The organism is Bradyrhizobium sp. P3_C3 (assembly GCF_056402655.1).
This window is the reverse complement of record NZ_JBFUGY010000023.1, coordinates 1-54,601: the sequence shown is the minus strand read 5'-3', so window position 1 is coordinate 54,601 and position 54,601 is coordinate 1. Positions and strand designations below refer to the sequence as shown.

Below are 54,601 nucleotides of genomic sequence, written 5' to 3'. Positions count from 1 at the left end.
CACGTTAAGGAGGGGAAAACTGAGACGGGTGGTTATCCCTTTCGCTCCCCCCGTTCAAGTCGGTGGATGCCCAATTGTCGGGCTTGGCGAACATTGAAGCGCATCCCTGTCATTCCGGGGCGCGACGAAAGTCGCGAGCTACGATGCGCAATTGCGCATCTGAGAATCCATAACCACCAGCGGGAGTATGGATTCCGGGCTCGTCGCTTCGCGACGCCCCGGAATGACAGCGCTGGCAAATAGGACTTAAGTCTCCACCAGGCCCTTGGTGGAGCCGCTGGCGGTAGAATCCTTGCGGCCGTGAGGCAGCGCCAGATAGGATTCCGAGCTCATCTCGATCAGGCGCGACGCCGTCCGCTTGAACTCCATGGCCTCGTTGCCCTCGTGGGCGAGGTAGAGCGAGATCGGATTGGCATCGGCCGAGGCCATCAGCTTCACGGCATTGTCATAGAGCGTATCGATCAGCGTGATGAAACGCTTGGCGGCGTTGCGCTGGGAAAAATCCATCACTGGAATATGGTCGACCAGGATGGTGTGGTAGTCGTGCGCGAGCCGGAGGTAGTCGGACGCGCCGAGCGGTTTTTCACAGAGATCCGCAAATCCGAACCGCGCCACGCCATGGGCCGAGCACGGCACGTGCAGGATGCGGCCCTTGAACGAAATATCGCGCGACTTGCATTTGGCGCCGCCGGTCATCTTCGACCAGGCGCGGCCGAGGGCTGCGTCCGCGTCGCCGTCGGCCGGCGTCAGCCACATCGGCACGCCCTGAAGCTTTTCCAGGCGGAAATCCGTGCGCGCATCGAGCCGCAGCACGTCCATGTGGTCGGTGATCTGCTTGATGAAGGGCAGGAACAGCGAACGGTTCAGGCCGCCCTTGTAGAGATCGTCGGGCGCGACGTTGGAGGTCGCGACCACCACGGTGCCGAGCTCGAACAGCTTTGCGAACAGGCGGCCGAGGATCATCGCGTCCGCGATGTCGGTGACGTGGAATTCGTCGAAGCAAAGCAGCCAGCTTTCCTCGAAGATCGCGTTCGCGGTCAGCGTGATGACGTCGCCATCGGCGATCTCGCCGCGCGAGATGCCCTGGCGATAATCGTAGATGCGCTCATGCGCTTCCGCCATGAACTCGTGGAAATGCGCGCGGCGCTTGTGCTCGACGGTACTGTGCTGGAAGAACAGATCCATCAGCATGGTCTTGCCGCGGCCGACCTCGCCATGGACGTAGAGCCCGCGCGGCGCCTCGTCCTTGTCGCCGCTGAACAAACGACTGAGCAGGCCCTGCTTGCGCTGCGGCTTGTAATTCGCGAGCCGCTGATCGAGCGCCGCATAGGCTTCGGCGATGTCGGCCTGCGCAGCATCGGGCTCGATCGCGCCGGACGCGATCTGGGCCTGGTATGCCTCGCGGAATGAGGAACTGGGAGTGGAGAGCATAGCTCTTTACCGCCAGAGATGCGCGGAAATTGCAAGCCGTGAATTGGTGGGCGGGGTATGCGTTCCGCGTCCCGGACGCGCTACGGGAAGCAGTGACGCTGCGCAGAGCGGGGACCCACTATTTCGTACATCCATCGTGGAGCGATGGGCCCCGGCCCAGCAGCGCACCGCCGTAGCGTGTCGAAGGCGCGCGTAAACGCGCTGATGGCGCTGCGCCGCGTCTGGGGCACGAGAGCTAGCTCACTCACACAGCTCGTAGGCGTCCTCGACCACATAGGGGCCGCCGCCGGTCGATGCGCGTGACGAGAACAAGACAAAACGTTCGGCCATGAACGCTTTGCTCGGGAAGTAACCGCGCAGCGAGAGATAGTCGGCGACGTCGCGGTCGGACGCGTCGTGCAGCCGGGCCAGCGTGACATGCGGGGTGAACTTGCGCCCCTCAGGGTCGAGGCCGATCCGCTGCATCATGCGTTCGAGCTCGGCCTGCAATTCCATCAGCGGCTTGCTCGGCGCGATGGTTGCGACCACCGCGCGCGGCTTGCGGCCGCCGAAGCTCATGAGCCCCTGCACCTTCACCTCGAAGGGCTTGCGATCAACGCGAAACAGCATCGATGCGATCTCGTTGGCGGACATGCCGTCGATATCGCCGATGAAGCGCAGGGTAACGTGATAATTTTCGGGATCGATCCAGCGGGCGCCGGGAAGGCCGCCCCGCAAATTGGAAAGCGTCTGGCCGATCTCGGCCGGAATTTCCAGACCTGTGAACAAACGCGGCATCGTTTCGCACTCCCGATGCTTGGGCATGATCCCTGGGAAGGATCATATCCAAATTGTAGAGCCGGCGACGAATCACCGGTACCCTGATTCCTATCGCAGTTGTGTGACTCTGCGAAGCATCGCGCGCCTCACCCCGGTAAAACCCTGGGAATTACGGTTAGCGCTGCCCGCTTTTCAGCGGCGCTGCTCGCTTATGTTGCGCAAAAATGCCTCCACGCTGGGCATGATGTTGTTAACGATGATGTCGACGCCGGCCGCGGTCGGATGAATGCCGTCGGCCTGGTTGAGCTTGGCGTCGGCCGCGACGCCGTCGAGGAAGAACGGATAGAGCGGCACGTCGAATTTTTTCGCAAGATCCGGATAAATCGAATTGAAGCGCGCGGCGTATTCCGCGCCGTAATTCGGCGGCGCCAGCATGCCGCACAGCATCACCGCGATCTTGCGTGTCTTCAATCGCTGGACAATGTCGGTCAACGCGGTACGCGTCAAATCGGGATCGATGCCGCGCAGCGCGTCGTTGGCACCGAGCTCGACGATCACGCCGTCGGTTCCGTCCGGGACCGACCAGTCGAGCCGGTCACGGCCGCCGGACGAGGTGTCGCCGGACACGCCGGCATTGGTCATGTCGACTGCTATGCCTTTGGCCTGCAAGGCTTTTTGAAGCTTTGTGGGGAATGCGTCCTGGGCCGGGAGGCCGAGGCCGGCGCTCAGGGAATCGCCGAGAACGACAAGCTTGACCGGCTTTGCCGCTTCGGCCCACGCCGGATCCACCACCGTCATCAAAGCGATCATCAACACGGCTATGTGCATGAAGAATCCGTAACGCCTCTCGACCGCGTGTGCGGAGTTGCCATATGACCGGACCATGGATAGTCGCATCGAAACCTCTTCGCTCGCCGGCACCGCGCCGGACACCATCGCCATCTCCAACGTCAATCTTTCATTGGGTACGGGCGCGGCACGCGTTCACATCCTCAAGGATATCAGCCTGCGGGTCGCCTCGGGCGAGACGATCGGCCTGATCGGCCCGTCAGGCTCGGGCAAATCCACGCTGCTGATGGTGATGGCGGGGCTGGAGCGTCCTGATAGCGGAGAGGTGGTGGTGTCAGGCACGCCTTTCAATGCCCTCGACGAGGACGCGCTGGCCCGCTTCCGCGGCCGCCAGGTCGGCATCGTCTTCCAGTCCTTCCATCTGATCCCGACCATGACGGCGCTCGAGAACGTCGCCGTGCCGCTCGAACTCGCCGGCAACCCTGACGCTGCAAGACGCGCGGCGCAGGAGCTGCAATCGGTCGGGCTCGGCGATCGCCTGCATCACTATCCGACGCAGCTGTCCGGCGGCGAGCAACAGCGCGTCGCGCTCGCCCGCGCGCTGGCGCCCGATCCCGCCATCCTCGTCGCGGACGAGCCGACCGGCAATCTCGACGAGGCCACCGGAAAACAGATCGTCGATCTTCTGTTCAACAAACACGCCGAGCGCGGCATGACGCTGGTGCTGGTCACGCACGATTCCTCGCTCGCGCAGCGCTGCGATCGCGTGATCCGGCTGCGCTCCGGCCGCATCGACACCCAGTCTGCGCCGGCATGAGCATCGCGGCCGAACCGTTCCCAAAACCCAACGGCGTCGCGCTGTCGCTGCGCTACGCGCTGCGCGAATTGCGCGGGGGCCTGCGCGGCTTCTATGTTTTCATCGCCTGCATCGCGCTCGGCGTGATGGCCATCGCCGGCGTCGGCTCGGTCTCGGCGAGCCTGAGCGACGGTCTCGCGCGCGAGGGCCGCACGCTGCTCGGCGGCGACGTCTCCTTCGTGCTGTTCCAGCGCGAGGCGAAGCCCGAGGAAGTCTCCTTCCTGCGCTCGCGCGGCACCGTCTCCACCGCAGCGACCTTGCGCGGGATGGCGCGCTCCGCCGACGGCCAGCTCGCGCTGGTCGAGATGAAGGCGGTCGACGACACCTATCCGATGCTGGGTCAGCTGACGCTGGCGCCGCCGCTGCCGATGTCCGACCTGCTCGCGGAGCGCGACGGCGCGTTCGGTGCCGCCGCCGATCCGACGCTGCTGGCGCGGCTGTCGCTGAAGACCGGCGACCGCGTCACCATCGGGAGCGCAACGTTCCAGATCCGCAGCACCGTCGAAGCCGAGCCCGACAAGCTCGCCGGCGGCATCGGTTTCGGGCCGCGCTTCCTGATCAGCGAGGCGGGCCTGCGCGCCACCGGCCTGATCCAGCCCGGCAGCCTGGTGCGCTGGGTCTACCGGGTGAAGCTGCCTGACACCGGCAACAGCGAGCGCGCCACCGACACCTTCATCGCGGACGCGCGCAACGCTGCGCCGCAGGCCGGCTGGGAGATCCGCAGCCGCTCCAATGCCTCGCCGCAGCTCGAGCGCAACATCAACCGCTTCACGCAATTCTTGACGCTGGTCGGCCTCGCCGCGCTCCTGGTCGGCGGCGTCGGCGTCGCCAATGCCGTCAAGAGCCATATCGACCGCCGGCTCGAGGTCATCGCGGCCTTCAAGGCGGTCGGCGCCACCGGCCGCGACGTGTTCGGCATCTATCTGGCGCAGGTCCTCCTGCTGGCGGGAATTGGCTCGGTGATCGGCCTCGCGCTCGGCGCCGCCATGCCGTTCGCCATCGTCGGCCTGTTCGGAAAGCTGCTGCCGCTGCCGGTGGTGCCGGCCGTGCATGCCGACGAACTCGCGCTGTCCTTCGTCTATGGCCTGCTCACGGCGCTTGCCTTCGGCCTGTGGCCGCTCGGGCGCGTGCACGACGTGCCAGTCGCCGCGCTGTTCCGCGACACCATCAGCTCCGAATGGCACCGGCCGCGCTGGAGCTATGTCGTGTTCATGGCCGTCGTGATCGCGCTGCTGATCGCGGTCGTGATCGGATTGTCCTTCGACAAGCGCATCGCCGCGGTGTTCGTGGCCTCCTCCGTCGTCGTGTTCGCCCTGCTCCGCGGCATCGCCGCCCTGCTGATGACGATCGCGCGCCGGCTGCCGCGCACGCGCCTGCCGATGCTGCGGCTGGCGATCGCCAACATCCACCGGCCGGGCGCGCTGACGCCATCCGTCGTGCTGTCGCTCGGGCTCGGGCTCGCCGTGCTCGTCACCATCACCCAGATCGACGGCAATCTGCGCCGGCAGTTCCTTGCGGCCCTCCCCGAGCACGCGCCGTCGTTCTTCTTCATCGACATCCCGAGCACGCAGGCCGAGCAGTTCGACGGCTATCTGCGCCGGATCGCGCCGGGCGCAAAGGTCGAGGACGTGCCGATGCTGCGCGGCCGCATCGTTGCTGCGCGCGGCGTGCGTGCCGAGGACCTCAAGCCCACCACCGATTCCGAATGGGTGCTGCAAAGCGACCGCGGCCTGACCTATACCGCCGAGCTGCCGAAGGGTTCCAAGGTGGTCGAGGGCGAATGGTGGAGCGCCGACTATTCCGGCCCCCTGCTGGTCTCGATGGAGAAGAAGATCGCCGACGGGCTCGGCCTCAAGCTCGGCGACGAGATCGTGGTCAACGTGCTCGGCCGCGACATCCCGGCCAAAATCGGCAATCTGCGCACCATCGACTGGCAGGGCATGGGCATCAATTTCGTGCTGGTGTTCTCGCCGAACGCCTTCAAGGGCGCGCCGCACACCCATATCGCGACGCTCACCGAGGCCGGCGGCACTGCGGCCGGCGACGGCAAGATCATCAGGCAAGTCGCCGACACCTATCCGATGGTGACGAGCGTGCGCGTGCGCGAGGTGATGGAGACGGTCGGCGCGGTCGTGACCAATCTGGCGCTCGCGATCCGCGGCGCCAGCGCCGTGACCCTGATCTCGGCGATCCTGGTGCTGGGCGGCGCGCTCGCCGCCGGCCACCGCCACCGGGTCTATGATGCGGTGATCCTCAAGACCCTCGGCGCGACCCGGCTGCGGCTGCTCGGCGCCTATGCCCTCGAATACCTGCTGATCGGACTTGCCACCGCGGTGTTCGGCGTGATCGCCGGCAGCGTCGCGGCCTGGATGATCGTGACGCGGCTGATGACGCTGAGTTTCGTCTGGCAGGCCGGCAGCGCGGCCGGCGTGGTCGCGGCGGCCCTGGTCGTCACGGTCGGACTTGGGCTCGCCGGGACGCTGCTGGCATTGAACAAAAAGCCCGCCACGGTGTTGCGGAATTTGTGACAAATGGTAGCGGGCGACCCCGCGATGTCGGAATCGCACGATTCCAGCGATTAACCACGTCTGCTCGCCAGGATTGCGGGCGAGGGCGACATTCAGCCGCGCGTGGACGGTTGCAGCGAATGTGTTAGTTTCCCACATATCCAATGGGTTCGGACCCCCGATTATGAGCCAGAATTTAGTCGGCACAGATCGGTATCCGAGATAGAATTTGACGAACCGGCGGCATGGCGACCCTCATGCCGGACCGGGCTAACCAACGGGAATTCGACCATGTCGGACCTAGACCGTAACTACGCTTCTCCTTTCGGCAGGGCCGCCGGGCGTGTTGACGCCGCGACGGTCGATGCCGGCCTGCGCGCCTATATGCTGCGCATCTACAATTACATGAGCATCGGCCTCGCCATCACCGGCCTGGCCGCGCTCGGCGTCTATATGGCCGCCGTGACCGACGTTCCGACCCCAGAAGCCGTCCGCGTCGGCAAGCTGTTCCTGACGCCGTTCGGCTACGCGATGTTCGTCAGCCCCCTGAAGTGGCTGTTCATGCTCGCGCCGCTCGCGATGGTGTTCGTAATCTCGGCGGGCATCAACCGTCTCGCCCCCTCGACCGCGCAGATCCTGTTCTGGGTGTTCGCGGCGCTGATGGGCATCTCGCTGTCCTCGATCTTCCTGGTGTTCACGCACACCTCGATCGTGCGGGTGTTCTTTATCACCGCGGCCACGTTTGGCGCACTGAGCCTCTACGGCTACACCACCAAGCGTGATCTGACCGGGATGGGCTCGTTCCTGTTCATGGGCCTGATCGGCATCATCATCGCGAGCCTGGTCAACCTGTTCCTGGCGAGCACGATGCTGCAGTTCATCGTGTCCGTGGTCGGCGTGCTGGTGTTCGCCGGCCTCACCGCCTGGGACACCCAGCGGCTGAAGAACGACTACATCTACGGCTACGCCTCGGCCGGCGGTGACATCGCAGAGCGTGCGGCCATCACCGGCGCGCTGTCGCTGTACCTGAACTTCATCAACCTGTTCACGCTGCTCCTGCAGCTCCTCGGCCAGCGCGACTAAGCGCTTCGACGAGGGAACGGATACGAACCCCGGCCGAGAGGCCGGGGTTTTTGTTTGGGCCGGGATGCGCGACGCCCCCCGCCGTCATCGCCCGCCTTGTGCGCAATTGCGCACTGGGGCGAGCGATCCGGTACGCCGCGGCGGCTCGGTTCTAGCCGCGCTGTCTCGGAGTACTGGATGCCCCGCCTGCGCGGGGTATGACAGCGGAGAAGGTTGGAGGGCTGCTGCGCTGGCAATGACGGAGCATGGGGAAGCGCCGTTGCCCCTTCCAGTGACCGCGGGAAGGCTCTAATCTCGCCGCCATGTCCGCACCTGAGATCAGGCCCGCCATTGAGGCCGACCTTCCCGCCATCACCGCCATCTACAAGCAGGCCGTCCGCGAGGGCACCGCGACATTCGAGCTGGCGCCGCCGGATCTGGCCGAGATGACGCGCCGCTACCGCGCGCTGATCGACGGCGGCTATCCCTATTTCGTCGCCATCCTCGATCGTAGCGTCGCCGGCTATGCCTATGCCGGCGCCTACCGGCCGCGGCCGGCCTACCGCTTCACGGTCGAGAACTCGATCTATCTCGATCCCACGTTCCACCGCCGCGGCATCGGCTCGTTGCTGCTGGACCGGCTGATCGTCGAATGCGAGGCGCGCGGCTTCCGCCAGATGATCGCGGTGATCGGCGATTCCGCCAATGCCGGTTCGATCGGCGTGCACACGCGCGGCGGTTTCAAGATGATCGGCACGCATCCCAATGTTGGCCTGAAATTCGGCCGCTGGCTCGACACGGTGATGATGCAGCGGGATCTGGGCGAGGGCGCGAGCACGGTGCCGAAATAGCCTCGGTCTCGTAGGGCGGGCAAAGCGACTTGTCCGCCCTAGCTCGGAGAGCGAAGGCGGAAGCGTGCCCACCATGCCCGGCGATTGAGGAAAGATGGTGGGTCACGGCGCGGTGCGCCTTTGCCCACCCTACGGCACCGTCCGTAAGGCTAAACCACCGCCAGCTTGCGATCGATCACCAGCAGCACGCGCTCGAGCTCGTGGCCGCGGCGCAGGATCAGGCCGGTCGCCGAGATCACGCTGTACATGCCCTGCTTGCGCGCCAGCCGCGGGTCCTTCTCGATCCGATAGATCGGCACCTCCGAGGCGCGGCGGAAGACCGAGAACACCGCACGGTCCTTCAGGAAGTCGATGGCATAGTCGCGCCACTCGCCGTCGGCGACCATGCGGCCGTACAGGTTGAGGATGCGGTTCAGTTCCAGCCGGTTGAATGTCACCCGGTTGGGTTGGGCATTCGCAGCGGTGGGGCGCGCCACTGCGCGCTGCTCGCTCGGATCGGCATCCTCCGGCGTCAGACTCATCGAGCGCCTCCTCATCTCGCGGTATGATCGCATCCGCGAAGGACCGTCCCCGGAACCGCGGATCATGACAATTGCATGATCGCGCCAACTGTTCCCCGCCGCAAGGGGCTCTTCACTCAACTGATTGAATCGGGTGCGAATCGGAGCACACGCAGGAGTGGAATTCTGTCGCGGCAAACCGTCACGGGATCGTTAGAAGGAATCTTGATATCGCCGCTTTTCCGCCAAGCGCCTGCCGCCCTGCATTGCGAAAAGACCTGTGTGCGTTGACCCGGTCCTTTCGGTTCCGGATTCCTCAGCCCCCAGCCCCCCGGGGCCGTCAGGATCGGGTCTGTACGCGCGACAAGGAGGGCCAACGCAAGTTGGTCCTTTTTGGTTTGTGCCGAGATGTTTCCGGCACGACCAACTTCCCTCTGATTAACGCGACGACAACTCTCTCCCCTCATCCTGGGGAGCCGCGAAGCGGCGTCTCGCAGGATGGAAGGCCGCGCTGCATCAGCCGCGCCTGCATGGTTCTCGCGGCGATGCGTAGCATCGTCCGCCTCGCGCGCGAGGGCGCGCTCCTCACCATGAGGCGTGAGAGCGAGTGCGACGTTGGCGAGAGAGATCGGATCTAGTGCAGCGACGTGTACGCCGCGCCGAGCATCGCACCCGGCTTCTCACGGCTGCCGTCCTGGACATAGACCACAGCGCCGTCGACGCCATCGCGCGTGAGATTTTCCAACGGCACCGTCCAGCTTTCTGGACGCCCGTTCCAGTCGCCGACCTTGAGCAGGTTGCGCACGACGTTGTGATAGGTGATCTGCTGCCCGCGGTTTTCGCCACGGCTGATTGCGATCGGCACCGATTTCGTGATCGAGCAGATCCAGACCTCACCATGCGAGACCGCCGACTCCTTGCTCGCCGCCACCGAGACGTTGATCTGCTTGCCTGCAAGCGACATCGTCACCGGCACGCTCATTACGCCTGTGCCGTTGTCGGTCTTGCCGATCGCGCTCTCGATGCCGGCGCGATCGCTGCCGATGACATGCGTCGAACCGTTGACCACGACTTGCGGCGTATAGACCTCGCGGTCGCCGCGCATGCGCGAATAGGCGCGCTGCCGCGCCGAGAAGCGCGAATCCGCAAGCGTGTCCTTCCAGCCGAGATAATCCCAATAGTCGATCGGCATGCTCAGCGCGATGATCGACGGGTCGTTGGAGAGATCGCCGATGACCTGGTCGGCGGGCGGGCAGGAGGAGCAGCCTTGCGATGTGAAGAGCTCGACTACGGCGCGAGGATCAGCCTCGGCGGGACGGATGACGGCGACGATGGCGCAGATACCAAGTGCTCCCGACCAGAGTGCACCGGACCAGCGCGAAACCAGATTAGAAGCCATCATTGCAGTCATTTTGAACGTCACACCTCGCACGCGTGGGGGAAGATCCTATCGCCTGATGGTCACCGTAGTCTTACGGGCATCGTACACTCACCCGTCCGGGGCGAGGTTTTCCGCCGGGCGGGACCATCGGACGCGTGTTCTAACGCACGAAGGCGGCCTTGTGATAGGCCGCCCTCGTTTAACCTTCTACTCACGTCGCGGTGAGCCACCGTTCACAAATTCGCGCTTAGGCCGCGAGCTTGCGCAACACGTAGTGCAGAATGCCGCCGTTCCGGTAGTAATCGAGCTCGTCCAGCGTATCGATGCGGCAAAGCAGCGAAACCCGCTGCAACGAACCGTCGCCGGAGACGATCTCCGCGGTCAGCTTCTGACGCGGCTTCAGGTCGCCGACCAGGCCGCGCAGCGTGACCTTCTCGTCGCCCTTCAGGCCGAGCGACGACCAGGAGGTGCCTTCCTCGAAGGTCAGCGGCAGCACGCCCATGCCGACCAGGTTGGAGCGGTGGATACGCTCGAAGCTCTGGCAGATCACGGCGCGGACGCCGAGCAGGCGCGTGCCCTTCGCAGCCCAGTCGCGCGAGGAACCGTTGCCGTATTCGGCACCGGCGAACACCACCAGCGGCACCTGCTCCTGCTGGTACTTCATCGCGGCGTCGTAGATCGACATCTGCTCGCCGTCGGGCCAGTGCTTGGTGAGACCGCCTTCCGGGATATTTCCGTCAGCGCCCTTCAGCATGAAGTTCTTGATGCGGATGTTGGCGAAGGTGCCGCGCATCATCACTTCATGGTTGCCGCGACGCGTGCCGTACTGGTTGAAGTCGGCCGGACGCACCTGGTGTTCGCTGAGATATTTGCCGGCGGGCGAGGTGAGCTTGATCGAACCGGCCGGCGAGATGTGGTCGGTGGTGATCTTGTCACCGAACATGGCGAGGATGCGCGCCTCGATGATGTCGGTGACCGGCTCCGGCTCCTTCTTCATGCCGTCGAAATAGGGCGGGTTCTGCACATAGGTCGAGCTCATGTTCCAGCGATAGGTCTCGCTCTCGACCGTCTTGATCTTGCGCCAGTTGGTGTCGCCCTTGAACACGTCGGCATACTTCTTCTTGAAGATCGACGCGGTCACGAACTTCTTCATGAAAGCGTTGATCTCCTTCGTCGTCGGCCAGATGTCCTTGAGGTACACCGGCTTGCCGTCCTTGCCTTCACCGAGCGGCTCGACGGCGAGGTTCTTGGTGACGCTGCCCGCGAGCGCGTGGGCGACGACCAGCGGCGGCGAAGCGAGATAGTTCGCCTGCACGTCCGGCGAGACGCGGCCTTCGAAGTTGCGGTTGCCGGAGAGCACGGCGGCCGCGACGATGCCGTTGTCGTTGATCGACTTCGAGATCTCCTCGGGCAGCGGACCGGAATTGCCGATGCAGGTGGTGCAGCCGAAGCCGACCAGGTTGAAGCCGACCTTGTCGAGATCGGCCTGCAGACCGGAATCGGCGAGATAGGCCGCGACCACCTGGCTGCCCGGCGCGAGCGACGTCTTCACCCACGGTTTTGCCTTGAGGCCCTTGGCGGCAGCGTTGCGCGCAAGCAGGCCGGCGCCGATCAAGACGCTCGGATTCGAGGTGTTGGTGCAGGAGGTGATGGCGGCGATCACGACGTCGCCATGACCGATCTCGAAGTTCTTGCCGTCGACGGCAAAGCGCTTCCCGGGCTCGTCGGTCTTCTTGTACTCGGTGCCGAGCGCGAGCGAAAAGCCTTCGGCGACCGACGGCAGCGCGATGCGGCCTTCGGGACGCTTCGGACCGGCCATCGAGGGAACTACGTCGCCGAGGTCGAGGGTCAGCGTTTCCGTGAACACCGGATCGGCCGACTTGGCGGTGCGGAACAGGCCCTGCGCCTTGGCATAGGCCTGCACCAGCGCGACGCGCGCCGGAGCGCGGCCGGAGGTCTTGAGGTAATCGAGCGCAGCAGCGTCGACCGGGAAGAAGCCGCAGGTCGCGCCATATTCCGGCGCCATGTTGGCGATGGTCGCCTTGTCGGCGACGGACAGGTGATCAAGGCCGGGACCGAAGAACTCGACGAACTTGCCGACCACGCCGAGCTTGCGCAGCATCTGCGTCACGGTCAGCACGAGGTCGGTCGCGGTGACGCCTTCCTTCATCGCGCCCTTCAGCTTGAAGCCGACGACGGTGGGCAGCAGCATCGACAGCGGCTGGCCGAGCATGCAGGCTTCCGCCTCGATGCCGCCGACGCCCCAGCCGAGCACGGCGAGACCGTTGACCATGGTGGTGTGGGAGTCGGTGCCGACCAGCGAGTCGGGATAGGCCACCTCGAAGGTGCCGGTCTTCTTGCCGACCGTCATCTTCTCCTTCTTGGTCCAGACCGTCTGGGAGAGATATTCGAGATTAACCTGATGGCAGATGCCGGTGCCGGGCGGCACGACGGAGAAGTTCGAGAACGCCTTCTGGCCCCACTTCAGGAACTCGTAGCGCTCCTGGTTCTGCTTGTATTCCTCGGTGACGTTCTTGCCGAAGGCCTTGTTGTCGCCGAAGAAGTTCACGATCACGGAGTGGTCGATGACGAGGTCGACCGGCACCAGGGGGTTGATCTTCTCGGCATCGCCGCCGAGCTTCTGCATCGCGTTGCGCATCGCGGCGAGGTCGACCACGGCCGGCACGCCGGTGAAATCCTGCATCAGCACGCGGGCCGGGCGGAATGCGATCTCATGCTCCAGCGACTTCTTGCGCAGCCACTTCGACACCGCCACGATGTCTTCCTTCTTGACCGTGCGGCCGTCCTCGTTGCGCAGGAGGTTCTCGAGCAGAACCTTCATCGAATAGGGGAGTTTCGAAATTCCCTTCAGACCATTCTTCTCGGCCGTGGGCAGGCTGTAATAGACATAGGTCTTGGCGCCGACCTTGAGGGTCTTTTTGCATTTGAAGCTGTCGAGCGAGGTCATGTAGGAAATCCCAATTGTTAGTTATACCCGGCAAGGGGTATTTTAACACCGTCAGCGAGTCCGGCTGGGTCGCTTGCAGGGGCAGGTTAAGTTGCTGCATCAAGTAGTTCCGGGCTTATAGAAGCTTTCTAACCGCGCCGCCACAGCCACAAACGTGCCGCAGCAATCCGCGAGCCAAAAATTCCCATGCGCTACCCCAAGATTTCCTGAGGCCAGGCTTTGAGCGGATTGAACCAAGGCAAGATGCAGCTGTCCGGACGCGGGGTCGTCTGCGTGCGCGGCGGCCGCGAGGTGTTCTCCGGGCTCGATTTCGAGGCGGTCTCGGGCGAGGCCGTGGCGGTCGTGGGCCGCAACGGCTCGGGCAAGACCTCGCTGCTGCGGCTGATCGCGGGCCTGCTGATTCCGGCCGGCGGGACAATCGCGCTCGCCGGCGGCGATGCCGAGCTGACGCTGCCGGAGCAGTGCCACTATCTCGGCCATCGCGACGCCCTGAAGCCGGCGCTGAGCGTGGCGGAAAACCTGTCATTCTGGGCTGATTTTCTGGGCGGCGAGCGCAGTGATGCGGCCAAGAGCCTCGCCATCGTCGGGCTCGATCACGCCACCCATTTGCCGGCCGCCTTCCTGTCCGCCGGCCAGCGCCGCCGCCTGTCGCTGGCCCGGCTGCTGACGGTGCGCCGCCCGGTCTGGCTGCTGGACGAGCCGACCACGGCGCTGGACGTGGCCGGCCAGGGCATGTTCGAGGGCCTGATGCGGGAGCATCTCGGCCGAGGCGGCCTGATCATCGCGGCGACGCATGCGCCGCTGGGCATCGATTCGCGGGAGCTGAGGATTGGGGGTTCAGCATGATTCCGATGGACCCTCAGTTTTCCAAGCGGCCGGGCCCGGCTCTCTCCGTTCCCTCCCCCCTTGCGGGGGAGGGTCGGGGAGAGGGGTGCGGCACGGTAGGGCGATTCGGTTCTAGCGCTGGGGAGGCGAGCGCTCTGTTGCTCGCCGTCAACGCTTCAAAAGCATCTCTCCCGGGGCTACCCCTCTCCCCCGCCCTCCCCCGCAAGGGGGGAGGGAGCGCAGTTTGCCTGGGGCACCCGGCTGAGGTCGTCTCGTCGCCCAGGGGAGCCACCCCATGACCGCCCTGTCCGCCCTCATCCGCCGGGATATCCGGATCGCACTCCGCGTCGGCGGCGGGGCGCTGATCGGCGTGCTGTTCTTCCTGACCGTCGTCGTCCTGATGCCGTTCGCGGTGGGGCCGGATCTGGCGCTGCTGTCGCGGCTCGGGCCGGCGATCCTGTGGCTCGGCGCGCTGCTGGCGAGCCTGCTCACCCTGGACCGGCTGTTCATGGCCGACCACGAGGACGGCTCGCTCGACCTGATCACGATGAGCCGGACGCCGCTGGAACTCGCCTGCGCCGCCAAGGCGCTGGCGCATTGGCTGGCCGCGGGCCTGCCACTGATTGTCGCAACCCCGGTGCTCGGCCTGCTGCTCAACCTCGACATGGTTGCAACCGGGGCGGTGGCGCTGACGCTCCTGGCCGGTACGCCGGCGCTGACCTTCACCGGCATGATCGGCGCGGCGCTTGCGGTGACGCTGCACCGGGGCGGACTGTTGATGGCCGTGCTGGTGCTGCCGCTGTCGATCCCGGTGCTGATTTTCGGCGTCGCGGCCTCGCAGGCCGTGATCGTCGGTCCCATGACGTTCGGCGCGCCGTTCTCGATCCTGTGCGCGCTGTCGCTGGTCAGCCTCGTCATCGGCCCTTTCGCGGCGGCGGCGAGCCTGCGCCATGGTCTCGATTGAAATGGGCCGGATTGCCCTTGACCCCGATCAACTTTCGCTGCGCGCTTTTATGCTGATTGCGTGAGTGCTGACCTGTGATTATCAGAATACCATGACGCTGATCGATCTCGCCAATCCGACACGGTTCCTCGCGCTGACGGCGCGGGTACTGCCGTGGCTTGTGGCCGCGACCGTCATCCTGCTCACCATCGGCCTCTACCAGTCCGCTCTCGCGCCCGACGACTACCAGCAGGGCGCGACGGTGAAGATCATGTTCATCCACGTGCCCAACGCCTGGCTGTCGATGTTCGTCTGGGGCGTGATGAGCATCGCCTCATTGGGCACGCTGGTGTGGCGGCATCCGCTCGCCGACGTCGCCGCCAAAGCCGCCGCGCCGATCGGCGCCGCCTTCACCTTTCTCGCGCTGCTCACGGGATCGCTGTGGGGCCGGCCGATGTGGGGCACCTATTGGGAATGGGACGCGCGGCTGACCTCGGTGCTGATCCTCTTCCTGATGTATCTCGGCCTGATGGCGCTGTGGCGCGCGGTCGAGGATCCCTCGCGCGCGGCACGCGCGGCCGCGGTGCTGACGCTGGTCGGCGCGATCAACCTGCCCATCATCAAATTCTCGGTCGATTGGTGGAACACGCTGCACCAGCCGGCGTCGGTGATGCGCATGGGCGGCTCGACGCTCGACAAATCGTTCCTGATCCCGCTGCTGCTGATGGCCATCGCGTTCACGCTGCTGTTCGTCACGTTGCACCTGGCGGCGATGCGCAACGAGATTTTGCGCCGCCGCGTCCGCTCCTTGCAGATGATGCAGGCGAGCCAGAAGGCCGCATGACGATGTCACTTGGTCCCTACGCGTCCTTCATCGTGACGTCCTATGCTGCGGCGGCGCTCGTGGTCGTGATCCTGATCGGCTGGATCGTGCTCGACTATCGCAGCCAGACCGAGCGCCTGCGCGAGCTCGACCGCAGCGGCGTCACGCGCCGCTCCGGACGCAGCGCAACGGACACGCCGTGAGCGATCAATCATGAGCGATCAACCGACTTCCGCTCCGCCGCAGCGCCGCACCTTCCTGATGGTGCTGCCGCTGATCGCCTTCATCGCCCTGGCGCTGCTATTCTGGTTCCGGCTCGGCAGCGGCGATCCCTCGCGGATTCCGTCCGCGCTGATCGGCCGGCCGGCGCCGCAGACCGCGCTGCCGCCGCTCGAGGGATTGCTGGCCGACAATTCGCAGGTGCCGGGCCTGGATCCCGCCGCGTTCAAGGGCAAGGTCAGCCTCGTCAATGTCTGGGCGTCCTGGTGTGTGCCCTGCCATGACGAGGCGCCGCTCCTGACCGAGCTCGCCAAGGACAAGCGCTTCCAGCTCGTCGGCATCAACTACAAGGACACGGCCGACAACGCGCGCCGTTTCCTCGGCCGCTACGGCAACCCGTTCGGCCGCGTCGGTGTGGACGCCAACGGCCGCGCCTCGATCGAATGGGGCGTCTATGGCGTGCCGGAGACGTTCGTCGTCGGGCGCGAAGGCACCATCGTCTACAAGCTGGTGGGACCGATCACGCCGGACAATCTGCGGACCGTGTTGTTGCCGCAGATGGAGAAGGCGTTGAAGGCGGGGAGCTGAGCTCCGCTCTCGTGCCCCGGACGCGGCGCAGCGCGTAAGCGGTGCGCTGCAGAGCCGGGGCCCACGTCACCACGAAGGTACTTCTGGAGAGAGCCTGGGTCCCGGCTCGCGCTTGGCGCGTCCAGGACACGAGACCGTCACCTTTTCCTTACATCCCCCGCCTCGGCCTCGCTCGCCTCCAGCGACGCCGGCTCGATCCCGTAGCGCTTGGTCAGCGGCATCTGCGCGATGGCGAAAATCATGGTCAGCGGGGTCACGCCGAACACCTTGAAGTTCACCCAGAAATCCGTGCTCTGGGTGCGCCAGACGATCTCGTTCAGGATGGCCATGCCGGCGAAGAACAGCGCCCAGCGCAGCGTGAGGATGCGCCAGCCCTGCGGGGTCAGGTTGAACATCTGGTCGAACATCACGGCGATGAAGGAGCGGCCGAACAACAGCCCGCCGCCGAGGATCGCCGCGAACAGGCCGTAGATGATGGTCGGCTTGACCTTGATGAAGGTCTCGTCGTGCAGCACCAGCGTCAGCGTGCCGAACACCAGCACGATCACGCCTGTCACGATCGCCATGATCGGGATGTGGCGCGTCACCACATAGGACGCGATCATCGCCGCGACGATCGCGACCATGAAGGCGCCGGTCGCGGCGAACAGATTGAACTTCGCATTCACGAAGAAGAACACGAGCAGCGGACCGAGCTCGGTCGCGAGCTTGAACAGCGGATGCGGCTGGGTCTTGTCCATTCTCAGCTTTCGATTCCGGCGATCGCGCGGGCGAAATCGCGCGCGGTGAACGGCGCGAGATCGTCGACGCCTTCGCCGACGCCGATGAAATGCACCGGCAGTTTGAATTTCTCCGCGAGCGCCACCAGGATGCCGCCGCGCGCGGTGCCGTCGAGCTTCGTCATCACGAGGCCGGTGACCCCCGCCGTGCGATGGAAGGCCTCGACCTGCGACAGCGCGTTCTGGCCGACCGTAGCATCCAGCACAAGCAGCACGGCATGCGGCGCAGTGTCGTCCACCTTGCGGATCACGCGCACGACCTTTTCGAGCTCGTTCATCAGCTCGGCCTTGTTCTGCAGGCGGCCGGCCGTGTCGATCAGGAGCACGTCGATGGCCTGCTCCTTCGCTGCCGTCAGCGCGTTGAAGGCGAGGCTTGCCGAATCCGAGCCCTGCGTGCCTGATATGACCGGCGTCCTGGTGCGCTCGCCCCAGACCTTGAGCTGCTCGATCGCGGCCGCGCGAAACGTGTCGCCGGCGGCCAGCATCACCTTGCGGCCTTCGGATGCGAATTTTTGCGAGAGCTTTCCGATGGTTGTGGTCTTGCCGGAGCCGTTGACGCCGACGACGAGGATGACGAACGGCTTCCTGCCCGCGTCGATCTCGAGCGGCTTTGCCACCGGCGCCAGCACCTTCTCGACCTCGGTGGCGACGACGTCCTTGACCTCGTCCGCCGAGATCGCCTTGTCATAGCGCCCCGTGCCGACGGCGTCCGCGATCCGCACCGCGACCGACGTGCCGAGGTCGGCGCGCAGCAGCACGTCCTCGATGTCGTCGAGCATGGCGCGGTCGAGCTTGCGCTTGGTGACGAGGTCGGCGACCGCGGTCCCGAGCGAGGACGAGGTACGCTTCAGCCCGTTGGACAGGCGGCGCCACCAGCTCAGCTTGGGGGGATCTGACGTGGTATCGTTCATGGTGGCGGTGTGTTAGCCGTTCCGGCTCCCAAACGAAAGTGTTGACCGAAAGTCTTGCAATTGCTCGATGTTCCCGAATTGACCGCCGACGAGATGTTGGCGCGCGTGCTCCATCGCGATGGGCTGATGCTGGTCATCGACAAGCCCGCCGGCCTGCCGGTGCATCGCGGCCCCAAGGGCGGGGCCAATCTGGAAACGTCGTTCGACGCGCTTCGTTTCGGCCTGCCGCGGCCGCCGGTGCTGGCCCACCGGCTGGACAAGGACACCTCCGGCTGCCTCGTGCTCGGCCGCCATCGCAAGGCGACGGCCTCACTCGGCCTGCTCTTCAAGCACGGCAAGATCGGCAAGACCTACTGGACCGTGGTCGAGGGCGGCCCTGCCGAGGACGAAGGCACCATCGACATGCCGCTCGGCCGGCTCAATGCCGAGCGCGGTTGGTGGCAGAAGCCGGACCCGGAAGGGCAGAAAGCCATCACAAATTGGAAGGTGATGGGCCGGGGCGACGGGCTGACCTGGCTCGCCATGGAACCGGTGACCGGCCGAACCCATCAATTGCGGGTGCATTCGGCCGCGACCGGCTGGCCGATTTTCGGCGATAACATTTACGGCAACGGCCCGCGCTTCGGCGAGCCGCGGCTGCACCTGCATTCCCGCGAGATCGTGGTGCCGATCTCCCGGAACAAGGAGCCGATCCGCGTGGTGGCGCCGGCCCCGCCCCACATGCACGAGAAGCTCCGCGCCTGCGGGTGGAATGGGGAATAGTTTTAGCCCCTCATGGTGAGGAGGCGCGTCAGTGCCGTCTCGAACCATGAAGGCCCGACTGTCGCCCGCGGCCATCCTTCGAGACGCCCGCTTCGCGGGCTCCTCAGGATGAGGAGCAGTGGCCGGTCGGGGAGGAAAGCAGTGCTCGCCTTCCGCCCCGTGGTTTACGAAACGTTCAGTGCTCGTCTCTATTGATAGCGATTGCTTAGAACAAGCTTCCGTCATTCGCTCAGGACGAGCAACGCGTCATGTCCACGGCCGAGTTTTCGATCATCGATGAAGTCGAATCAGCGATTCGGCTCGGCTCGGCGGAAAAGGGCCTGGAAACGGCCCGCCGCGTCACCGACCTGTTCCTCTCCTCCGCCGGAAGTTTTGGCAACGAGCAGATCGCGCTGTTCGACGACGTGCTCGAGCGTCTGATCGGCACCATCGAGCTGCGCGCCATCGCCGACATGGGCGCACGAATTGCGCTGGCCGAGATCAGCGCGCAGCTTGCGCCGATCGCGCAGGCGCCGCCCTCCGTGATCCGCCGCCTCGCCAATAATGACGAAATTCGCATCGCCGGCCCGGTGCTCCAGGAATCCGCGCGCCTCGACGATGGCGAGCTGGTGAAGATCGCCTCCAGCAAGGGCGAATCGCATCTGCTCGCGGTCGCCGGTCGCTGGTGGCTCAAGGAGATCGTCACCGACGCGCTGCTGGCGCGGCGCTATCCCAGCGTCAGCCGGCGGCTTGCCGCCAATCCCGGCGCGCGCGTTTCCGGAAACGGATTTGCCGTCATCGTCGGGCAGGCGGAGGCCGATCCCGAGCTCGCCGTGAGCGTCGGCGTCCGCGTCGACCTGCCGTCCGATTTGCGCCGCCGGTTGCTGCGTTCTGCGACGGATGCCGTGCGCACCCGGCTGCTGTCGCGCGCACCGCCGCATCTGTTCGAGGAGATCCAGGGCGCGATCGCCGCCGTGACCGTCGGTGTCGAGCGCGAGATGTCGGTCGTGCGCGATTTCGAAGGCGCCAAGCGGGCCATCGCAAATCTCAAGGCGACTGGCCAGCTGACCGAAGCGACGCTGCTCGGCTTCGCCACGCAGCGGCGCTACGAGGAAGCCGTGGCTGCATTGGCGGCACTGTCCGGATCGACCATTGAGGTGATTCGCCCGTTGATGCAGAGCCTGCGCGAGGACGGCCTGCTGGTGCCGTGCAAGGCGGCCCAGCTCAGCTGGGAAACCACAGCCGCCGTGCTCGAGAGTCGCTTTGCCACCGGCGCGATGAAACCCGCTGATATCGCGAGGGCGAAAAGCAATTACGCGCGAATGACGTCGGAGAACGCGCGGCGGACGCTGCGATTCTGGCAGGTGCGGGCGTTGTAGGGCGCGCCGCGCGCTACACACACCGGTGTCATCACCCGCCTTGTGCGCAATTGCGCACTGGAGCGGGTGATCCGGTATTCCAGAGAGTTAGTGGGATGCGGAGAGGCCGCGGCGTACTGGGTCGCCCGGTCAAGCCGGGCGACGACACTGATTATGTGGTGAGCCGCTCGCCATCGCTGCCGGCAATCATCAGCGGCACCACACGGCCAACGCGTTCACCCGCGATCGCCACCGGCAGATAATGCTCCGTGCGGCCCTGGCTGTCGCTCTCGATCAGCACATCGCGCGTCGTACCCACTTCCTCTTGCAGCCGCCGTCGTAATGCCACTTCGCCCGCCGCACGCAGCCGCTTCGCACGCTCCTTGATCGCACCGCCCGCGACCTGCGGCATCCGCGCGGCCGGCGTGCCGGGGCGTGGCGAATACGGGAAGACGTGCAGGAACGTCAGGCCGCACTCCTCCACGAGATCCAGCGAGCGCGAAAACATCTCCTCGGTCTCGGTCGGAAAGCCCGCGATGATGTCGGCGCCGAAGGCGATATCCGGACGCAGGCGGCGAACCTGGTCGCAGAACGCGATCGCGTCGTTGCGCGAATGCCTCCGTTTCATGCGCTTCAAAATCATGTCGTCGCCGGATTGCAGCGACAGGTGCAGATGCGGCATCAGGCGCGCATCGTCGCCGATGGCATCCAACAAATCTGCATCGGCCTCGATCGAATCGATCGAGGAGATGCGCAGGCGCTTCAGCTCCGGCACATGCCGCAAGATCTGCTTGGTCAGCATGCCGAGTCTTGGTGCACCCGGCAGGTCGGCGCCATAGCTGGTGAGGTCCACACCGGTCAGCACGATCTCGGCATGGCCGCGCGCAACCAGCGCCCGCACCTGATCGACCACCGCGCCCATCGGCACCGAGCGTGAATTGCCGCGGCCATAGGGGATGATGCAGAACGTGCAACGATGGTCGCAGCCGTTCTGCACCTGCACGAACACGCGCGGCAGGCCGCTCGCAAAGCCGTCGATCAGATGCGGCGCCATCTCCTTCACCGCCATGATGTCGCTGACGGCGATCTTTTCGCTCGCACCGAGATCGAACGCGGCACGCGCATCGCGCCAGGCTTCGCTGCGCATCTTGTCGTCATTGCCGAGGACGCGATCGACCTCGGCCATGTCTGCGAACATCCGGCTCTGCGTCTGCGCCGCACAGCCGGTGACGACGATGCGCGCCCCCGGCCGTTCGCGCTTCAATTTGCGGATCGACTGGCGCGCCTGCGCCACCGCCTCGTTGGTGACGGCGCAGCTGTTGATGACGATGGTGTCGGAGAGGCCCGCGCCCTCGGCCTCGCGGCGGATCAGTTCGGCCTCGAAGGCGTTGAGGCGGCAACCGAAGGTGACGACGTCGACGGCCATCAGCCGACCGGCGCGAACAGCGCCGGATCGAAGGAGCCCTCATATTCGAAGGTCGCGGGGCCCGTCATCAGCACGTGGTCGTCGCTTTCACGCCATTCGATCCCGAGCTTGCCGCCGGGCAGCGTGATCTCGACATTGCGCTCGGTGCGCTTCAGCCGCGCGGCAGCGACCGCGGTCGCGCAGGCCGCCGAACCACAAGCTCTGGTCAGGCCCGCGCCACGCTCCCAGGTGCGGATCGTGATGTGCTGGGGATCGACGATGTGGGCGAGCGTGATGTTGGCGCGTTCGGGGAAGATCGGGTGATTTTCCAGCAGCGGACCAAAACGCTCGAGATCGTAGGCGTTGACGTCCTCGACCCAGAAGATCGCATGCGGATTGCCCATGCTCACCACCGAGGGCGAATGCAGGATCGGATTGTCGATCGGTCCGATCTGCAACTCGATGTAGCGGGTGTCGCGAAACTCTTCTGCCAGCGGAATGTCCTGCCAGCCGAACTTCGGCGCGCCCATATCGACGGTGTAGAGATCGGGTGCCGGGCCCTGCCAGCAATTGAGCAAGCCCGCAGCGGTCTCGAACGTTGCCGTGGTCTGCCCGGTCTTCTCGAAGATGCGCCGCACCACGCAGCGCATGCCGTTGCCGCAGGCGCCGGCCTCGGAGCCGTCATTGTTGTAGATGCTGATGAAGGCCTCGGTCCCGTCGAACCGCGGCTTCCGGAGCACCATGAGCTGGTCGTAAGGCACGCCGCCCGGCGCGGACGCGACCGCGCGGGCGTCGTCCGGCGTCACCGGCGCGGCGGAATCACGCATGTCGACAACGACGATCTCGTTGCCGATGCCGTTCATCTTGGCAAATGCGTGGTTGGCCAGAGCGCTCATGAAATGTCCCGAATTTCGCCTGCCTTATATGGCGATCCTTGGCGGCTTGGCCAGTGATTTGCCGCCATAGCCATGACGCATCTGTCATGGGACGAATTCGGCACTCGCGTGTTAGAACGGCACGGTTCGCGCAATCCGGGACGCGCGGCCGGCTCAGGGCCTTGGGGACGTAAGGCCTTGACGGTGTAAGGCCTTGGCGACGCAAGGCTTGGATGTAAGGCCTTGGCGCATAAGCCCTTGGGGAGAATAGAATGAATCGTTTTTGTCGCCTCGCACTGCTCGCGCTGATCCCGGCAGCGACCATGTCGTTTGGCGTGCCCGGCGCTCTGGCGCAGACCCCCAGCCCGGCGCCCGCCGCGTCGGCCAGCCCTTCGCCGGCTCCGTCGGCCTCGCCCTCCCCGGCTGCAAGTGCCGCACCTGCGCCCGCGGCGGCGCCCTCTCCGGCGCCATCGCCTGCGGCCAGCGATTCGCCCTCACCCGCTCCGGCGGCCCCACCGCCCGCTGCGGCCGCGACACCTGCCCCGGTGCAGACCGCCGATCCCTTTGGCCTGGAGACCACGCTCGAGCCGAAGAAGGTCGTGATGGTCAAGGGCACTGCCAATTGGGATTCGGCCTTCGACACGCTAATCGACGCTTTCAAGGCGCTGAACACGCTGCTGGACAAGCAGGGCATCAAGCCCGCCGGCAATTCGATGATCGTCTACACCTCAACCGACGACACCGGCTTCACCTTCCTGGCCGAGATCCCGGTCGAGCAGGACCCGAAGAACCTGCCCAAGGACATGAGCATCGGCAAATCGCCGGAAGGCAAGGCGTTGAAATTCGTCCATCGCGGCTCCTACGACAACATGGACAACACCTATGAGGCGATCACCAATCACCTCGACGACAAGAAGCTGGAAGCCAAGGACACCTTTATCGAGGAGTACCTCACCGATCCCCTGAAGACGGCCGAGGACAAGCTCGTGATCAACGTGTTCGTGCCATTGAAGTGAGAGAGATGAAGAAGCCTGCCGTCCTTTTTACGTCTATTGCCGCCGCTGTCGCCGCCACGCTGCTGGCAACGCCCGCACGCGCGGACGATTTTCCCTCCGCGATCTCGGTGAGCGGCGAAGCCACGATCTCCGCGGCGCCCGATCTCGCGCAGATCGACGCCGGCGTCGCCAACGACGCCAAGTCGGCGAAGGAAGCCTCCGACGCCAACAACGCCGCGATGGGCAAGGTACTGCTGGCGCTGAAGGGCGCCGGTATCGCCGAGAAGGACTATCAGACCTCGCGCCTGTCCTTGCAGCCGCAATACGGCCAGAACAAATCCACCGGCGCTTCGCCCGTGGTCGGCTTCCGCGCCTCTAACCGCGTTACCGTGAAGATCCGCGACGTGACCAAGGTCGCTGGCATCATCGACACGCTGGTCGGCGCCGGCGCCAACGACATCGGCAACATCTCCTTCGAGGTGACGCAGGCCTCAAAGCTGCTCGACGACGCCCGCGAACAGGCGGTCGTGGACGCCCGCCGCAAGGCCGAGATCTACGCCAAGGCCACCGGCGTCACGCTCGGCTCGCCGCTCAGCGTATCCGAGGGCGGCGCTCCGGTGCCGCTGTTCAAGGCAAGAATGGCGACAGCGCCGATGGCGGCGCCCGCGGCAGTAGCGCCGGGCGAGGAAACGCTGTCGGTGACGGTGAATGTGAGCTGGGCGATTATTCGCCCTGAGGGCAAGTAAGTCTCGTGTCCCGGACGCGCTGCAGCGTGAAACGCTGCTGCGCAGAGCCGGGACCCAGAAAGCCAACGGCACGTGCTGCTGCATGGGCCCCGGCTCTGCAGCGCACCGTCGAAGAGACGCTGCGCTGCGTCCGGGGCACGGTTGTGTACGTGGATGGATTCAGATCTCCACCACCTGCCCCGGCTGCATCGCCACAAACTGCTCCTGCGGAATCTTCGCGGCATCCAGCGCTTCGACCAGCGCCTTCGCCGGCGCGTCGATCGCTTCGTCCGTCAGCTGGAACGTGCCGTGATGATGTCCGAGCGCGGCTTGTGCGCCGCAATCGGCCAGCGCTTTCACGGCGTCTTCCGGATTCATGTGCTGGTCGCGCATGAACCAGCGCGGTTCGTAGGCGCCGATCGGGAGGATCGCCAGACGCAGCGGCCCGTGCTTCTCTGCGACGCGGCGAAAGTGCCCGCCGTCGCCATAGCCGGAATCGCAGACCACGTAAATTTTCCCCGCCGGCGTCTCCAGCACGAAACTCGCCCACAGTGCCTTGTTGCGATCGAACATGCCGCGCGCCGACCAGTGCCGGGTCGGCACCAGCGTCACGGCGATGCCGCCGCCGAGCTCGACGCGATCGTGCCAGTCGAAGGCCTCCACCTTGATGGAGGAGTCGGCGCTGCGCATCGTTACGTCGTTGCCGAGTGGCGTCACCACGCGCGGCGCAAAGTTCTTGGCAAGCCGCGACAGCGTCGCGATGTCCAGATGATCGTAATGACCGTGCGAGACCAGCACGACGTCGATCTTCGGCAGCTTCTCGAACGCGATACCGGGGTCGTTGTGCCGCTTCGGTCCGGCAAAGCTGACGGGCGAGACCCGCGAGGACCAGACGGGATCGACGAGGATGTTGAGGCCGCCGGCCTGGACCAGCCAGCTGACGTGGCCGACGAAGGAGAGCCGCACCTTGTCGCCCTCGACTCGCTGCGGCGGCGTGTCGGCATGGGGGTTGGGCACCCAGTCGGGCCAGTCCGCGCGCTGCCCCCGGCCACCTAATTGCCACCGCAGCACCTCGCCGAGCGATCTCGGCGGCGCCCCGTCGGGATCGAAGAAGGTCAGGCCGTCAAAATGGTCGGAGACCGGGCCGTCATAGGTTTTCATGCGGGACATCCAGAGGGGCGGAACACCGACCAGCGCGGCACCACCGGCGAGCAGTCCGAAAACGCGGCGGCGGGTGATCGGCACAAGCGGGCTTCAGGGATGGTAACGGAGGTAAGTCATCATCTTCTATATGGGCGGAGCCCAGGCAAAAGGAACCGGCCACCAAAAGTTCCGTATTTTCAGAGCCTTGCCCTGGCAAAGGCACCCCGGCACCCTAACTTTCCTTGACTTTTGGGCGGGAGCGGCGTTTAACCCCGCCACTTTCTCGGAAAGGCTTTCTTTTCGACACGCCCACTGGCCCTGGAGGCCAGAGGCCAACGCCCGACAGCGCTGTGCGCCCTCGGGCGCAAAGGTGTTTGGAAGATCGCTTGCTCAGGAAGTGGTCATCGCCCGACTTGATCGGGCGATCCAGTATCCCAGAGGCCGCTCGGCTGAACCGAGGTGCCGGGGCGTACTGGATGCCCCGGTCAAGCCGGGGCATGACGATGGTGAACGCGGCAACCCTGCGCGAGCAGGACAAGGGACAACGGCATTGTTCGACAATCTGTCGGAACGGCTTGGTGGCATTCTCGATCGTCTGACGGGGCGCGGTGCGCTGACCGAAAAGGACGTCGACGCCGCGATGCGCGAGGTGCGCCGCGCGCTGCTGGAGGCCGACGTCGCGTTAGAGGTGGTGCGCAGCTTCACCGAGCGCGTCCGCGAGCAGGCGATCGGCGCCACCGTCGTCAAGTCGGTGACCCCCGGCCAGATGGTGGTCAAGATCGTCCATGACGAGCTGATCAACACGCTCGGCGCCGAAAGCCAGACCATCGACATCAATTCCGTGCCGCCGGTGCCGATCATGATGGTCGGCCTGCAAGGCTCCGGTAAGACCACCACCACCGCAAAGCTCGCCCGCCGCATGGTCCAGCGCGACAAGCGCAAGGTGCTGATGGCTTCGCTCGACATCTATCGCCCGGCGGCGATGGAGCAGCTGGCCGTGCTCGGGCGCGATCTCGACATTCCGACGCTGCCGATCGTCGCCGGCCAGCAGCCGGCTCAGATCGCGAAGCGCGCGCTGGAGGCCGGCAAGCTCGGCGGCTACGATGTCGTGCTGCTCGACACCGCCGGCCGCACCACGCTCGACGAAGACATGATGGCGGAAGCGGCTGCGATCAAAGCCGCTGCCAATCCGCATGAAGTGCTGCTGGTCGCCGACAGCCTCACCGGCCAGGACGCCGTGAATCTTGCCCGCGCCTTCGATCAGCGCGTCGGGCTCACCGGCATCGTGCTGACACGAGTCGACGGCGACGGCCGCGGCGGCGCCGCGCTGTCGATGCGCGCCGTGACCGGCAAGCCGATCAAGCTGATCGGCACCGGTGAAAAGACCGACGCGCTGGAAGATTTCCACCCCGATCGTATCGCCGGCCGCATCCTCGGCATGGGCGACGTGGTCTCGCTGGTCGAACGTGCCGCCGCCAACATCGACGCCGAGAAGGCCGCGCGCACCGCCGAGCGCATGCGCAAGGGTCAGTTCGACCTCAACGACATGCGCGAGCAGCTGTTGCAGATGGCGAACATGGGCGGCATCAGCGGGCTGATGGGCATGATGCCCGGCATCGCCAAGATGAAGAACCAGATCGCGGCCGCCGGCATCGACGACAAGATCCTGAAGCGCCAGGTCGCGGTGATCGATTCCATGACGCGCGACGAGCGCCGTCATCCCGACCTGCTCAAGGCCAGCCGCAAGAAGCGCATCGCCGCAGGAAGCGGCCAGAGCGTCGAGCAGGTCAACAAGCTGCTCAAGATGCACCGGAACATGGCCGACGTGATGAAGGCCATGGGCTCGGGCAAGCGCGGCCCGCTCGCCGGCATCGCACAGGCGATGGGCTTTGGCGGTGGCATGAAGCCGCCCTCACCGGAAGAGATGAAGGCGTTGCAGGAGAAGATGCAAGGCGGCGGACAAGGTCTGCCCAGCCTGCCGAAGGATTTGCCCGCTGGTCTGCGCACCGGCCTGCCCAACGTTCCCGGACTGACCGGGCTGAGCGGCAAGCCGACGCTGCCGGGCCTCGGCGGATTTCCGGGCAAGAAGAAATGAGGAATTCGTCTCGAGGGATCCTAAGCATCTCGCGCGACGCGGAATACCAATCAACCGAACAAACTGTACTTTGAAGGAGAACCAGATGTCCGTCGTTATCCGCCTCGCTCGCGCAGGCACCAAGAAGCGCCCCGTCTATCACGTCGTCGTCGCCGATTCGCGCTTTCCCCGCGATGGCCGCTTCATCGAGCGTCTCGGTTATTTCAACCCGCTGCTGCCGAAGGACAACGAGGCCCGCCTCAAGCTCGACATGGACAAGGTGAAGGCCTGGGTCGCCAAGGGCGCGCAGCCGTCGGACCGCGTGGCGCGTTTCCTCGACGCCGCCGGCGTCAAGAAGCGCGAAGCGCGCAACAACCCTGAGAAGGCCGTGCCGCGCAAGGAGCGCAAGGCGCAGGCCGAAGCCGCCGCGAAGGGTTAAGGTCAGATCATGTCGGCGCTGGTCTGCGTCGCGCGGATCGGCGCCGCGCATGGTGTGCGCGGTGCGGTCAAGCTGTGGACCTTCACCGAAGATCCCTTTGCCATCAAACGCTACGGTCCGCTTCTCTCCAAGGACGGCAAGCGCCAGTTCGAGGTCGCGCAGGCGCGCGAGGCCAGGGATCATCTGGTCGCGACGTTCAAGGGCGTCACGACCCGCGATGAGGCCGAACGCCTCAACGGCATCGAACTCTACGTCGCGCGCGAAAAGCTGCCCGCGACCGATGCGGACGAATATTACCACACCGACCTGATCGGGCTCGCCGCCGTCACCACCGACGGCGACGCGCTCGGCCGCGTGCTCGCGATCCACAATTTCGGCGCCGGCGACATCATCGAGATCGCTCCCCCCAAAGGATCTGCAAAGGGCACGACGATGCTGCTGCCGTTTACAAACGCGGTGGTGCCGGAAGTCGATCTCACAGGCGGACGCGTCGTGATCGCGCTGCCGCAGGAGATCGAGGGTGAGGACAAGGACGAAGCCCTATCCACGGGCCGTCCCCGCGAAGGCGGGGACCCATAATCGCAGGCCGTGGTTTTTTGGCTAAGCTGGTAGCCTCGATCATCGCAAAACGAAGTGCGATGGTTATGGGTCCCGGGCTCGCGCTCCGCGCGCCCCGGGACGACGAGATCGGGAAGCAATGACGACCTCCTCACCCTGGCGCGCGACGGTGCTGACGCTGTTTCCGGAGATGTTTCCGGGGCCGCTCGGCGTGAGCCTGGCCGGCCGGGCGCTGGCTGGCGGGCTCTGGGAGCTCGAGGCGCGGGACATCCGGGCCTCGGCCACCGACCGGCATCGGAGCGTCGATGACACCCCCGCGGGCGGCGGACCGGGCATGGTGCTGCGGGCCGATGTTCTGGCGGCGGCGATCGATGCCGTCGAGATCAGCCCGGACCGGCCGAAGCTGCTGATGAGCCCGAGGGGTCGGCCATTGACCCAGGCCCGGGTGATGGAGCTGGCCGAGGGTCCGGGTCCCCTGATCGTTTGCGGACGGTTCGAGGGCGTGGACCAGCGGGTGATCGACGGACGGGGCCTGGAGGAGGTCTCGATCGGCGACTACGTGCTGTCCGGGGGCGAAATCGCAGCGCTGGCCCTAATCGACGCCTGCGTCCGGCTGTTGCCCGGCGTGATGGGCAAGGAGGCCTCGGGAACCGAGGAAAGCTTCTCGGAGGGCCTCCTCGAGTACCCCCAATACACCCGCCCGCAGCTGTTCGAGGGGGCTCCGATCCCGGAGACCCTGACCTCCGGCGACCACGCCAAGGTTGCAGCCTGGCGGCGGGCACAATCCGAGGCCCTGACCGCGGCCCGGCGGCCTGATTTGTGGGCCAAAATCCCGGCCAAAGCCACGAATCGAGCCAGACGCCAAAAAACGCCAAAAAACAAGACAGACGGGTGACAAACGCTCCGGCTTGCCTTATAGGAGCGGCCACATCCGCAATAGCTGGATCAACGAATTTCGCGCAGCCCCCGTCCTGCGGCTTGGCGCGCCGATGGAGATTTACCCATGAACCTGATCCAACAGCTCGAAAAAGAGCAATTCGACAAGCTCTCCGCCAGCAAGGAGATTCCGGAATTCGGTCCCGGTGACACCGTGATCGTCAACGTGAAGGTCGTCGAAGGCGACCGTACCCGCGTGCAGGCCTATGAAGGCGTCTGCATCGGCCGTTCCGGCGGCGGCCTCAACGAGAGCTTCACCGTCCGCAAGATCTCCTATGGCGAGGGTGTCGAGCGGGTGTTCCCGCTGCTCTCCCCGATGATCGACTCGATCAAGGTGGTGCGCCGCGGCAAGGTGCGTCGTGCCAAGCTCTATTACCTCCGCAACCTTCGCGGCAAGTCGGCCCGCATCGTCGAGAAGACTGAGCACGCCAAGGCCGTCAACGAGTAAGCTCCGTTTACAGACGAGTTCTAGAGAGCGCGGGGCAAAACCCCGCGCTTTTTTGTTGCGTCAGCCGTGCGCGTCAAAGCACTCGCGCTTCCAAATCGGCCTGCTATATATTCTTGGAATGTTTCCAGATCAGACCAGCCTCGCCCCCGTCACGCGCATCGTCATCGACGATCGCTCGCGGCTGCCTGGCCGGTTCTTCGGACGCTTCGCGACCTCGGCAACGTCAGAGCTTACGCGCGCAGCCTAAAAGCTGCGCTGACGATTTTGTTGCCCGCGCGTGACCGCGCATATCCGCACCACAACATTCCTGGAGCTGAAGCTCATGTCCAAGCCGACCACATTGTACGACAAGATCTGGAACGACCATCTGGTGCACGAAGCCGACGACGGCACCTGCCTGCTCTATATCGACCGCCATCTGGTGCACGAAGTGACCTCGCCGCAGGCGTTCGAGGGTCTGCGCGCCACCGGCCGCAAGGTGCACTCGCCGGAAAAGACGCTCGCCGTCGTCGACCACAACGTGCCGACCACCGATCGCACCAAGCCGAATCCCGATCCGGAGAGCATCGAGCAGATCAAGGCGCTGGCCGAGAACGCCAAGCAATTCGGCATCGAATATTACGACGAGTTCGACAAGCGCCAGGGCGTCGTCCACGTCATCGGCCCCGAGCAGGGCTTTACCCTGCCCGGCACCACCATCGTCTGCGGTGACAGCCACACCTCGACGCATGGCGCGTTCGGCGCGCTCGCACACGGCATCGGCACCTCCGAGGTCGAGCACGTGCTGGCGACGCAGACGCTGATCCAGAAGAAGGCGAAGAACATGCGCGTGACCGTCGACGGCAAATTGCCTGAAGGCGTGACGGGCAAGGACATCATCCTCGCCATCATCGGCGAGATCGGCACTGCCGGCGGCACCGGCTACGTGCTGGAATACGCCGGCGATGCGATCCGCGCGTTGTCGATGGAGGGTCGCATGACGGTCTGCAACATGTCGATCGAAGGCGGCGCGCGCGCCGGCCTGGTTGCGCCGGACCAGAAGGCGTTCGACTTCCTGCGCGGCCGTCCGAAGGCACCGAAGGGCGCGGACTGGGATGCGGCGATGCGCTACTGGGAGAAGCTGCGCTCCGACGACGGCGCGCATTTCGACCACGAGCTGCGCCTCGACGCTGCCAAGCTGCCCCCGATCGTGACCTGGGGCACCTCGCCTGAGGACGTCATCTCGGTGACCGGCATCGTGCCCGATCCGGATCAGATCGCGGACGAGGCCAAGCGTCTCTCCAAGCACCGCGCGCTGAAATATATGGGCCTGACCGCGGGCACCAAGATCACCGACATCAAGCTCGACCGCATCTTCATCGGCTCCTGCACCAACGGCCGCATCGAGGATCTGCGCGCGGCGGCGAAGATTGCCGAAGGCAAGACCGTTTCAGCGAATGTCAACGCCATGGTCGTGCCGGGCTCCGGCCTCGTGAAGGAGCAGGCCGAAGCTGAGGGTCTGGACAAGATCTTCATCAAGGCCGGCTTCGAATGGCGCGAGCCGGGCTGCTCGATGTGCCTCGCGATGAACCCGGACAAGCTGGCTCCGGAAGAGCGCTGTGCCTCGACCTCGAACCGCAACTTCGAGGGCCGCCAGGGTTTCAAGGGCCGCACGCATCTGGTGTCGCCGGCGATGGCGGCAGCGGCTGCGATCGCGGGTCACTTCGTCGACGTCAGGGAGTGGCGGTAAGCCGCTCCCTGCAATTTGAGCTAAAGCGGCAAACGGCCGTTAATCGGCATCGCCGACACTGTGTCCTCGCGACGGTTTCGCGAGGACACAGCGCATGGCCAACAAGCCGGAATATGTCGATCTGATCGGCGAGGCGACGCGCCAGCACCGGCGGCGCGCAACGCCCTTGCCCATCGTCGCCAAGCCCGAGGTCGAGGAGACCTCGAAGCTCAGCCGCTGGCCGCCGGCGATGATCAAGCAGTGGAAGCTCGAGAACCTGACGCGGTGGAAGCCGGCGTCGTGGAAGCTGAAGGATTGGCTCTAGGCCACACGAACAAGGGGCGCCGTCGCGGCGCCCTTTTCATTTCGATCGCGATTACCAATAGCGGTACGGATAGTGCCAGCGATGCCACCGGCAGACGCGGCGCGGGCCGTAATAGGTCCAGATCACCCGACAGCGGCGCGGATAGTGGTAGTAGGGATAGTAGCCGCCGTAATAATAGCGCCGGTGGAAGTGACGATAGCCGTAATGCGGGCGATAGATCCCGTAGCGATGAAAACCGCCATAGTGGCGAAATCCGCCGTAGCGATAGCCGCCACCATGAAAGGCCGGTGCGGCGCGGAAGCCGCCGATATGGCCGCCCCGAAAGCCACCGCCGCGGAAACCGCCGATATGCCCTCCGCCACCATGGAAACCACCGCCACGAAAACTGCCACCGCCATGGAAGCCGCCACCATGTCCACCACCGCCGCCACCGTGGCGAACCTGGGTGATCATGTCGTCGCTTGCAGCCTTCGCCGCCGGCAACGGCGTCGGATTGATCGGAGTCATCGCTTCGGCACGTTGTGCAGTCCCGGCCGACAGCATCAGCGTGGCAACAGCCGCAAGCCCGAGCAAGCGTATCGAGCTTGTCCGAGCATCCAAGATCCGCAGCATGGAATTCTCCCTGAATCTGAACGGCAGCATTGCGGCGCAGCGTCGCTCGCATCGCTGTTCAATTGCAGTCGCTCCCAAGATTAAATTAGGGACAGCGACGTGAACGCCTTGTGAATGAACAAGCTTCCTGCCGAGGCGCCGTGCCACGACAAAAGGAATTCGAAAGATGACCGTCTACGCGATCGCGCAATTGAAGATGACGGACCGCGCGGCCTATGACCGCTATCAGGCGCGGTTTTTCGACGTGTTCAGAAAGTACAATGGACGGCTGCTCGCCGCCGACGAGCAGCCGCGCGTGCTCGAGGGCCCGTGGCCATTCGACAAGCTCGTCATGATGTCGTTTCCCGACGAGGCCGCATTCCTCGCCTTCTCGAATTCACCGGACTACGAAGAGATCTCGCGCGATCGCAAGGCGGGCGCGCAGGCAACCGTGCTGCTGGTCAGGGGATTCGCGACGGCGGGCTAACGCGACGGCGTCACCACCACGGCCCGTAGCCGAACACGAAGGGTGCCGGCACGCCGTAGGGATAGGGACGGTAGTAGACGGGCCGCGCGTAATAATGCGGATCATGGGGCGCTGAGCGCCGCGCAACGTCATGGTGTCTTGCGTGCCGTCTCGCATCGAAAATCGCTGTCCCGGCCGAGGCATCCGACTTCGTCACACTCTGCGCGGTTGAAGCGCGAGGCAAACCCGCTGCGAGCCCGGCGACAACGGCCAATGCAATCCATCTCGTCATGACGAACTCCGCCCTCAAGATGCGGGCATCACGCGGCCGTTTAGGCGCGTCAGCCCCGCCGCCAGTAGCAGCTCATATGCGGCACGATCACCGTGCCGCTCGGCCGATATTCCTGCACATAGGTGGCGTTGCACTCGCGGACCGCATCGGGACCCGGATAGTAGCGCGGATAGACGCCGTCCGGAGCGTAGTAGGGCGTGACGCGCAGCCGGGCGGGCGGGCGCCYGCGCGGCGGAGGAACGTCGTCTGGCGAGGCCGCCTGGGCCAGCCTGACACCGGCGCCGGCCGTCTGAGCTTCCGCACCGACGCAAAATTGCGAAAACAACCCCATGCAAAGTAGAACCAGTATTGCTGTTCCCGCCCGCATCGCACCACCACCCACCTGAGCTATCCCCTTGAGGCGCCGTACGCTCCCCGTTTTCGTGCGCGGCGTCAACTCTTCGTAGCCTTCTATAAAGCCGGATGCATCGCCACGGAACCCGCGCTAAGAAAAGCCCATGTGGACGGAATTGAAAGCACCCTCGCTGGCCGAGATGGAAGCGACGGCGCACGACATCTTCGAGCGCCTGCCGGCGGAATTTCGCGGCCTCTGTGAGGGCGTGATCCTCCGTGTCGACGACTTCCCGACCGAGGAAGTGATGGACGAGATGGAATGCGAGAGCGAGTTCGACCTGCTCGGCCTGTTCCAGGGCGTCGGCCTGCCCCAGCAGAGCCTGGGCGACGTGGCGCGGCTGCCGAACATGGTCTGGCTCTACCGCCGGCCGATCCTGGATTACTGGGCCGAGCACGACGAGAGCCTCGGCCACATCGTCCGCCATGTCCTGATCCACGAGATCGGCCACCATTTCGGCCTCTCGGACGACGATATGACGGCGATTGAGGCTCAGGCGGAGTAGGACGTCATCGGTTGCGTATGGTTGGCGCAGCGAGAAGCATCGTCAGTCGATAGTCGGACCAGCCCGCGAGAGACAGCGATACCTGCTGATAGTGCAGCAGTCCCATGGTCGGATGATCGAACGCACGCTCGCCGCCTTCGCGTGCCAGAACCCCCTGCGTCTCCCAGCAGCGTTCGAAATCGGGGCTTCCAACTCTCAGTTCCTCGACGAGCCGGCGAACGTCCGGATCGTCGGAATAGGCTGTAACAGCGGCGCGGAATTCTGCGACGACGCGTTGCGCGCGTGAGGTCCAGTCGAGGATCAGTGTTCGCGCCTCGGGCCTGAGGAAGATGTAGCGCAGAAGATTTTTTTCGCCGTCAGCATCGAGCCATCCGGCAAACAACCGGGACGCTTTCGCATTCCAACGACGCGCGCCCCATGTGCGATCGAGAATGTAGGCCGGCCCATCGATCGCATCGACGCAGGCCAGCACCTCCTCAGGCGGATCATCGCTGTGGCCGGGACGCTCGGGATCGCGCTTGCCCCCAACTTCGAACAGATAGCTGCGCTCCGCTCGTGACAGGCGCAATCCGCGTGCGAGGCGCGCAAGTGTCGAAGCCGAGACGGAGACATCGCGACCCTGCTCGATCCACGTGTACCAGGTGACGCTCAATCCGCAGAGCTGAGCGACCTCCTCGCGCCGGAGGCCGGGCGTGCGCCGCCGTGCTCCGGCAGCGAGGCCGAATTCTGCCGGAGACTGGCGCTCCCGGAGCGCGCGCAGGAACGCGCTGAGCGAGAGAGCTGGAGCGATCGGGTCTGGTCCCTTCATGGTGGTTTTTATACCAGCATAAAGAGCAATCTTAAACGGGTATAATCGGCATGCTAACTCTTTGCCGCTGCGGCGTCGCTGCGGAAAGGACGAACGGGTATGGGCAGGCAATTCGCAAGGATCGAACCCGAGCACAGGGCTTTCATCGAACGGCAGAAGATCTTCTTCGTCGCGAGCGCCCCGCCGAAGGGACGCATCAACGTGTCTCCCAAGGGCCTGTCGTCATTCCGGGTGCTGGGAGAGAGCGACGTCGCCTACCTCGATTGCACCGGCAGCGGCAGCGAGACCCGTGCGCATCTGACCGCCTCCGACGACAAGCGGCTGACCATCATGTTTTGCGCCTTCGACGGCGCCCCGATGATCCTGCGGCTCTATGGCCAGGCTCGATCGCTCATGCGCGGCACGCCGGAATATTCCGATCTCGTTCCTGACTTCGAGGACATGGCAGGCGCACGCCAAATCGTGCGCCTCTCGGTCGACCTCGTGCAGACGTCATGCGGTATGGGCGTGCCGCTGTTCGACTACAGACAAGAACGCGGCAGCCTCGTGCGCTACTGGACGGCGCAGGGTGTCAACAATTTGCGAAAATACTGGGGTCTGAAGAACATGAAGAGCATCGACGGCCTGCCGACCGGCTTTGCCCCTGACAGCATGGCTCCGCCAGGCTGAAGACGAACCTCGATTTACGCCCCTTAGGCCTGCCGAATCCGGCCTAGGATTTGTGTGCCAACCGGGCTAAATAGCCCTCCCCTGACTTCAAACCGGGAAGCCTGAAATGGACAAGTTCACCACGCTGGAAGGCGTCGCGGCGCCGCTGAAGATCATCAATGTCGACACCGACATGATCATTCCGAAGCAGTACCTCAAGACCATCAAGCGCACCGGCCTTGGCAAGGGGCTCTTCTCCGAGCAGCGCTACAAGGACGACGGCAGCGAGAATCCGGATTTCGTCCTCAACCAGCCCGCCTATCGCAATTCGAAGGTGCTGGTCGCCGGCGACAATTTCGGCTGCGGCTCGAGCCGCGAGCACGCGCCCTGGGCGCTGCTCGACTTCGGCATCCGCTGCGTGATCTCGACCTCGTTCGGCGACATCTTCTACAACAACTGCTTCAAGAACGGCATTCTGCCTATCCGCGTCTCGCAGGAAGACCTCGACAAGCTGTTCGACGACGCCGAGCGCGGCGCCAACGCGACGCTGACGATCGACCTGCCGAACCAGGAGATCCGCGGCCCCGACGGCGGCAAGGTCAAGTTCGAGATCGACCCGTTCCGCAAGCACTGCCTGATCAACGGCCTCGACGACATCGGCCTGACGATGGAGAAGAAGGCCTCGATCGACACCTACGAGGAAAAGCTCAAGCGCGAACGCGCCTGGGCCTGAGATCGAGCTCCAGTTCGAGCCCCGGTGCTGATAGCGCCGGGGCTTTTTCTTTGTCCTGAATAACCCCTAGACTGACGCGCATGCTGCCCGACATCGTCACCTTCTGGCACGGCCCGATGGACGCACTGCGCCAGACCTGTCTGCGCTCGCAGTTAGCTGCCGGCCACAAGGTCACGGTCTACAGTTTCGACACCATTCCCGGCCTGCCCGTGGGCATCGGGAACGCGGACGCCGAGGCGATCCTGCCGCACGCGTTCTCCGAACGATTGCGACCGCCGCAGACCGATGGAAGCTGGCGCGACTGGACCACGCTGCAGTTCAGCGACTTCTTCCGGATGAAGCTGATGGCGAAGAACCTCGGCCTCTGGCTCGATGCCGACGTGCTGCTGCTGAAACCCGTCGAGATCGATCCTGCAAAACCCTACTTCGCCTGGGAGCGGCCGCGCCAGCTCGGCAATTCCGTGATCTATCTGCCGGCGGAGCACGGCATCGTTGCCGCCTTCGAGGAGCTGATGGAGCAGGAGGAGCTGACGCCGAACTGGCTGTCGGTGCGCCATCGCATCACCTTCATGATGCGTCGCCTGCGCGGCGGCTCGAACCGTCTTTCCGATATTCGCGTCGCGATCTTTGGACCGGCCGCGCTGACCGCACTCGCGCGCCGCACCGGTGAATTGCAGACCGCGCTGCCGAAGCAGTCGTTCTACGCCGTGCACGCCGAGCCGAAATTGTTCTTCGATCCCTCGAGCTATCTCGGCCTCGTCACCAACCCCGAGATCATCGGCCTGCACATCTCGCCCAAGGGCCGCGGCGGCGAAAGGCCGATCCCGGGCAGCCTGTATGCGTGGGCGACGGAGCGGTTCGCGTAACTCAGTCCGCTACGCGGCGCTCTCCTGCCCCGGACGCAGCGCAGCGCCGGGGCCCAGAGATGCGGCGAGATGGGTCCCGGCTCTGCGGAGCGGCACTTCGCGCCGCACCGCGTCCGGGACACGAAACCAACCACCAACGCGCCACACTCCAACGCTTCCAAATTTGATCCAGCGCAACGCGCCTCTGCACCATTGTGCCTAATCTCGCTCCAATTCCGCCGCCCGAATGGAGCTTTCCATGAGCACCGCAAGCAGGCCTTATCCCATCGTTCAGGACCTCATCGAGTCCTTTGCCGCCTGGCTGAAGCATCGCCGCGAGATGAACGAGATGCGGCAGCTCGATCGCGCCGATTTCGACCGGATCGCACAAGATCTCAGGATCGCGCCTGACGATCTGGAGGAGCTGGTCCGTCACGGCAAGCACGCTGCCGACGAGCTGCCGAAAATGCTCGAGCAGCTCGGCATCAGCGCAGACAGGCTCGGTCGTGCACAGCCGCTGCTGCTGCGCGACATGGAGCGCGTCTGCTCGCTCTGCAATCACAAGGAACAATGCGACCGCGATCTCGCCGAGGGCACCGCCGCGGAGAACTACCACGGCTATTGTGCCAATGCGTCGACGCTGGAGTCGCTCGATCGGGCCGACGTCGCCCCGCGCTGACGTGTCGTCTGGATCGAAAGATCAGATCGTGCCGTTCCGCGCGCAAGCGTCGCGCTGGGCAAATCCCTTCACGAGCTTTCTGCACGCGCGATAGCGCTCTTCCATACTCGCTCCGCCGGCATGACCCGGAGGGCCAGGTTCGGCCGCGCTCTCTTTCTTGACTGCATGAGCTCGCGACGTTTTATCGCGTTTGGTCGGAGGTTCGGCATCCTCGGGCACCGGCACAAGCTGCCAGACTGGACGAAGCTCGATATTCGCGGTCTCCGACGGATTCTCCTTGTTGATGGAAGTCAGGGCAAGGACGTTCTTGTCCAGCTTGGCCGTAACAGGCGTTCCATTGATGGAGAATTTATCGTTCGTAATGTACTCGACGAACGATTTGTATCCCGCCACATCCTTCACCCATGATTGTTTCGTGGGCGGCCCCCAGAGGTAGTATCCCTTGGCCAAGCCCGTCGCGGAGACCTCCGTGACGATCAGCATGGCGTAGCGTCCCTTGCCATTGGTCCACCCACGCTTGTTGGACCACACGCCGACAAACCTGGAATTGGCGTTGAGTGGATCGTTCCGATCGGACGAGATGGTGAAGCTCGGCAATTCGAGTTGCTGAGCTGCCGCGATGACAGAGATTTTTTTGTTGTCGTCGGGCGTAAATGGATTTCGTACGGCGCGCTTGGCATCAGCCTCCTGGCGTCCGCTCGCATCCGATTTCGGAGCAGCAGCCGGAGATGATAGCGCCGCAACTTCGCTGGCCTTGAGATCCTTGATTCGTTGACGGGCTTCGGCAGCGTGGCCGCTGCGGGGGTATCTGGCGAGAAACTCCTCAAAGAGAGCTGCCACCGTCGACGTCCGGACAGCCTGCCAGAACTTCTCGTCTTCCGCGGGAGCTGCGGGCGCCGGAGTTGATGCAGCTGGTGCCTGAGCGGCGACGGCAGGGGCCTTGAGGTAAATCTCTTCCTTCGACAAGGAGCCATACACGAAAGGCTGCTGTTCGCGCCTGGTGGCCGCCATCACGTCGTCACGAACCCGGCGAAACAGAAACGATATCTCCAGGCCGGGTGTTTCGATGTGGCGAAGCAGCGACGTCGTGAAGGGGCTATTCCGGCCATCGCCGTCGCTTGCCGTGGTGCCGTCCCGGGCGGCATACGCGATCAGGACATTGTCGGACGGCTCCGTCGGCGCGAGCCCGCGAGTCACGGCCCGGGTGCTCAACGCGCGCTTCATCTTCGCGGCAAAAGGGTTGTTGCGGCACGCGTCAAGTATCACGAGGCCCAACTTCCGTGCCTTCGAAACCTGAAGGCTCACCGAACGCAGGCTGATCGCCTCGCTTTCGGCGTCGGTATCGCTGCGTAGCTCTGCGCTGATTGGGATCAGCCAATTCTCGCCGCCGACTTCCATGCCGTGCCCGGCGTAGAACACGACGGCGATGTCGGACATTTCGGCGGATCGGCCGACCTCAACGACGGCCTTCCTCATCTCTTGCGCGGTGGCGTTCCTGACTTGAGTGACCTTGAAATCCAGCCGCTCCAGCGCGCGGCCGATGTCGGCCGCGTCGCGAGTCGGGTTCGGCAATTCGGGCACCTTCTCGTAGGCGCCATTGCCGATGACAAGCGCAACCCGCGCCTGCGCAAGGGCGGGCTGAGCGGACAAAAGCGACATGACAAGAAAGACAGCTGCCCCAAAAAAACGCATCAATAGATTGCCCGAACCCACCAATGGCTTCGAGGGTAGCACCCCTGTTCACCACCGCAACGGGAAAAGCCGAGATCGTGGACTTCGGCGAAACGGCCGTCGTCGGGACGAGCCGACGACAAGCTGCTGACGATGCCGGTGCAGCTCGGCATCGGCGCGGAAGCGCCCGGGCCAGGGCAAACTCACGCGCTGCCGCAACAATCACTGGTCGATCACCACGTGTGGCACCTCGCCGGGTAGCAGAGGGCGTCAATAGTATGATGTATGCAAGGCCCTGTTTGCGCGGCGAGGATGCCGGCAAGGTCTCCGCAATTGTCCGTGCTTGATCTCGACGAATGGCTCTGTTTGGATGGTTGCCCTTCGGCAATTCGAATTCCGGACAATCATGGCAAACGAAATAGATGGTTACCGTCGTTCGTTGGGTGCTCGTTCACCGGAAAGCGCCGTGACCGTCCACCGCACGGGCATCGGGAATCGACTATTGGCGGCGTTGCCGCCGGCGGATCTCGGTTTGCTCACGCCCTACTTCCAGAAGGTCTCGTTCGAACCCGATGCCATCCTGGTGCGGTCGGGCGATGAGCTCGACCCGGTTTATTTTCCCCACAGCGGCGCCATCGCCTTCATGATCGATATGCCGGACGGGCAAACGGTCGCAACCACCTTGATGGGACGGGAAGGCGCTTTGGCCTCGTTCTCCGTGCTCGGCCCGTCGCTGTCGTCCGTGACCGCGATTGCTCGGATCGCCGGCACAGCATCGCTGATTTCCGCCGCCAAGTTTCGCGCGGCCTTTGCGCAAAGCGCCGCCATCAGGAACGTCGTGCAAGTCCACGCCCGCGCGGTGTTGTTGCAGCTCCAGCACGTCGCCGCCTGCAACGCGCTGCACCGGGTCGATGGCCGCATGGCGCGGTGGCTCCTGCAGCTGCACGACCGCGTTCCCGATGACCGGCTTCCGGTGACGCACGAGGCGCTTGCGCAATTGCTTGGGGTGCGACGGACGACAGTGACCCTGACGATGAGCAAGCTGCGCGATGCCGGCGCCGTCCCGTCCGACCGGCGCGGGTTTGTCGAGATCCATCGGGCGCGGCTCGAGAAGGTCGCATGCGATTGCTATGCGCTCATGCAGCGCAAGATCGATCAGATGTATTGCCAGGAATTGGCGGCGCCGCAGCCTGTCGATGCGCTGTTCCGGGAAAGCGCCATCGTCGCCTCCGACGGAGCGGGTGACGAATCCAGAGCCGCTTCGCGGGCGGGAAAATAGGCGATTGGGACTGACCGCCGCGATGACCGCATGGGTCACAAGCGGCAGTCCTCTTGACGTCGAGAAGATGTCCGCCTGGCGGGGAAAAGCGGATATCGCTTCTTCGAGTTGACGCCTCAGCCCTTGCTCATCGCTGCGATCGCGTCCGCGATCTCGATCGTGCGCCGCGCCATGTCGGCGTGCAGACGCTCCACCATTGCGCCATCGAGCCGGATCGCGCCGCGCGAAACGTTCTCCGGCAGCTCGAATGCCGCGATGATCTTTCGCGCGCGCGCGACTTCCTCTTCGGGCGGCGTGAAGATCGCGTTGCAGGCCTCGATCTGCGACGGATGGATCAGCGTCTTGCCGTCGAAGCCGAGGTCGCGGCCCTGTGCGCATTCGGTGGCAAAACCGTCGGAATTGGCGATGTCGCTATAGGGGCCGTCGAGGATCTCGAGGCCATGGGCGCGCGTCGCCAGGATGCAATGGGTGATCATCGGGATCATCGCTGCGCGGCCCGGCAGCATCCTGATGCGCGTCTCGCGCGAGATGTCGTTCGGGCCGAACACGAAACCGGAGAGGCGCGTCCTGGGATCGCGGCCCGCGGCGGCCAGCTCCTCGGCGTGAAGCACGGCGCGCGCGGTCTCGATCATCGCCCAGACTTTCACCGTCGGCGCGGCGCCGAGCTCGGCAAGGCGAGCGCCGATCGCCTGGAGATCCTCGATGCTTGAAACTTTTGGAACCAGAATGCCGTCAGGCGAGGCCTTGGCGGCCATCGCGACGTCATCGGCCCACCAGGGCGTGTCGAGGCCGTTGGTCCGGATCAAAATCTCGCGCTTGCCGAACCCCTTGTCCGCGATCGCAGCGGCGATGCCGTCACGCGCCACCCCCTTGAGGTCGGGGGCGACGGAATCTTCCAGATCGAGGATCAGGCCGTCGGCGGCGAGATTTCGCGCCTTTTCCAGCGCGCGGGGGTTGGAGCCGGGCATGAACAGATGGCTGCGGCGCGGGCGGGTCATGCGAGCATTCCTTCCAGTTTCCTCGGGTGTATTCTGGAGCATGATCCCGGAAAAATGTGCGGCGGTTTTCCGAAAGGATCATGCTCAAACAACAAGCCAAGCCGATAGCATCTGGCCTGCCTATTCGAAAGGCTTGTTCGCCCCTCTGGTCTATGGTTAGGCATAGGCCATGATCACATTCCCGAAGCATTTGCTGGAAGGCTACAAGGCCTTCGCCACCCAGCGGCTGCCGACCGAGCAGAGCCGCTATCGCGAGCTGTCGGTGAAGGGGCAGTTCCCGGAAGTGATGGTGATCGGCTGCTGCGACAGCCGCGTCTCGCCCGAGGTGATCTTCGACGTCGGCCCGGGTGAACTGTTCGTCGTCCGCAACATCGCCAATCTGGTGCCGGTGTATCAGCCCGACGGCAATGCGCACGGCGTCTCCGCGGCGCTGGAATATGCCGTGACGGTGCTGAAGGTGAAGCACATCGTCGTGCTCGGGCACGCGCAATGCGGCGGCATCCGCGCCTTCGTCGACAAGATCGAGCCGCTCACGCCGGGCGACTTCATCGGCAAATGGATGCAGATGTTCATCAAGCCGGGCGAAGTGGTCGAGCAGCGCGACCACGAAACCATGGCGCAGTTCGTCGAGCGCATCGAGAAGGCCGCGGTGTTCCGCAGCCTGGAAAACCTGATGACGTTTCCGTTCGTGCAGAAGGCGGTGGACTCAGGCCAGATGCAGACCCACGGCGCCTATTTCGGCGTGGCGGAGGGATCGCTGTTCGTGCTGGACAAGGTCGCGAAGGAATTCAAGAGCGTGCGCAACGCGGCTTGAATTCGTAGGGTGGGCAAAGGCGCAACGCGCCGTGCCCACCACTTCTATCGCAATCGGGGAGAGATGGTGGGCATGGCGCTTCGCGCCTTTGCCCACCCTACGGTAGCGTGCGTTACGCCGCCTTCTTCTTCGCGCTGATCAGCTTGCGGTTGATCAGGACTTCCGCGATCTGGATGGCGTTGAGCGCCGCGCCCTTGCGCAGATTGTCGGACACGCACCACAGCACGAGGCCGTTCTCCACCGTCGCGTCCTCGCGGATGCGGCTGATATAGGTGGCGTCCTCGCCGGCGGCTTCATACGGCGTGGCGTAGCCACCGGGCTCCTGCTTGTCGATGACGAGGCAGCCCGGCGCCTTGCGCAGGATGTCGCGTGCCTCGTCCGCCGTGATCGGATTCTCGAACTCGATGTTGACGGCTTCGGAGTGGCCGACGAACACCGGCACGCGCACGCAGGTCGCGGAGAGCTTGATCTTGGGATCAAGAATTTTCTTGGTCTCCGCCATCATCTTCCACTCTTCCTTGGTGTAGCCGTCCTCCATGAAGACGTCGATCTGGGGGATGACGTTGAAGGCGATGCGCTTGGGGAATTTCTTCGCGATCAGCTCGCTGTTGGTGTAGACGGCCTTGGTCTGCGAGAACAATTCGTCCATCGCATCCTTGCCGGCGCCCGAGACCGATTGATAGGTCGAGACCACGACGCGCTTGATCGTCGCCTTGTCGTGCAGCGGCTTCAGCGCGACCACGAGCTGCGCGGTCGAGCAGTTCGGGTTGGCGATGATGTTCTTCTTCTTGAAGCCGGCCGTCGCGTCCGCGTTCACTTCCGGCACGATCAGCGGCACGTCCGGATCCATGCGCCAGGCGGACGAGTTGTCGATCACGACGGTGCCGGCGGCGCCGATCTTCGGCGACCATTCCTTCGACACCGAGCCGCCCGCCGACATCAGGCAGATATCGACATCGGAGAAGTCGTAGTGCTCGAGCGCTTTGACCTTCAGGGTGCGGTCGCCATAGGAGACCTCGACGCCGACGCTGCGGCGTGATGCCAGGGCCACGACCTCGTCCGCGGGGAATTTGCGCTCATCGAGGATGTTGAGCATTTCCCGTCCGACATTGCCGGTCGCGCCGACGACTGCGACTTTGTAACCCATCGTTCACTCTCCGATGAAAAAGCCCGTTCCTGAAGCTGACGCTTAAACAGGAAGAGCAGCGCTTCTATGCGAGAACCGGCCTCAAGACAACGTTGGACCATGCCTGAAGGCCGTGGATGCAGTCGCCAGAGGCCAGCACGGCCGCAACCCCTACCCAGATCCATCTGGCGCTCGCAGCCCTCGCCGACGAAATCGTCGGCACGCTGGCGCGCCTGTTCGCCTATGTGGGGACGCTGGTCCTGTTTGCCATCCTCGCCCTCGCCGCGCTCGACCAGCTGCCCAGCCTGCGTGACGATGAGCCGGCCGAGAAGCCGGGGTGGAGCGTGGCCGAGCGCTCGCAACCGGCGTTCGCCCTCAGTCGGCTCGATTCATCAGAAAAAACAGCCTCTTACGTCATTCTCAGGCATCCCGAGGGCGGGCGCCGGGACGTGATGCGCTGGACCGGCGAGGCGGACAAGCCCGTGGCGGAGCTCGAGATCTACCGGGAAGGCGGCGAATTCGACGTGGCCCGCCCGGCGACAGCGGACCTGGCCGTCCACATGGGCCTGGGGGACGCAACGCCGCTCGAGCAGGCCGGCCTGATCGACACGAAATTCGGTCCCGTCGCCCTGTTCCGGCAAACCGGCACGGCGGAGGCCGCGCGGGCGTGCCTCGGCTACCTCAAGCGCAGCGAGGAGCCGGCGCTCCAGATCTCCGGCTTCTCCTGCCAGGGCGACACCCTGCCCGCCCGGCGCGCGGCGATCGCCTGCACGCTGAACCGGCTGACGCTCCTGACCTCGGGCAACGAGCCGAAGCTGGCGGAATTGTTCGCCCATGCGGAGCTGAAGCGCCGCTCCTGCGCTCCCCAGGGTTCGTCGGACTGGCTGCTGGGCGCGGCGAACGCGCAATTGCGCGGGGCGCTCTAACCGGCATCAAGCTCAAGTGGCTGGTATTGATGCAACTTTTGCCAGCGCGCACGATTATTCCGAGCTGGTGTGACCCAATTGACCTAGTTGCGGCCACCCTTACCGGGCTAGTATGGGGATGAAATCGATTGGCGGCTTGCCGCCTGAAGGGGACGTGATGAGCTCGAATTTCTCCGCCGCGAACAAACTGGCGATGTGGCTTGCGGCCGGCGCCGTGGTTGCCATGTCCTCAGCCCTCGCGACACCCGCCTCGGCAGACACCAAGAAGCAACGTTACGACAACAGCCGGCCCTATTACGGTCCGAGCGGCCCCAACGCGGTCTATCAGCAGGGCCGCACCCGCCTTTATGTGAGCAAGCGCTCCTGGCTCGACGGCGGCACCGAGGTCAATCCTGGCGACCGCAAGTTCTCCGACTACGCTTTCCCGCCGGCGATCGGCTATCCGACCTTCGCCCGCGAGAACAACAACCGCCCGATCGATCGCCAGCCGCTGAGCACGCCGGCCGACGTCGGCGGCTATCCGCGGAATTTCCCGCTGTACTGAGCGGAATGATCGACCGAATCAAAATGGCCGGGCTCACGCCCGGCCATTTTTGTTTGTGAGAGATGCGTCCGCTTCAGGCGTTGGCTGCCGGGTCGTAGCGCCTGCAAAATTCTTCGATCGCCTCGGAGCGGAAATCGCCCAGGCGCTCGAAGATGAGTTCGTCCGGCCAATCCCACCAGGCAATGCGGCGCAGGCTTGCGGCGACCGAATCGTCAAAGCGCTTGCGGATGGCACGCGCGGGAACGCCACCGACGATCGTGTAGGGCTCGACATCGCGGCTGACGACCGCGCCCGCGGCAATCACTGCGCCGTCGCCGACACTCACGCCCGGCAGCAGGATCGCGGCGTGCCCGATCCAGACATCGTTGCCGACGATGACGCGGTCACTGCGGCGATCCGCGAAGAAGTCGCGGTCACGGCTCGCGGTCGCCTCGTAATACTCAGGGCAATAGGTGAAGCGATGCTGGGACGGACGACCCATCGGATGATTGGGCGCGCCGATCCGCACCGAGTTGGCGATGGCGGTGAATTTCCCGATCACCGCGTCGGCGACCTCGCAGTTCTCGCCGAGATAGGAGTAGTCGCCGAGCGAGGCATATTCGATGCGGGTGTTGGCGAGGATTTCGCAGCGCCGCCCGATCTGCGCTTCGCGCTGGCGCACCGTTTCATGGATGATGGTTTCCGCGATCTTGGGGCGGGGCGAGGCATCCATGAGTTGGCTTCCCTGAGGTCGTCGGCAGAGCCGTAGGGTGGGCAAAGGCGCGAAGCGCCGTGCCCACCATCTCGCGGCAATCGCGATCGAAATGGTGGGCACGCTATCGCTTTGCCCACCCTACGATTGCGGTGTTTGTGGCTACGCGTGCAGCTTCTGCAATTCCTTCAGGATCGCTTCGCCCATCTGCGTGGTCGAGGCGGCCGTGGTGCCTTCCGACTTGATGTCGGCGGTGCGCAGGCCGCTCGCCAGCACCGCGGCGATCGCGGCATCGACCTTGTCGGCGAGATCGCCCATGTCGAAGGAATAGCGCAGCGCCATGCCAAAGGACGAGATCATCGCGATGGGATTCGCGAGGCCTTGGCCTGCGATGTCAGGCGCCGAACCGTGCACGGGCTCGTACAGCGCCTTGCGCTTCTTGCTCTTCACATCGACTTCGCCGAGCGAGGCCGAGGGCAGCATACCGAGCGAACCGGTCAGCATTGCCGCGATGTCGGACAGCATGTCGCCGAACAGGTTGTCGGTGACGATGACGTCGAACTGCTTCGGCGCCTTCACCAGCATCATGCCGCCAGAATCGGCGAGCTGGTGCTCGAGCGTCACGTCAGGATATTCGCGCTTGTGGACCGCCGTCATGACCTCATTCCAGAGTACGCCCGACTTCATGACGTTGCGCTTCTCCATCGACGTCACCTTGTTCTTGCGCTTCCTCGCAAGCTCGAAGGCGACGCGGCCGATACGCTCGATCTCATAGGTGTCGTAGACCTGGGTATCGACGGCGCGCTTCTGGCCGTTGCCGAGATCGGTGATGGTCTTGGGCTCGCCGAAATAGACGCCGCCGGTGAGCTCGCGCACGATGACGATGTCGAGGCCCTCGACCGCCTCGCGCTTCAGGCTGGAGGCATCGGCCAGCGCCGGATAGCAGACGGCGGGACGGAGGTTGGCGAACAGGGCGAGATCCTTGCGCAGGCGGAGCAGGCCGGCTTCGGGGCGCACCTCGTAGGGCACCGCGTCCCACTTGGGGCCGCCGACCGCGCCGAAGATGATGGCGTCGGCGGCCAGCGCCTTGGCCATGTCGCCCTCGGAGATCGACACCTTGTGGGCGTCATAGGCGGAGCCGCCGACCAGGCCGGTATCGGTCTCGAATTTGGCGATCCCTGCCGAATTGAGCCAGTCGATCAGCCGCTTCACCTCGCCCATCACCTCGGGGCCGATACCGTCGCCGGGGAGCAGCAGCAATTTGTGGGTCGCCATGGTCGTTTCCTCTGAGATCGAATTCGGCCGGAGTGCTAGAGCGGCGTTGCGCGCTTGGCAAGACACCATTGCCGCCTCGCGGCTGTGCAAGGCCCGCAGGGCCTGCCACACTGCACGCGCCGGAGTATCCCTTGCGCGCCCCTGATCGTCCCCCGCCCGACGCACACCCTGCGCGGCTGATCCTGACCCTGTCGCTGGCGGCGACGGTCGGGCTCGGCATCGGCCGCTTTGCCTATGCGCTGGTGCTGCCCGATATGCGGGAGGACCTCGGCTGGTCCTACTCGGCCGCCGGTTTCATGAACACCATCAATGCCGTCGGCTACCTCGTGGGCGCGCTTGTCGCGTCCCGGCTGATCCAGCGCGTCGGCTGGTCGGCGGCGATCCGCGGCGGAACCCTCGCCTGCGTCGCCGCGCTCGCCACCTGCGCGCTGACCGGCAATTTCGTTGCACTGAGCCTCGCACGTCTCGTGCTGGGCTTAGGGGCGGCGGCCGGCTTCGTCGCCGGCGGCGCGCTGGCCGCCGGTATCGCGCAGTCGCGCCCGGAACGGGCCAATTTCCTGCTCAGCCTGTTCTATGCCGGGCCCGGCATCGGGATTCTCGCCTCGGGGCTGATCGCCCCGTTCACGCTGCAATATTTCGGGCCGGGCTCGTGGTGGCTGGTCTGGTGGGCGCTGACGCTGCTGTCCGTCGTGATGACCGTGCCGCTGTTCCTGATCCGGATCGAGAGTGGGGTGCGCTTCTCGGAAGGCAGCCACGCCGCCTTCGCGATTCTGCCCGTGCTGATCTATCTCGCCGGCTACTTCCTGTTTGGCGCCGGCTACATCGCCTACATGACCTTCATGATCGCGTATGTGCGCGACGGCGGCGGCGGGGCTGCGGCGCAGGCCGCGTTCTGGAGCCTGATCGGCCTCAGCGCCTTCGTCACGCCCTGGGTCTGGCGCGGCGTGCTGGCGCTCGACCGCGGTGGACTTGCCACCGCCATCATCCTCGGCACCAACGCGCTCGGCGCGGCCTTGCCGATGCTGGGGCATTCGCCGGCGTGGCTCGCGGTCTCGGCGGTGGTGTTCGGCGTCGCCTTCTTCGCCGTGGTCGGCTCGACCACGGCCTTCGTCCGCTTCAACTACCCGCCGGAGGCGTGGCCTACCGCGATCGCGGCAATGACGATCTCGTTCGGTGTCGGCCAGACGCTCGGCCCGATCGTGGTCGGCGCGATCACGGATGCGCTGGGGAGTCTGAGTTACGCATTGAATGTGTCGGCGGCGCTGCTGGCGCTTGGCGCGGTGGCCGCGTTGTGCCAACGCAAGGTGGGGCCGGCCAAAGAACCGGTGCCGTAGGGCGGGCAAAGGCGCAAAGCGCTGTGCCCACCATGACCGTTGTCGCGGATACAGCATCGGTGGGCACGCTTCCGCCTTCGCTCTTCGAGCTATGGCGGACAAGTCGCTTTGCCCACCCTACGGCAGCGGGGCTGGCGTCAGCTCCCGCTGAACGAATTGTACCCCTGGTCTTCCCAATAGCCGCCCTTGTAGTCGTTGGTGACTTCCATCGAGACCACGTATTTTGGGTTCTTGAATCCGAGTTTCGTCGGCACGCGGATCTTCATCGGGAAGCCGTAGGCGCGCGGCAAAATCTCGTTCGCGTATTTGAACGTCATCTGCGTTTGCGGATGCAGCGCGCTGCGCATGTCCAAGGGAGAGTTGTAGCCGTCCTTGTCGGCGCATTGGAACCAGACGTATTTCGCACGCGTATCGGCGCCGATCAGCTTGAGGAAATCGCGGAGCGGCGTGCCGGTCCAGCTTCCGATCGCGCTCCAGCCCTCGACGCAGATGTGGCGGGTGATCTGTGTGACCTGCGGCAGCTTGTAGAGCTCGTCCAGGGTCCAGGACTTCTTGTTGTCGACGAGGCCGCGCACCTCGAGCTTCCAGTCGGCGCCGTCGACATCGGGCGCATCGTCGAGATCGTAATAGGCGTTGAACGGGAACGGTTTTGTGATCGCGCTTTCCGGGAAGGTCGGTGCCAGCGCGTCGGGATTGAACATCCAGGCCTGCACGGCGTCGTTGAACTTCGAGACCTTCGCGAGCAGGGTATCGGCCGACGAGGAATCGACGACGTCGCAGCCGGTGAGCAGCGTCAGCGCGCCGAGGCTGGCGCCGCCGGCGATGAAGCGGCGGCGGGTGAAGTCCGGCATGGACTTGATGGAGTCCTTGATCAGCAGCCGCTTGTCGACGCCGGGGATGAGGAATGAGCGCTTGGCCATAACGGGTCTCACATATTTATCTTGAGCATGATCTTGTCGGAAAACCGGTTCCCACTTTTCCGGATCATGCTCTCAGCGACCAATGATCATCGCGCGCAGGCTCTTCGGCACCAGCAGCGCGAGCAAGACGTGAATGACGAGGAAGGCGCAGATCGCGGCCATGCAGAAGAAGTGCACGTAGCGCGCGGTCGGATAGTCACCGAACAGCATCACGAGATAATAGAGCTGCACCGGCTTCCACATCGACAGGCCCGACAGCACGATCAGCACGCCGACCACGATGATGCCGGCATAGAGCAGGCGCTGCACGTAATTGTAGACGGTGAGATCGTCATGGCCGAGCTTGAAGGTCAGCGCAGCCCTGACGTCGTGGAGCACGCCGGATGGCGTGATCGGCAGCAGCTTCTTGCGGAAGCGGCCGGTGGCGAAGCCGGTGACGAGATAGGCGAGGCCGTTGACCATCAGCAGCCACATCGCCGCAAAGTGCCAGAGCAGGCCGCCGCCGAGCCAGCCGCCAAGCGTATACTCGCGCGGAAAACTGAAGCCGAACAGCGGCGAGGCGTTGTAGATCTGCCAGCCCGACAGGATCATCAGGATCATGGCGACCGCGTTGGTCCAGTGCATGACACGGACCCAGGCCGGCTGGATCACTTTGGCGGGGGTGGCGCTGACCTGCTCGTCGCTGACTGTGAGGCTCGACATGATGGTTCCGTCCTGAAGGTCGTCTGACACCGAATATACGCCGATACTTCCGCTTTCGTTACGCCCCCGCACGACGGCGAATCGAGTCTGCGGGCGACCTTGGTCACAATAAAGCGAGCCGGGTGCCCCCGGCTCGCCGTCTCAAAGCATCCTGTTCGGGGGATGAAACAGGGGTGGGCGGTGTTACGTCGCCGGCATCAGCACGGTATCGACCACATGGATCACGCCGTTCGACTGGTTGACGTTGGAGATCGTCACCATCGAGGTGCCGCCCTTGGCATCGACGATCCAGACCTTGCCGTCCTGCTTCTTCACCGTCAGCTCCTCGCCTTCGGCGGTCTTCATCTTCTTGCCGTCGGTGAGGTCGGAGGCCTCGAGCTTGCCGGGCACGACATGGTAGGTGAGGATCTTGGTCAAGGTCGCCTTGTTCTCGGGCTTGACCAGATTGTCGACGGTGCCGGCCGGCAGTTTGCCGAAGGCGGCGTTGGTGGGCGCGAACACCGTGAACGGGCCCTTGCTTTCCAGCGTCGGCACCAGGCCGGCCGCCTTCACCGCCGCGACCAGCGTGGTGTGATCCTTGGAGTTGACGGCGTTCTGGACGATGTTCTTGGACGGGAACATCGCGGCGCCACCGACCATGACGGTCTTCTCCTCGGCGCGAACAGGCGCGACGACGGTCGCGGTGATGGCCAGGGCGCTGAAGGCGGCGGCAGCGAGATAGGCAATACGCTTCGACATGGAGAATCTCCCGATTGAATTGTGACCGGCAATTGCCGGTGCTTGAGTTGGGCAACAACGGCGCCTGCGACCTTTTGGCGTGAAGCAGCAGTGCCGTCGTTGGACCGAACTACGGGAGGGTTCGCGATGGGGTTTCGGGAAATAATTTATCGTGATGCGTGAAACTAAGCGGGGGTACGTTCGTGTGTGAGCGAGCGCGCCACACATCTCAGGAGCCGTAGGGTGGGCAAAGGCGCGCATGCGCCGTGCCCACCATCTCTCCGCGATTGAGGATAGGTATGGTGGGCACGCTTCGCTTTGCCCACCCTACAAGGCTCAATCCCTGTTGTTCGGCGTCTGAATGAATCCGCGATTATGCGTCGGGCTGATCAGGAGCTCGTTGATGCAGACGCGCGGCGGCATCGATGCGATGAACGCGATGGTGCGGCCCAGATCTTCCGATTGCAGCATCTTGGCCTGCTCCGCCTCGCTCGGCACCACCGGGCGCAGCTTCAGGATGGGAGTAGCCACCTCGCCCGGCATCAGGCAGCAGGCGCGCAAGCCATTGACGCACTCGTCCATGTTGAAGGAATGAGTCAGCGCCAGCACCGCATGCTTGGTGGTGGTGTAGGCCGGGCCCGGCATCTTCGAGACGTGGCGGCCGGCCCAGGACGAGACGTTGATGATCGAGCCATCCTGCTGCTTGCGCATCGTCGGCAACACCGCGCGCATGCAATACAGCACGCCGTTGAGATTGACCTGGACAAGCTTGTCCCAGCCCTCCAGTTCCATGTCCTTCCAGCTCCGCTTGGGGACATTGATACCGGCATTGTTCACGAGCAGGTCGATGCGGCCGTGCTTTGCGACGATTTGATCAGCCGCCTTCTGGGCTTCGGCGGCGTTGGACACATCCAGCGTAATGGCCTCGGCCGCCCCGCCTGCCTTGGCAATCCTGGCAACCACGGTATCCAGGGCGTCCTTGCGGCGGCCCGAGACCACGACTATCCAGCCGTCGGCCGCGAGCGCCTCGGCGCCGGCCTCCCCGATGCCGCTGCCGCCGCCCGTTACCCAGGCCACGCGTTTCCCGTTTTTGGTCATGCAAACTGTCTCCGTTGCTTCATTGGGGCGGTTTTTGCTAATCCAGCCCTCGGTTTTGACCGGCCTTGTTGCCTTGCGGTCGAGGAAATCTTGCATGAACCAAGCTGCCAACGCCAACCTGTTTTCCCGCCTGTTCGACGGTCTGGACGATCCCAAACGCCTCGCGGTCGAGACGCAGGACGGCGCCCATATCAGCTATGGCGATCTGATCGCGCGGGCCGGGCAGATGGCGAACGTGCTGGTCGCGCGCGGCGTGAAGCCCGGCGACCGCGTCGCGGTGCAGGTGGAGAAATCGGTCGCCAATATCGTGCTGTATCTCGCCACGGTGCGGGCCGGCGCGGTCTATTTGCCGCTGAACACGGCCTATACGCTGAACGAGCTCGATTACTTCATCGGCGATGCCGAGCCGTCGCTGGTGGTCTGCGATCCCTCCAAGGCGGAAGGGCTCGCCCCGATCGCCGCCAAGGTGAAGGCCAGGGTCGAGACGCTCGGGCCTGACGGCAAGGGCTCGCTGACGGAAGCCGCCGACAAGGCCAGCAGCGAATTCGTAACCGTCTCGCGGGCAAACGATGATCTCGCCGCGATCCTCTACACGTCAGGCACCACCGGCCGCTCCAAGGGCGCGATGCTGACGCACGACAATCTCGCGTCGAACTCGCTGAGCCTGGTCGGCTACTGGCGCTTCACCGACAAGGACGTGCTGATCCACGCGCTGCCGATCTACCACACGCACGGCCTGTTCGTGGCGACCAACGTGACCCTGTTTTCGCGGGCGTCGATGATCTTCCTGCCGAAGCTCGACCCTGACCTGATCATCAAGCTGATGGCGCGCGCCACGGTGCTGATGGGCGTGCCGACCTTCTACACGCGGCTGCTCCAGAACTCCGCGCTGTCGCGCGAGACCACAAAGCACATGCGGCTGTTCATCTCGGGCTCGGCGCCGCTGCTCGCCGAAACCCATCGCGAATGGTCGGCGCGCACGGGCCATGCGGTGCTCGAGCGCTACGGCATGACCGAGACCAACATGAACACGTCGAACCCGTATGACGGCGAGCGCGTGCCCGGCGCGGTCGGCTTTCCCCTCCCCGGCGTCTCCGTGCGCGTGACCGAGCCCGAGACCGGCAAGGAGCTGCCGCGCGACGAGATCGGCATGATCGAGGTGAAGGGCCCGAACGTCTTCAAGGGCTATTGGCGCATGCCGGAGAAGACCAAGTCGGAATTCCGGCCCGACGGCTTCTTCATCACCGGCGACCTCGGCAAGATCGACGACAAGGGCTACGTCCACATTCTCGGCCGCGGCAAGGATCTCGTGATCTCCGGCGGCTTCAACGTCTACCCCAAGGAAATCGAGAGTGAGCTCGACGCCATGCCGGGCGTGGTCGAATCCGCCGTGATCGGCGTGCCGCATGCCGATTTCGGCGAGGGCGTCACGGCGGTTCTGGTCTGCAACAAGGGCGCCGACGTCACCGAAGCCGCGGTGCTGAAGGCACTCGATGGAAGGCTGGCAAAGTTCAAGATGCCCAAGCGGGTGTTCGTCGTCGACGAATTGCCGCGCAACACCATGGGCAAAGTGCAGAAGAACGTGCTGCGCGATACGTACAAGGATATTTACGCGAAGAAGTGAGTGGGGGAGCTCTGCTCTCTCGCCGTCATTGCGAGGAGCCTCTACCCGGTACGCTGTCATGCCCCGCGAAGTGTTTAGCCCGGACAGATCACTGACGGGTGTTCGGAGACATAGCTGACACATCAACATTGGCTGGATTGGTCCGATTCGGGAGGCCGTCCATGCCTTGGAGCGAGGTGTCAGTGATGGATCAGCGCCACGAGTTTGTGCGGCTGGCTTTGCAGGAGGGCGCCAACCGGCGCGAACTGTGCCGTCGGTTCAACATCAGTCCTGACGTCGGCTACAAGTGGCTGGCGCGCTGGCAGGCCGGCGATCGGGAGCTGGCCGACTGTTCCCGGCGCCCGCATGCGATGCCCAAGCGGAGTGAGGCTGCGGTCGAGGCAGAAGTCCTGGCTGTACGCGACAAGCATCCGGCTTGGGGAGCACGGAAGATTGCCCATTGCCTGAAGCGGGGCGGGCAGACGGTGCCTGTGCCATCAACGGTGCACCAAATCCTGTGTCGGAACGGCCGGATCAAACCGAGTGAGAATGCACTGCCCAATCCGGGCCACCGGTTCGAGAAGGAAGCTCCCAACCTGCTGTGGCAGATGGACTTCAAGGGTCACCTGCCGCTCGCCAATGGGACGCGGTGCCATCCGCTAACGATCGTCGACGATCACTCGCGCTACGTGCTGTGCCTGAAGGCATGTGCCGACGAGCAGCGCCTCACCGTGCAGAATCACCTGTCGACGACGTTCCGCTGCTATGGCCTGCCGGAGGCGTTCTACACCGACAATGGCTCACCCTGGGGCGATACGTCCGGCATTCGTTGGACCGGACTGAAGGTGTGGCTGCTCAAGCTTGGCGTCAGGGTGGTGCACGCCAGGCCATGCCACCCACAGGCCCGCGGCAAGAACGAACGCTTCCATCGCACCCTGAAGGCCGAGGTGTTTGCAATGCGCCGCTTCCGCACTCTGCCGGAAGTCCAGCGCGCCTTCGACGCCTGGCGGCCGGTCTACAATC

57 protein-coding genes are annotated in these 54,601 nt (G+C 64.7%); 33 read left to right on the top strand and 24 right to left on the bottom strand.

The genetic code is table 11. The annotated features are described in order from the left end of the window. Positions 1-246 precede the first annotated feature (246 nt). From zapE to AC1DW2_RS24760, 3 genes are all read right to left on the bottom strand, one after another. Positions 247-1,431 carry a cell division protein ZapE gene (zapE, locus tag AC1DW2_RS24770; RefSeq protein WP_477007322.1) on the bottom strand — a complete coding sequence of 395 codons (1,185 nt, stop codon included), beginning with the start codon at positions 1,429-1,431 and terminating at the stop codon, positions 247-249. A gap of 240 nt (positions 1,432-1,671) precedes the next feature. Beyond that, a complete protein-coding gene (thpR, locus tag AC1DW2_RS24765; protein ID WP_063985994.1) occupies positions 1,672-2,208 on the bottom strand; it encodes an RNA 2',3'-cyclic phosphodiesterase in 537 nt (178 codons plus the stop codon). Positions 2,209-2,382: 174 nt separating this feature from the next. Next, positions 2,383-3,018: an arylesterase gene (locus AC1DW2_RS24760; protein WP_208083924.1), complete on the bottom strand. Its 636-nt coding sequence runs from the start codon at positions 3,016-3,018 to the stop codon at positions 2,383-2,385. A 55-nt stretch (positions 3,019-3,073) separates the two neighbouring features. Here AC1DW2_RS24760 and AC1DW2_RS24755 point away from each other — a divergent pair, with 55 nt between their 5' ends. From AC1DW2_RS24755 to AC1DW2_RS24740, 4 genes are all read left to right on the top strand, one after another. Continuing rightward, positions 3,074-3,796, top strand: coding sequence for an ABC transporter ATP-binding protein (locus AC1DW2_RS24755; protein ID WP_071908649.1), 723 nt, complete (start codon positions 3,074-3,076; stop codon positions 3,794-3,796). After that, entirely contained in the window at positions 3,793-6,363 is a 2,571-nt protein-coding gene (locus AC1DW2_RS24750) for an ABC transporter permease (protein ID WP_477007321.1), read from the top strand. Before AC1DW2_RS24755 ends, AC1DW2_RS24750 begins: the two co-directional genes overlap by 4 nt. A gap of 270 nt (positions 6,364-6,633) precedes the next feature. Next, positions 6,634-7,425 (top strand): Bax inhibitor-1/YccA family protein, encoded by a 792-nt coding sequence (locus tag AC1DW2_RS24745; protein WP_014490629.1) that lies wholly within the window; start codon positions 6,634-6,636, stop codon positions 7,423-7,425. Positions 7,426-7,727: 302 nt separating this feature from the next. Continuing rightward, on the top strand, positions 7,728-8,255 hold the full coding sequence (locus AC1DW2_RS24740) for an N-acetyltransferase family protein (protein WP_477007320.1): 528 nt from the start codon (positions 7,728-7,730) through the stop codon (positions 8,253-8,255). Positions 8,256-8,404: 149 nt separating this feature from the next. On the opposite strand, the gene AC1DW2_RS24735 is transcribed toward AC1DW2_RS24740, so the two are convergent. The 3 genes from AC1DW2_RS24735 to acnA all read right to left on the bottom strand — a co-directional run bounded on the left by AC1DW2_RS24735 (position 8,405) and on the right by acnA (position 13,104). Then, a complete protein-coding gene (locus AC1DW2_RS24735; protein ID WP_063980407.1) occupies positions 8,405-8,776 on the bottom strand; it encodes a DUF2794 domain-containing protein in 372 nt (123 codons plus the stop codon). 613 nt (positions 8,777-9,389) lie between these two features. Continuing rightward, entirely contained in the window at positions 9,390-10,166 is a 777-nt protein-coding gene (locus AC1DW2_RS24730) for a DUF1223 domain-containing protein (RefSeq protein WP_063985992.1), read from the bottom strand. Between the two features lie 217 nt (positions 10,167-10,383). Further along, positions 10,384-13,104, bottom strand: coding sequence for an aconitate hydratase AcnA (gene acnA / locus AC1DW2_RS24725; RefSeq protein ID WP_063980406.1), 2,721 nt, complete (start codon positions 13,102-13,104; stop codon positions 10,384-10,386). Between the two features lie 243 nt (positions 13,105-13,347). Between acnA and ccmA the strand changes: the two genes are divergently transcribed. The 5 genes from ccmA (at position 13,348) to AC1DW2_RS24700 (ending at position 16,502) form a co-directional block, all read left to right on the top strand. Further along, positions 13,348-13,950, top strand: coding sequence for a heme ABC exporter ATP-binding protein CcmA (ccmA, locus tag AC1DW2_RS24720; RefSeq protein WP_477007358.1), 603 nt, complete (start codon positions 13,348-13,350; stop codon positions 13,948-13,950). A gap of 274 nt (positions 13,951-14,224) precedes the next feature. Beyond that, positions 14,225-14,893, top strand: coding sequence for a heme exporter protein CcmB (ccmB, locus tag AC1DW2_RS24715; protein ID WP_028150494.1), 669 nt, complete (start codon positions 14,225-14,227; stop codon positions 14,891-14,893). A 91-nt stretch (positions 14,894-14,984) separates the two neighbouring features. Then, positions 14,985-15,716: a heme ABC transporter permease gene (locus AC1DW2_RS24710; protein WP_038932544.1), complete on the top strand. Its 732-nt coding sequence runs from the start codon at positions 14,985-14,987 to the stop codon at positions 15,714-15,716. Beyond that, complete coding sequence (ccmD, locus tag AC1DW2_RS24705) at positions 15,713-15,898, top strand: heme exporter protein CcmD (protein WP_014490637.1); 186 nt, start codon at positions 15,713-15,715, stop codon at positions 15,896-15,898. The genes AC1DW2_RS24710 and ccmD overlap by 4 nt, the downstream gene beginning before the upstream one ends. Before the next feature lie 10 nt (positions 15,899-15,908). Continuing rightward, positions 15,909-16,502, top strand: coding sequence for a DsbE family thiol:disulfide interchange protein (locus tag AC1DW2_RS24700; protein ID WP_477007319.1), 594 nt, complete (start codon positions 15,909-15,911; stop codon positions 16,500-16,502). A gap of 137 nt (positions 16,503-16,639) precedes the next feature. Here the strand turns inward: AC1DW2_RS24700 and AC1DW2_RS24695 are convergent, their stop codons facing one another. Both AC1DW2_RS24695 and ftsY read right to left on the bottom strand, forming a co-directional pair. Further along, positions 16,640-17,242 (bottom strand): septation protein A, encoded by a 603-nt coding sequence (locus AC1DW2_RS24695; RefSeq protein ID WP_477007318.1) that lies wholly within the window; start codon positions 17,240-17,242, stop codon positions 16,640-16,642. 2 nt (positions 17,243-17,244) lie between these two features. Further along, positions 17,245-18,192 (bottom strand): signal recognition particle-docking protein FtsY, encoded by a 948-nt coding sequence (gene ftsY / locus AC1DW2_RS24690; protein ID WP_247306788.1) that lies wholly within the window; start codon positions 18,190-18,192, stop codon positions 17,245-17,247. Between the two features lie 93 nt (positions 18,193-18,285). On the opposite strand from ftsY, the gene AC1DW2_RS24685 reads away from it, so the two are divergent. Both AC1DW2_RS24685 and AC1DW2_RS24680 read left to right on the top strand, forming a co-directional pair. Then, positions 18,286-18,954: an RluA family pseudouridine synthase gene (locus tag AC1DW2_RS24685; RefSeq protein ID WP_477007357.1), complete on the top strand. Its 669-nt coding sequence runs from the start codon at positions 18,286-18,288 to the stop codon at positions 18,952-18,954. Positions 18,955-19,202: 248 nt separating this feature from the next. Then, positions 19,203-20,312: a DUF2336 domain-containing protein gene (locus tag AC1DW2_RS24680; protein ID WP_477007317.1), complete on the top strand. Its 1,110-nt coding sequence runs from the start codon at positions 19,203-19,205 to the stop codon at positions 20,310-20,312. Positions 20,313-20,463: 151 nt separating this feature from the next. Here the strand turns inward: AC1DW2_RS24680 and mtaB are convergent, their stop codons facing one another. Then, positions 20,464-21,717 (bottom strand): tRNA (N(6)-L-threonylcarbamoyladenosine(37)-C(2))-methylthiotransferase MtaB, encoded by a 1,254-nt coding sequence (gene mtaB, locus AC1DW2_RS24675; protein ID WP_477007316.1) that lies wholly within the window; start codon positions 21,715-21,717, stop codon positions 20,464-20,466. Further along, entirely contained in the window at positions 21,717-22,592 is an 876-nt protein-coding gene (dapF, locus tag AC1DW2_RS24670) for a diaminopimelate epimerase (RefSeq protein WP_477007315.1), read from the bottom strand. Before dapF ends, mtaB begins: the two co-directional genes overlap by 1 nt. 251 nt (positions 22,593-22,843) lie before the next feature. Here dapF and AC1DW2_RS24665 point away from each other — a divergent pair, with 251 nt between their 5' ends. Both AC1DW2_RS24665 and AC1DW2_RS24660 read left to right on the top strand, forming a co-directional pair. Continuing rightward, positions 22,844-23,587 (top strand): GyrI-like domain-containing protein, encoded by a 744-nt coding sequence (locus AC1DW2_RS24665; protein ID WP_477007314.1) that lies wholly within the window; start codon positions 22,844-22,846, stop codon positions 23,585-23,587. 5 nt (positions 23,588-23,592) lie between these two features. Further along, positions 23,593-24,312 carry an SIMPL domain-containing protein gene (locus tag AC1DW2_RS24660; RefSeq protein WP_208083916.1) on the top strand — a complete coding sequence of 240 codons (720 nt, stop codon included), beginning with the start codon at positions 23,593-23,595 and terminating at the stop codon, positions 24,310-24,312. Between the two features lie 159 nt (positions 24,313-24,471). Here AC1DW2_RS24660 and AC1DW2_RS24655 read toward each other — a convergent pair whose 3' ends face one another. Continuing rightward, a complete protein-coding gene (locus AC1DW2_RS24655; RefSeq protein WP_477007313.1) occupies positions 24,472-25,536 on the bottom strand; it encodes an MBL fold metallo-hydrolase in 1,065 nt (354 codons plus the stop codon). A gap of 448 nt (positions 25,537-25,984) precedes the next feature. On the opposite strand from AC1DW2_RS24655, the gene ffh reads away from it, so the two are divergent. From ffh to AC1DW2_RS24620, 7 genes are all read left to right on the top strand, one after another. Continuing rightward, the gene (ffh, locus tag AC1DW2_RS24650; RefSeq protein WP_166346789.1) at positions 25,985-27,529 is read left to right on the top strand and encodes a signal recognition particle protein; all 1,545 of its coding nucleotides are present in this window, start codon (positions 25,985-25,987) and stop codon (positions 27,527-27,529) included. 85 nt (positions 27,530-27,614) lie between these two features. After that, positions 27,615-27,947, top strand: a complete 333-nt coding sequence (rpsP, locus tag AC1DW2_RS24645; RefSeq protein WP_063980395.1) for a 30S ribosomal protein S16 — start codon at positions 27,615-27,617, stop codon at positions 27,945-27,947. A 9-nt stretch (positions 27,948-27,956) separates the two neighbouring features. Next, positions 27,957-28,526 (top strand): ribosome maturation factor RimM, encoded by a 570-nt coding sequence (gene rimM / locus AC1DW2_RS24640; RefSeq protein ID WP_477007312.1) that lies wholly within the window; start codon positions 27,957-27,959, stop codon positions 28,524-28,526. A gap of 118 nt (positions 28,527-28,644) precedes the next feature. Then, the gene (trmD, locus tag AC1DW2_RS24635; RefSeq protein WP_477007311.1) at positions 28,645-29,400 is read left to right on the top strand and encodes a tRNA (guanosine(37)-N1)-methyltransferase TrmD; all 756 of its coding nucleotides are present in this window, start codon (positions 28,645-28,647) and stop codon (positions 29,398-29,400) included. A 108-nt stretch (positions 29,401-29,508) separates the two neighbouring features. Then, positions 29,509-29,889: a 50S ribosomal protein L19 gene (rplS, locus tag AC1DW2_RS24630; protein WP_063980390.1), complete on the top strand. Its 381-nt coding sequence runs from the start codon at positions 29,509-29,511 to the stop codon at positions 29,887-29,889. Positions 29,890-30,211: 322 nt separating this feature from the next. Next, on the top strand, positions 30,212-31,618 hold the full coding sequence (gene leuC, locus AC1DW2_RS24625) for a 3-isopropylmalate dehydratase large subunit (RefSeq protein ID WP_477007310.1): 1,407 nt from the start codon (positions 30,212-30,214) through the stop codon (positions 31,616-31,618). Positions 31,619-31,712: 94 nt separating this feature from the next. Then, the gene (locus tag AC1DW2_RS24620; RefSeq protein ID WP_063980389.1) at positions 31,713-31,922 is read left to right on the top strand and encodes a hypothetical protein; all 210 of its coding nucleotides are present in this window, start codon (positions 31,713-31,715) and stop codon (positions 31,920-31,922) included. Between the two features lie 51 nt (positions 31,923-31,973). On the opposite strand, the gene AC1DW2_RS24615 is transcribed toward AC1DW2_RS24620, so the two are convergent. Continuing rightward, positions 31,974-32,534, bottom strand: coding sequence for a hypothetical protein (locus AC1DW2_RS24615; protein WP_477007309.1), 561 nt, complete (start codon positions 32,532-32,534; stop codon positions 31,974-31,976). A gap of 166 nt (positions 32,535-32,700) precedes the next feature. On the opposite strand from AC1DW2_RS24615, the gene AC1DW2_RS24610 reads away from it, so the two are divergent. Further along, entirely contained in the window at positions 32,701-33,000 is a 300-nt protein-coding gene (locus tag AC1DW2_RS24610) for a DUF1330 domain-containing protein (RefSeq protein WP_354178898.1), read from the top strand. 10 nt (positions 33,001-33,010) lie between these two features. Here the strand turns inward: AC1DW2_RS24610 and AC1DW2_RS24605 are convergent, their stop codons facing one another. Then, the gene (locus tag AC1DW2_RS24605) at positions 33,011-33,271 is read right to left on the bottom strand and encodes a hypothetical protein (RefSeq protein WP_085402929.1); all 261 of its coding nucleotides are present in this window, start codon (positions 33,269-33,271) and stop codon (positions 33,011-33,013) included. Between the two features lie 49 nt (positions 33,272-33,320). Continuing rightward, positions 33,321-33,602, bottom strand: coding sequence for a hypothetical protein (locus AC1DW2_RS24600; protein WP_477007308.1), 282 nt, complete (start codon positions 33,600-33,602; stop codon positions 33,321-33,323). Between the two features lie 166 nt (positions 33,603-33,768). Here AC1DW2_RS24600 and AC1DW2_RS24595 point away from each other — a divergent pair, with 166 nt between their 5' ends. Further along, on the top strand, positions 33,769-34,167 hold the full coding sequence (locus AC1DW2_RS24595; RefSeq protein ID WP_477007307.1) for a metallopeptidase family protein: 399 nt from the start codon (positions 33,769-33,771) through the stop codon (positions 34,165-34,167). Between the two features lie 4 nt (positions 34,168-34,171). On the opposite strand, the gene AC1DW2_RS24590 is transcribed toward AC1DW2_RS24595, so the two are convergent. Then, entirely contained in the window at positions 34,172-34,975 is an 804-nt protein-coding gene (locus tag AC1DW2_RS24590; RefSeq protein ID WP_477007356.1) for a helix-turn-helix transcriptional regulator, read from the bottom strand. Positions 34,976-35,074: 99 nt separating this feature from the next. Here AC1DW2_RS24590 and AC1DW2_RS24585 point away from each other — a divergent pair, with 99 nt between their 5' ends. From AC1DW2_RS24585 to AC1DW2_RS24570, 4 genes are all read left to right on the top strand, one after another. Beyond that, entirely contained in the window at positions 35,075-35,644 is a 570-nt protein-coding gene (locus AC1DW2_RS24585) for a pyridoxamine 5'-phosphate oxidase family protein (RefSeq protein ID WP_071908670.1), read from the top strand. Positions 35,645-35,750: 106 nt separating this feature from the next. Next, on the top strand, positions 35,751-36,356 hold the full coding sequence (leuD, locus tag AC1DW2_RS24580; RefSeq protein ID WP_014490662.1) for a 3-isopropylmalate dehydratase small subunit: 606 nt from the start codon (positions 35,751-35,753) through the stop codon (positions 36,354-36,356). Between the two features lie 80 nt (positions 36,357-36,436). Continuing rightward, complete coding sequence (locus AC1DW2_RS24575) at positions 36,437-37,222, top strand: glycosyltransferase family 32 protein (protein WP_477007306.1); 786 nt, start codon at positions 36,437-36,439, stop codon at positions 37,220-37,222. A gap of 238 nt (positions 37,223-37,460) precedes the next feature. After that, entirely contained in the window at positions 37,461-37,880 is a 420-nt protein-coding gene (locus AC1DW2_RS24570; RefSeq protein ID WP_477007305.1) for a hypothetical protein, read from the top strand. A gap of 21 nt (positions 37,881-37,901) precedes the next feature. On the opposite strand, the gene AC1DW2_RS24565 is transcribed toward AC1DW2_RS24570, so the two are convergent. Next, positions 37,902-39,593: a caspase family protein gene (locus AC1DW2_RS24565; protein WP_477007304.1), complete on the bottom strand. Its 1,692-nt coding sequence runs from the start codon at positions 39,591-39,593 to the stop codon at positions 37,902-37,904. A gap of 424 nt (positions 39,594-40,017) precedes the next feature. Between AC1DW2_RS24565 and AC1DW2_RS24560 the strand changes: the two genes are divergently transcribed. Beyond that, entirely contained in the window at positions 40,018-40,830 is an 813-nt protein-coding gene (locus AC1DW2_RS24560) for a Crp/Fnr family transcriptional regulator (RefSeq protein ID WP_477007355.1), read from the top strand. A 116-nt stretch (positions 40,831-40,946) separates the two neighbouring features. Here the strand turns inward: AC1DW2_RS24560 and AC1DW2_RS24555 are convergent, their stop codons facing one another. Beyond that, complete coding sequence (locus AC1DW2_RS24555; protein ID WP_354178886.1) at positions 40,947-41,828, bottom strand: HpcH/HpaI aldolase/citrate lyase family protein; 882 nt, start codon at positions 41,826-41,828, stop codon at positions 40,947-40,949. Between the two features lie 169 nt (positions 41,829-41,997). On the opposite strand from AC1DW2_RS24555, the gene AC1DW2_RS24550 reads away from it, so the two are divergent. Continuing rightward, positions 41,998-42,642, top strand: a complete 645-nt coding sequence (locus tag AC1DW2_RS24550; RefSeq protein WP_063980379.1) for a carbonic anhydrase — start codon at positions 41,998-42,000, stop codon at positions 42,640-42,642. A 112-nt stretch (positions 42,643-42,754) separates the two neighbouring features. Here the strand turns inward: AC1DW2_RS24550 and AC1DW2_RS24545 are convergent, their stop codons facing one another. Next, on the bottom strand, positions 42,755-43,789 hold the full coding sequence (locus AC1DW2_RS24545) for an aspartate-semialdehyde dehydrogenase (protein WP_063980378.1): 1,035 nt from the start codon (positions 43,787-43,789) through the stop codon (positions 42,755-42,757). Positions 43,790-43,905: 116 nt separating this feature from the next. Between AC1DW2_RS24545 and AC1DW2_RS24540 the strand changes: the two genes are divergently transcribed. Together AC1DW2_RS24540 and AC1DW2_RS24535 are read left to right on the top strand one after the other, a co-directional pair. Then, positions 43,906-44,694 (top strand): hypothetical protein, encoded by a 789-nt coding sequence (locus AC1DW2_RS24540; RefSeq protein WP_477007303.1) that lies wholly within the window; start codon positions 43,906-43,908, stop codon positions 44,692-44,694. 157 nt (positions 44,695-44,851) lie between these two features. Further along, complete coding sequence (locus AC1DW2_RS24535) at positions 44,852-45,238, top strand: hypothetical protein (protein WP_028158592.1); 387 nt, start codon at positions 44,852-44,854, stop codon at positions 45,236-45,238. A gap of 73 nt (positions 45,239-45,311) precedes the next feature. Here AC1DW2_RS24535 and AC1DW2_RS24530 read toward each other — a convergent pair whose 3' ends face one another. Both AC1DW2_RS24530 and leuB read right to left on the bottom strand, forming a co-directional pair. Then, positions 45,312-45,950 carry a DapH/DapD/GlmU-related protein gene (locus tag AC1DW2_RS24530; RefSeq protein WP_477007354.1) on the bottom strand — a complete coding sequence of 213 codons (639 nt, stop codon included), beginning with the start codon at positions 45,948-45,950 and terminating at the stop codon, positions 45,312-45,314. A 141-nt stretch (positions 45,951-46,091) separates the two neighbouring features. Then, positions 46,092-47,204 (bottom strand): 3-isopropylmalate dehydrogenase, encoded by a 1,113-nt coding sequence (gene leuB / locus AC1DW2_RS24525; protein WP_231143761.1) that lies wholly within the window; start codon positions 47,202-47,204, stop codon positions 46,092-46,094. 131 nt (positions 47,205-47,335) lie between these two features. Here leuB and AC1DW2_RS24520 point away from each other — a divergent pair, with 131 nt between their 5' ends. Continuing rightward, the gene (locus tag AC1DW2_RS24520) at positions 47,336-48,538 is read left to right on the top strand and encodes a YbfB/YjiJ family MFS transporter (protein ID WP_477007302.1); all 1,203 of its coding nucleotides are present in this window, start codon (positions 47,336-47,338) and stop codon (positions 48,536-48,538) included. A 137-nt stretch (positions 48,539-48,675) separates the two neighbouring features. Here AC1DW2_RS24520 and AC1DW2_RS24515 read toward each other — a convergent pair whose 3' ends face one another. The 4 genes from AC1DW2_RS24515 to AC1DW2_RS24500 all read right to left on the bottom strand — a co-directional run bounded on the left by AC1DW2_RS24515 (position 48,676) and on the right by AC1DW2_RS24500 (position 51,975). Continuing rightward, complete coding sequence (locus AC1DW2_RS24515; protein WP_063980374.1) at positions 48,676-49,458, bottom strand: molybdopterin-binding protein; 783 nt, start codon at positions 49,456-49,458, stop codon at positions 48,676-48,678. Positions 49,459-49,530: 72 nt separating this feature from the next. Then, positions 49,531-50,160 (bottom strand): cytochrome b/b6 domain-containing protein, encoded by a 630-nt coding sequence (locus AC1DW2_RS24510; RefSeq protein WP_014490675.1) that lies wholly within the window; start codon positions 50,158-50,160, stop codon positions 49,531-49,533. Between the two features lie 183 nt (positions 50,161-50,343). Beyond that, positions 50,344-50,898 carry a fasciclin domain-containing protein gene (locus AC1DW2_RS24505; protein WP_014490676.1) on the bottom strand — a complete coding sequence of 185 codons (555 nt, stop codon included), beginning with the start codon at positions 50,896-50,898 and terminating at the stop codon, positions 50,344-50,346. Positions 50,899-51,213: 315 nt separating this feature from the next. Beyond that, entirely contained in the window at positions 51,214-51,975 is a 762-nt protein-coding gene (locus AC1DW2_RS24500; protein ID WP_477007353.1) for an SDR family oxidoreductase, read from the bottom strand. Between the two features lie 94 nt (positions 51,976-52,069). Here AC1DW2_RS24500 and AC1DW2_RS24495 point away from each other — a divergent pair, with 94 nt between their 5' ends. Both AC1DW2_RS24495 and AC1DW2_RS24490 read left to right on the top strand, forming a co-directional pair. Continuing rightward, a complete protein-coding gene (locus tag AC1DW2_RS24495; RefSeq protein WP_477007301.1) occupies positions 52,070-53,599 on the top strand; it encodes a malonate--CoA ligase in 1,530 nt (509 codons plus the stop codon). Between the two features lie 161 nt (positions 53,600-53,760). Continuing rightward, a partial coding sequence (locus AC1DW2_RS24490) for an IS481 family transposase (RefSeq protein ID WP_477007300.1) occupies positions 53,761-54,601 on the top strand: 841 nt, incomplete at its 3' end.

Excerpts from the sequence above, each read along its gene's own strand:
- zapE (WP_477007322.1), bottom strand. The coding sequence starts at position 1,431 with ATGCTCTCCACTCCCAGTTCCTCATTCCGCGAGGCATACCAGGCCCAG.
- thpR (WP_063985994.1), bottom strand. The coding sequence starts at position 2,208 with ATGCCGCGTTTGTTCACAGGTCTGGAAATTCCGGCCGAGATCGGCCAG.
- AC1DW2_RS24760 (WP_208083924.1), bottom strand. The coding sequence starts at position 3,018 with ATGCACATAGCCGTGTTGATGATCGCTTTGATGACGGTGGTGGATCCG.
- AC1DW2_RS24755 (WP_071908649.1), top strand. The coding sequence starts at position 3,074 with ATGGATAGTCGCATCGAAACCTCTTCGCTCGCCGGCACCGCGCCGGAC.
- AC1DW2_RS24750 (WP_477007321.1), top strand. The coding sequence starts at position 3,793 with ATGAGCATCGCGGCCGAACCGTTCCCAAAACCCAACGGCGTCGCGCTG.
- AC1DW2_RS24745 (WP_014490629.1), top strand. The coding sequence starts at position 6,634 with ATGTCGGACCTAGACCGTAACTACGCTTCTCCTTTCGGCAGGGCCGCC.
- AC1DW2_RS24740 (WP_477007320.1), top strand. The coding sequence starts at position 7,728 with ATGTCCGCACCTGAGATCAGGCCCGCCATTGAGGCCGACCTTCCCGCC.
- AC1DW2_RS24735 (WP_063980407.1), bottom strand. The coding sequence starts at position 8,776 with ATGAGTCTGACGCCGGAGGATGCCGATCCGAGCGAGCAGCGCGCAGTG.
- AC1DW2_RS24730 (WP_063985992.1), bottom strand. The coding sequence starts at position 10,166 with ATGACTGCAATGATGGCTTCTAATCTGGTTTCGCGCTGGTCCGGTGCA.
- acnA (WP_063980406.1), bottom strand. The coding sequence starts at position 13,104 with ATGACCTCGCTCGACAGCTTCAAATGCAAAAAGACCCTCAAGGTCGGC.
- ccmA (WP_477007358.1), top strand. The coding sequence starts at position 13,348 with ATGCAGCTGTCCGGACGCGGGGTCGTCTGCGTGCGCGGCGGCCGCGAG.
- ccmB (WP_028150494.1), top strand. The coding sequence starts at position 14,225 with ATGACCGCCCTGTCCGCCCTCATCCGCCGGGATATCCGGATCGCACTC.
- AC1DW2_RS24710 (WP_038932544.1), top strand. The coding sequence starts at position 14,985 with ATGACGCTGATCGATCTCGCCAATCCGACACGGTTCCTCGCGCTGACG.
- ccmD (WP_014490637.1), top strand. The coding sequence starts at position 15,713 with ATGACGATGTCACTTGGTCCCTACGCGTCCTTCATCGTGACGTCCTAT.
- AC1DW2_RS24700 (WP_477007319.1), top strand. The coding sequence starts at position 15,909 with ATGAGCGATCAACCGACTTCCGCTCCGCCGCAGCGCCGCACCTTCCTG.
- AC1DW2_RS24695 (WP_477007318.1), bottom strand. The coding sequence starts at position 17,242 with ATGGACAAGACCCAGCCGCATCCGCTGTTCAAGCTCGCGACCGAGCTC.
- ftsY (WP_247306788.1), bottom strand. The coding sequence starts at position 18,192 with ATGAACGATACCACGTCAGATCCCCCCAAGCTGAGCTGGTGGCGCCGC.
- AC1DW2_RS24685 (WP_477007357.1), top strand. The coding sequence starts at position 18,286 with ATGTTGGCGCGCGTGCTCCATCGCGATGGGCTGATGCTGGTCATCGAC.
- AC1DW2_RS24680 (WP_477007317.1), top strand. The coding sequence starts at position 19,203 with ATGTCCACGGCCGAGTTTTCGATCATCGATGAAGTCGAATCAGCGATT.
- mtaB (WP_477007316.1), bottom strand. The coding sequence starts at position 21,717 with ATGGCCGTCGACGTCGTCACCTTCGGTTGCCGCCTCAACGCCTTCGAG.
- dapF (WP_477007315.1), bottom strand. The coding sequence starts at position 22,592 with ATGAGCGCTCTGGCCAACCACGCATTTGCCAAGATGAACGGCATCGGC.
- AC1DW2_RS24665 (WP_477007314.1), top strand. The coding sequence starts at position 22,844 with ATGAATCGTTTTTGTCGCCTCGCACTGCTCGCGCTGATCCCGGCAGCG.
- AC1DW2_RS24660 (WP_208083916.1), top strand. The coding sequence starts at position 23,593 with ATGAAGAAGCCTGCCGTCCTTTTTACGTCTATTGCCGCCGCTGTCGCC.
- rpsP (WP_063980395.1), top strand. The coding sequence starts at position 27,615 with ATGTCCGTCGTTATCCGCCTCGCTCGCGCAGGCACCAAGAAGCGCCCC.
- rimM (WP_477007312.1), top strand. The coding sequence starts at position 27,957 with ATGTCGGCGCTGGTCTGCGTCGCGCGGATCGGCGCCGCGCATGGTGTG.
- trmD (WP_477007311.1), top strand. The coding sequence starts at position 28,645 with ATGACGACCTCCTCACCCTGGCGCGCGACGGTGCTGACGCTGTTTCCG.
- rplS (WP_063980390.1), top strand. The coding sequence starts at position 29,509 with ATGAACCTGATCCAACAGCTCGAAAAAGAGCAATTCGACAAGCTCTCC.
- leuC (WP_477007310.1), top strand. The coding sequence starts at position 30,212 with ATGTCCAAGCCGACCACATTGTACGACAAGATCTGGAACGACCATCTG.
- AC1DW2_RS24620 (WP_063980389.1), top strand. The coding sequence starts at position 31,713 with ATGGCCAACAAGCCGGAATATGTCGATCTGATCGGCGAGGCGACGCGC.
- AC1DW2_RS24615 (WP_477007309.1), bottom strand. The coding sequence starts at position 32,534 with ATGCTGCGGATCTTGGATGCTCGGACAAGCTCGATACGCTTGCTCGGG.
- AC1DW2_RS24610 (WP_354178898.1), top strand. The coding sequence starts at position 32,701 with ATGACCGTCTACGCGATCGCGCAATTGAAGATGACGGACCGCGCGGCC.
- AC1DW2_RS24605 (WP_085402929.1), bottom strand. The coding sequence starts at position 33,271 with ATGACGAGATGGATTGCATTGGCCGTTGTCGCCGGGCTCGCAGCGGGT.
- AC1DW2_RS24595 (WP_477007307.1), top strand. The coding sequence starts at position 33,769 with ATGTGGACGGAATTGAAAGCACCCTCGCTGGCCGAGATGGAAGCGACG.
- AC1DW2_RS24590 (WP_477007356.1), bottom strand. The coding sequence starts at position 34,975 with ATGAAGGGACCAGACCCGATCGCTCCAGCTCTCTCGCTCAGCGCGTTC.
- AC1DW2_RS24585 (WP_071908670.1), top strand. The coding sequence starts at position 35,075 with ATGGGCAGGCAATTCGCAAGGATCGAACCCGAGCACAGGGCTTTCATC.
- leuD (WP_014490662.1), top strand. The coding sequence starts at position 35,751 with ATGGACAAGTTCACCACGCTGGAAGGCGTCGCGGCGCCGCTGAAGATC.
- AC1DW2_RS24575 (WP_477007306.1), top strand. The coding sequence starts at position 36,437 with ATGCTGCCCGACATCGTCACCTTCTGGCACGGCCCGATGGACGCACTG.
- AC1DW2_RS24570 (WP_477007305.1), top strand. The coding sequence starts at position 37,461 with ATGAGCACCGCAAGCAGGCCTTATCCCATCGTTCAGGACCTCATCGAG.
- AC1DW2_RS24555 (WP_354178886.1), bottom strand. The coding sequence starts at position 41,828 with ATGACCCGCCCGCGCCGCAGCCATCTGTTCATGCCCGGCTCCAACCCC.
- AC1DW2_RS24550 (WP_063980379.1), top strand. The coding sequence starts at position 41,998 with ATGATCACATTCCCGAAGCATTTGCTGGAAGGCTACAAGGCCTTCGCC.
- AC1DW2_RS24545 (WP_063980378.1), bottom strand. The coding sequence starts at position 43,789 with ATGGGTTACAAAGTCGCAGTCGTCGGCGCGACCGGCAATGTCGGACGG.
- AC1DW2_RS24540 (WP_477007303.1), top strand. The coding sequence starts at position 43,906 with ATGCAGTCGCCAGAGGCCAGCACGGCCGCAACCCCTACCCAGATCCAT.
- AC1DW2_RS24535 (WP_028158592.1), top strand. The coding sequence starts at position 44,852 with ATGAGCTCGAATTTCTCCGCCGCGAACAAACTGGCGATGTGGCTTGCG.
- AC1DW2_RS24530 (WP_477007354.1), bottom strand. The coding sequence starts at position 45,950 with ATGGATGCCTCGCCCCGCCCCAAGATCGCGGAAACCATCATCCATGAA.
- leuB (WP_231143761.1), bottom strand. The coding sequence starts at position 47,204 with ATGGCGACCCACAAATTGCTGCTGCTCCCCGGCGACGGTATCGGCCCC.
- AC1DW2_RS24515 (WP_063980374.1), bottom strand. The coding sequence starts at position 49,458 with ATGGCCAAGCGCTCATTCCTCATCCCCGGCGTCGACAAGCGGCTGCTG.
- AC1DW2_RS24510 (WP_014490675.1), bottom strand. The coding sequence starts at position 50,160 with ATGTCGAGCCTCACAGTCAGCGACGAGCAGGTCAGCGCCACCCCCGCC.
- AC1DW2_RS24505 (WP_014490676.1), bottom strand. The coding sequence starts at position 50,898 with ATGTCGAAGCGTATTGCCTATCTCGCTGCCGCCGCCTTCAGCGCCCTG.
- AC1DW2_RS24500 (WP_477007353.1), bottom strand. The coding sequence starts at position 51,975 with ATGACCAAAAACGGGAAACGCGTGGCCTGGGTAACGGGCGGCGGCAGC.
- AC1DW2_RS24495 (WP_477007301.1), top strand. The coding sequence starts at position 52,070 with ATGAACCAAGCTGCCAACGCCAACCTGTTTTCCCGCCTGTTCGACGGT.